We start from the raw sequence: 49,984 nt of genomic DNA on the forward strand, positions 1-49,984 counted from the left end.
GAACAGCAATCCGAACAGCAATCCGAACAGCAATCCGAACAGCAATCCGAACAGCAATCCGAACAGCAAGCTGATCAGGAGGCTGTCAGCGAGGCGCTGGTGCAGCAGACGGCCGCTTGGTTGGAACAGATTGCCTCGGCCAGCGGCGAGCTGCTGCGTCTGTTCCGCCTGGAGTGGAAACTGACGCTGGGCGACGCCAAACGTGTGTTGCTGCTGGGTGTGATTTTGATTCCGCTGCTGTTGTTCGCCTGGTTGCTGCTCAGTGCGCTGCTGGGCTGGTGGGCATGGCAGGCCACGCAGTCGGTCAGCCTTGCTCTGCTCGCCGCGCTGGCTCTGCAGTTGCTGTGCGCCGGGCTGCTGGCCAGGCAGATCGGTATCTATCAACGGTCCCAGGGATTCCGCCGCACGCGCGCCCACCTGAAGCGACTCATGCAGGGAGCAGATGATGAAGCGAAAGCAACTGATCGACGAGATTGAGCAACTGGACAAGCAGTTGGCGCTGCGCCTGGACATCGTCGAGCTGAGTGGCGCGCTGGTGCGCCATCAGTTGCGCCAGGTAAACCCGGCTTTACTGGTAGGTGGCGGTGCCCTGGCCGGCGCGGCGACGCAGCGCCTGGGGTTGGGACGGACCTGGGGCATGGGCCTGACCGGCGTGCGTCTGTTGCCGGTGGCACAGAGCCTGCTGCCGCTGCTGCGCAACCTGGGGCTGGCGCTGTGACCGAGCAGACACCGCCGAGCGAGATCGAAGAAATTACCGGGCCCAGAGCCAAGATGCCGCCGGTACAGATGGCGCTCTACTGGCTGCTGGCGCTGGCCTGTCTGTACACCCTGTACCTGGCCAAGACGCTGTTGTTGCCGGTGCTGGTGGCGGCGTTGTTCGCCTTGTTGCTGAGCCCGCTGGTCGGGCTGTTCAAGCGTTTCCACATCCCGCGGACCCTGTCGGCGCTGGTGCTGCTGACGGCGATTGGCGTGCCGTTCACGGTGATGGGCATGCAGCTGTCCGAGCCGGCGGAGAAGTGGTTTCAACGCATTCCGGAGCTGTCTGCGCAGTTGACCGACGAACTGGATGAGTTCAGTCGCAGACTGTCCGTCAGCGAGTCTCCTGTCACGGTGACCGAGCCGGAAAAGGACAGCGGGTTTCGTTTTTTTGGTTGGTTTCGTGATGACCCGGAGCCACGCTCCGCCCCCTCGCCGACGCCCGCGCCGGTGGGGGACAGCGCCGTCTCGGACCGGCTGATGCAAGGTGGTGTCGAGCTGATGGTGCAGATGCTCGGCGCGACCCCTGCGGTACTGGCGCAGTTCTTCACCTTTCTGGTGCTGGTACTGTTCATGCTGATCTTCGGGCCGACCCTGTACAGCACCTTTATTCGGGTATTTCCGCAGATTCGTGACAAACAGGCGGCGACGGACCTGCTGGAGCAGGTGCAATATGAACTGTCGCGCTACATCCTGACGGTCAGCGTGATCAATACGCTGCTGGGTGTGGTGACCGGCTGTGTGCTGTTTTTCATGGGCGTGGAAGACGCGCTGCTGTGGGGCGTGATGGTCGCGTTGCTCAATTTCGCACCGTACGTCGGACCGGTCATTGGTATGGGGGTGCTCTGCCTGGCCGGCGTGGTGCAGTACGGTCCGGTGCTGGCGGCGCTGCTGCCCGCGCTGATTTATTTCTGCATCAATCTGGTCGAGGCGCAGTTTGTTACGCCGACCGTGCTGGGCCACAACATGCGTTTGCACCCGCTGGTGCTGATGCTGTGGCTGATTCTCTGGGGCTGGATGTGGGGTGTGGTCGGTGTACTGATCGCCGTGCCGCTATTGGTCTGCCTGAAGCTCGCGGCGGCGCGGCTACGGCTGTTCCCGCACTGGGTCAAACTGATCGAAAGCCCGATCTAGGCGTCATTGACACGCATTCGACGGGGCGCTCAGGCTGGCTTGGGCGCGCGTTGCACCAGCAGCACGGCGCTGATAATCAACGCGCCGCCCAGCAGCATGCGCAGGGTGGGCTGCTCGGCAAACAGCCACCAGGCGATGAGAATGCCGTAGACCGGCTCGAGCGCGAAGAACAGCGAGGCCACCCGGGCCTTCAGCACGCTCAGGCTGGAGACGAACAGCACATGCGCCAGTCCGGTACACAGAACCCCCAGCAGGCCGATCCACAGCCAGTCCAGTGGTGGCATCCGCCACATCGCGCCGGCGCCGAAGGGCAATACGCACGCCAGCACGACCAGATTCTGCCAGCAAGCAATCTGTACCGGATGCAGGTGGCCGCTGGTCAGGCGGTTGCCGACCGAGACGGCAGCAAAGCAGAAGCCCGAGAGGATCGCCCACAGCAGGCCGGTGGTGTTGCTGGCGGCCAGATCAAACTGCGGCGGAATCAGCAGCAGGCCGGCGCACACCAAAGCCACTTTCAGCAGGTCTGAGGCGCTGGGCTTCTCCCGCCAGAACACCGCCTCCAGTACCACCACAAAGGCCGGGAAGCTGGCAAAGCCGAGGGTGGCGATGCCGACGCCCGACAGCTTGATGGCGTGGAAAAAGGTCAGCCAGTGGATCGCCAGAAATACCCCGCACAGCAGCAGGCTGGCCAGACGCTTGCCGCTCAGTCCGGCAGCCAGCGGGGTGCGTGCCCACAGGGCGAACAGCACCAGTGCAGCGACTGCAAACACGGCGCGTCCCAGCACAATGGCGTCGGGTGAGGTGCTGGCCAGCTTGCCAAAGATGCCGGTCAGTCCGAACAGCAGGGCGGCAATATGCATGAACAGCAGTGCGCGGTTGTGGGTCAGGTCAGTCATGGCGCTCTCGGGGCAGGGTGAGGCGCCATCTTAGCGCTGCCGCCGCGCGCTGGCTGTTGCGCGCGTGTTGAATATTGTCGCCTTATTGCTGGCGTCGCAGCGCGCTGGGCGAGACCTGCCAGTGCCGGCGAAATGCCTGGCTGAAGGCGCTCTGGCTGGTATAGCCGCACTCGGCGGCGATACGCGAAAGGGGCAGGGCGCTGTGCAGCAGCCGCTGGCGTGCATACTGCAGGCGGCGCTGGCGCACGTATTCCAGCGGCGCGCAACCCAGCTCCTGCAGGCACCAGTGGTTGAGACGAGAGGCCGACAGGCCGGCAACGCGGGCCAGGTCCTGCACGCCCAGTGGGTGCGCCAGGTGCGCATCGATGTAGCGATTCAACCGTGCCAGCGGCAGGCGGCTGGGCGCGGCTGGCTGACCCAGCAGGGTGCTGACCAGCAGAGCGGCGCTGGTGTCGGCCAGGTGGGGCTGGCTGCGGATCAGCCCGGCCAGGCTGCGCACCAGGGCACCCTGTTCGCTACTGAGGGTCAGTAGCTGGTTGCCCTCCAGCAGTCGACGCTGGCGACTGCGGTCATGCTCAAGGCCGGCGAGCGGCGAGTCGCTGTCGATATCCAGCACCAGACAGTGGCCCTGATCAGGGCTGAAAAAGGCATGACGCTCGCCCGGCGCGATGATTGCCACGCTGCCGTGTTGCACGCGCCCGCCGCTTGCGCCGTACTCGAGTTCCAGGCTGCCCTGCAGGCCAAACACCAGCTGCGTCTGCAGCTCGTGGCTGTGCGCCGCGCTGGCGTCAGGGTAATGGTGAATGTCGAGTCGAGTCATGGGCATGCGGCCATTGTATCTGCCAGACAGGGATTTTTCAGCGTGCTGCGAGTGTGTCTCTGGCTGATGCTATAGTGCCACTAGATAAGTGGAGATAAGACGTTGGACAACAAAACCTTCGGGCTGCGGGCCTGGATGGATCAGCTCAATCGATCCGAGCTGCCGGCCATGGCGGTGGTGGTGCATGACTTGCTGCGTCTGGCGCAGTCCGAAACCGCGTCGGTCGGGCAGTTGACCGAGGTGCTGATGCGCGATGCCGCATTGGCCACCAAGGTGCTGCGGGTCAGCAACAGTGTCTACTGCAACCCGGGGCGCGAGGTGATCAAGACCCTGTCGCGGGCGGTGGTGGTGGTGGGCTTTGATCAGGTGCGCATGATCGGGCTTTCGGTCAGTCTGCTCGACGGTTTGCTGACACAGTCGCCCCGTGAGCAGCTGCAGGCGTTGCTGGCGCGCTCGTTTCATGGTGCGGTGCAGGCCCGCAACCTGGCCCAGTATTTGGACCAGCGGCAGCAGGAGGAGGTGTTTATCGCTACGCTGCTGAGCCATATCGGTGAGCTGGCGTTCTGGAGCCACGCGGGCAAGCAGGGCGATCGCCTGGCCGCCGCGTTGGCAGAACCCGGTGCCGAGCCGGAAAAGGTCCTGCGCCGCGAGCTGGGTGTCACCTTCGAGCAATTGACGGTGGGCCTGCTGAAGACCTGGAACATGGGCGAGATCGGCCAACTGGTGCAGGCCAGCCGCACCAGCGACGGTCCGGCGGCCAGAGCGGTTGCCCTGGGTAGTGAGCTGGCGGGGCGAGTGGCCAGCGCTGGCTGGACTGATGCCTCGGTGCAGGCACTGATCGAGCCGGTCGCCGAGCTGATCGGCACCGATGCCGAGCATGCCTGGCAGCAGCTGGTCAGCAGTGGTCAGGAGGCCGTGCGCGTGGCCGGTCATTGTTCCAACGCCGACCTGCAGCAGTGGATTCCGCGCGCCGATGACCTGCCGTTGGATCTGTCCGCACTGCTGCAGATGGAGGTGCTTCCTGAGCCTGAGCAAACGCCGTCGGAGCGAGCCCCGGAGCCCGAGCCAGAGACCCTGCTGCAGCCTAATCTGGAGCTATTCAAGCTGTCGGTCGACCACCTGAAGCTGATGGTGCGGGCGGTCATGGACGTCGACACCATCCTCAATACCCTCATGCAGGGGCTGCACCGGGGTGCCGGTATCGAGCGCGTGGCCTTGATGGTGCTGGCCGAGCAGAAAACCCAGTTTCGGGTCAGGGCCGCCATCGGCAAGGGGACGCAGCGCTGGCGTGACACCTTTGTGCTGCCCTGCAGTGGTCAACCACATGTGTTCTCCCACGCCCTTGAGCAGCGTGACTGCTTGCTGCTGGGCGGCGCCGAGCAGGGTGCGCTGACTGCGTTGCTGACAAAGGAGGTGGTGGCGCTGGTTGGCAGCGGCCCTTTGGTGATCGCGCCCGTGGTGGCCGGCAGCCGCCGGGTGGGTGTGTTGTATGGCGATATGCGCCTGTCGGGCCGCGAACTGGCGCAGCCCCAGCTGGCAGCCTTTGCCCGTATGGCCGAACTGACCGGGCAGTGTCTGCAACGCCTGAGTCAGCGCTAAGCCAGCACTGATTCACTCCGCGCCTGCGAGTGGAATTGTCCGGTGCTTCCCTTGCTTCAGCCCGGCAGGCAGACGCCGGTGCCGCCCAGTCCGCAGTAGCCGTTGGGGTTCTTGGCGAGGTACTGCTGGTGGTAATCCTCGGCGTAGTAGAAGGTCGGCGCCGGCTGTATCTCGGTCGTGATCTCGGCCTTGCCTGCCTGTTGCAGGGCATCGGCAAAAGTGGCTCGACTGGCCTCGGCAAAGGCGCGTTGCGACAGGTCGCTGACGTAAATGCCGGAGCGGTACTGGGTGCCCTGGTCGTTGCCCTGGCGCATGCCCTGGGTGGGATCATGGGACTCCCAGAACACCTTGAGCAGTTGCTGCAAGGGCACCTCATGCGGGTCGAATACCACCAGCACCACCTCGTTGTGCCCGGTCTTGCCGCTGCACACTTCCTCGTAGGTGGGGTTGGGCGTCAGGCCGGCGCAGTAACCCACGGCGGTGGTATAGACGCCGGGCACCTGCCAGAAACGCCGTTCAGCGCCCCAGAAGCAGCCCATGCCGAAGATGATCTGCTGCATGCCCTCGGGAAAGGGGCCGTGCAGCGGCGTTTTCAGCACGCTGTGATGGGTTTGGTTGGTGGCAAGCGGCGTGTCGCGGCCGGGCAGGGCTTCTTCTGCCGTGGGCAGACGCAGCTTGTGTTCGGGGATGCGTTGGAAAAACATCGGAACCTCCTGTGTGGCTCAGCGTTGCAGCTCGCCGCGTTGCTCCAGCAGATCACGCACCAGATAGAGCGCCGCCAGCGCCCGGCCCTCGGTAAAGTTGGGCCGCGCAGTGAGTTCGCTGAGCTGATACAAGTCGACCTGGTCGACGCGGATGGGCTCCGGTTCATCGCCCGGGAGCCGTTTTTCAAACAGGTTGCGCGCCAGCACCACGGCGATCTTCTGGCTCATGTAGCCGGGTGACAGCGACAGATGGGTCAGAAACTCCAGCTGCTGCGCACCAAAGCCGGCTTCCTCCATCAGCTCACGGTTTGCCGCATCGAGCACGTCCTCGCCGGGCTCGACCAGCCCCTTGGGTAGCGACAGCTGATAGTCGTCGGTGCCGCCGCAATATTCCTCGATCAGCAGGGCGGTGCGCGCATCCTGCATGGCGACCACCATCACCGCACCGTAACCCTGCCCCTTGTTGACCAGGCGTTCGTAGGTGCGTTCAACACCATTGCTGAAACGCAGCTGCACTTGCTCGACGGTGAACAGGCGGCTTTTGGCAACGATTTTGGCTTCCAGCGTTTGCGGCTTTTGCGGCATGGAGACTCCGTGGTGATAGGCCGGGGGCTTGGGTATCATAGCCGCACCCAAAGCACATTCCCAAGCCCAAGTCCGAGCCGCCATGCTGAACTGGAACATGATCGATACCGTCTTGCTGGATATGGACGGCACCCTGCTGGACCTGCACTTTGACAACCACTTCTGGCTGGAGCATATGCCCGCCTGCTACGCCCGCCATCACGGCCAGTCGGTCGCTTGGGCCAAGTCCGAGCTGTATCCGATGATGCAGGCGATTCAGGGGCAACTGGAGTGGTATTGCCTGGATTACTGGACCCGTGAACTGGGCTTGCCGATTGTCGAACTCAAGCGAGAGATTGCCCACCTGATCAGCCTGCGACCGGATGCCGATCTTTTTTTGCAGACGCTGCAGCAAACCGGGCGCGAAGTGGTGCTGATCACCAACGCCCACCGCGACTCGCTGTCGCTCAAGCTGGAACGGGTGGAGCTGCGCACCTGGATTCAGCGCCTGATCAGCTCCCATGATTACGGCTACCCCAAGGAATCGCAGGCGTTCTGGCATGCCCTGCAGGCGGACATGCCCTTTGACCCGGAGCGTACCCTGTTTATCGACGACAGCCTGAGCGTGCTGCGCTCAGCCCGTGACTACGGCATCGCCCACCTGCTCGCCGTACGCGAACCCGATAGTCGCGGCGCACGCCGTGACACGGAGGAGTTTGAGGCGGTAGAGGGTTATGCGGCGCTGGCCGCAGGGGTCATCCGCGCAAGCGCGGATTGAGCCACAAGCCTCAAGCAAAACCCGTGCGGTGTTGAATCGCGCGGGTTTGTATGGTTCTTTGCGCCATGACGAGAGCATGGTGCGGTAGGGCGGGCATAGCCAAAGGCGTGTCCGCCAAGGCTTTTAGCTTGCGGCTTGCAGCTTATGGCTTGCAGCTGCCGCTAACCCTTCCCCCTCGTCCGCGTCTGATTGGGCCGTGCGGTTTTCTCTATATAGTCGATGATCAGGCCGGCGACGTCCTTGCCGGTGGTGGCTTCGATGCCTTCGAGGCCGGGTGACGAGTTGACCTCCATCACCACCGGGCCGTGGTTGGAGCGCAGAATGTCCACACCGGCGACGTTCAGGCCCATGACCTTGGCCGCACGTACGGCGGTCATGCGCTCTTCCGGGGAAATCTTGATCAGGCTGGCGCTGCCGCCGCGGTGCAGGTTGGAGCGGAACTCGCCGGGCTTGGCCTGACGCTTCATGGCGGCAATCACCTTGTCACCCACCACCAGGCAACGAATATCGGCGCCGCCGGCCTCACGAATGTACTCCTGCACCATGATGTTGGCCTTCAGGCCCATGAAGGCTTCCAGCACCGATTCGGCGGCCTTCTCGGTTTCGCACAGCACAACGCCAATACCCTGGGTGCCCTCCAGCAGCTTGATCACCAGCGGCGCGCCGCCGACCATGCTGATCAGGTCAGGGATATCGTCGGGGGAGTGCGCAAAGCCGGTGACCGGCAGGCCGACCCCTTTGCGCGCCAGCAGCTGCAATGAACGCAGTTTGTCGCGCGAGCGGCTGATGGCGACGGACTCGTTCAGCGGGAACACGCCCATCATCTCGAACTGGCGCAGCACCGCCGTACCGTAGAAGGTGATGGAGGCGCCAATACGCGGAATGACCGCGTCGAAGCCCTCCAGCTCCTCGCCCTTGTAGTGAATCGACGGCTTGTGGCTGGCGATGTTCATATAGGCGCGCAGGGTGTCGATCACGCGTACCTCATGGCCGCGCTCGGTCGCGGCCTCGATCAGGCGACGGGTGGAATACAGCTTGGCGTTGCGCGACAGAATCGCAAGTTTCATGATACTTCCCTTGGCGCGGCTACGGCGGAATGAGGGGTAAGGGGTCAGCCGAGGTTGTCGGGCTGTGGTTTGTCCTGCACGAAACGCAGGCCCGGATTGATCACCAGTTGGCCATCCTGCATGGCGGTGCAGCCCAGCAGCATGCGATAGCGCATCGCCTTGCGGCAGGTCAGGGTGAAGTCGACCAGCCAGCTGCGGTCACCCAGCACCATGGAGGTGCGGATGACGAAGCGCTCTTGCATCTGGCCGTTGGAGCTCTTGATGCGCTTGAGATCGATCAGCAGGGCTTCGCAGGTGCGGGTTTTCTGCTTGCTGCGGCTGCCGACGTGGGCGTCAAAGCGGACCCAGTCCTGTCCATCGCGCTCAAAGGTGCAGATATTGCTGGCGTGCAGGGCTGAGGTCTTGGCACCGCTATCGACCTTGGCAATCATCTGACTGATGCCAAGGTCGGGCAGCGCGACCCACTCGCGCAGGCCGATCACGCTCAGATGATCAAAGGTTTTCACGCTGGATTCTCCAGGCCGCAGGCCGTTGGGCGCGCATCATGCGGCAACTCTGAAAATTCGACAAGCCTGTTATAGTGACGCGGCAAGAGGAGTACAGACCCTATGCAGGATGTTGGCAAGTTGCGCCTGGACAAGTGGCTCTGGGCGGCCCGTTTTTTCAAGACCCGTTCACTGGCCAAAAGCGCCATTGAAGGGGGTAAGGTGCACTGTGGCGGCGAGCGCTGCAAGGCCAGCAAGGAAATCCGTGTTGGCGATCAGCTGCAGATCCGGCAAGGCCTGGACCAGCGTAGCGTCGAAGTATTGCAGTTATCTGATCAGCGCCGTGGTGCACCGGAGGCTCAGTTGCTCTACCGCGAAAGCGCCGAGAGCATCGCTGCCCGTGAGGCGGCGGCTGCCCAACGCAAGGCGCAGGGCGCCGGCGGACTGATCAGCGATGGCCGACCCAGCAAGAAGCAACGGCGGCAGATCTTTCGTTTTCGCGATGAGCGTAATACACCGTCAGCGGACTGATTGGTTATAATCGCGGCTTTTTAAAGGTGCATCATGGCCGCTCAGGACATTACCCAGCGCTTTATCTTCGACAACGCCGATGTGCGCGGTGAGCTGGCGTCGCTCGACAGCAGCTATCGCGAGATCCTGGCCAAGCATGCCTACCCGCAGCCGGTGCAGGCGCTGCTCGGCGAAATGCTCGCTGCTGCCGTGCTGCTGTCGACCACCATCAAGTTCGATGGCTTGTTGATCCTGCAAGCGCGCTCCAGTGGCCCGCTGTCTACGCTGATGGTTGAGTGCTCCAGCGAGCAGGCTGTACGCGGCATTGCACGTTATGCCGATGACCTGCAGGGCGAGACGCTGAGTGAGCTGATGCCCGATGGCGTATTGGCGATTACCATCGACCCGACCAATGGTCAGCGCTATCAGGGGATCGTTCCTTTGGAAGGCGGTTCATTGGCCGCTGCGCTGGACAGCTATTTTGCCAACTCCGAGCAATTGCCCACCCGTTTCCGTCTACGGGCCGATGGTCGCGTGGCCCGGGGCTTCCTGCTGCAGGCGCTGCCGGCGGACCGCCAGCGCGATGTCCAGGAGCGTGAGGAAACCTGGCAGCGGCTGAATATCCTGGCCGACACGCTGACTGCCGAAGAGCTGATCAGCCTGGACAACCAGACGCTGCTGCATCGGCTGTACCACGAGGAAGAGGTGCGACTGTTTGACGCGCGCCCGGCCCGTTTTGAATGCAGTTGTTCGGCCGAGCGATCAGGCAATGCGCTGGTCAGCCTGGGGCGCGAGGATGTGCTGCAACTGCTGCAGGAGCAGGGCGGCGAGATCACCGTCGACTGTCAGTTCTGCAACAGCCGTTACCGTTACGATGAGGCGGCAGTGCAGGCGCTGTTCGATGCCGCCGCCGAGCACGCGCGCAGTCTGCACTGAGGCAGGCTGCGTCATTGTCTTTTTTTTGGCATAATGGCGCGCCTGCGCGCTAGCCAGCGCTGTATTCCATGGATGAAACCTAATTGAACCCCACAGACTTAGACCGAATTGGTCGGTCTTAGCGCTATATTCGGTCAAAGTCGAAGAGGACCCTGTTTGATGACGCAAGCTACCAACACCGTGTATACCGACCTCAGCGTCGCACATTTGATCGAGCTGGCCATTCAGCGCAACGAAGGCCAGCTGGCCGACACCGGCGCTCTGGTAGTCAAGACCGGCGAGCGCACTGGCCGTTCGCCGATGGACCGCTTCATCGTTGATGAGCCCTCCACCAGCGCTGCGATCGCCTGGGGCGCCGTCAACCGTCCTTTCCCGGCCGACAAATTCGATGGCCTGTGGGCCCGCGTTGCCGATTATCTGGGTAGCAAGGAAAGCTTTGTCTCCCACGTTCACGTTGGTGCCGACCCGCAGCACTACCTGCCGGTGGTGATGGAAACCGAGACCGCCTGGCACAACGTGTTTGGCCGTACCCTGTTCATCAATCCAGAGCAGTACAATCCGTCCGCCAAGGACGCCTGGCAGATCATGAACGCGCCTTACTTTGTCTGCGAGCCTGAGCGTGACGGCACCAACAGCGAAGGCTGTGTGATCATCAACTTTGCGCAGCGCAAGGTACTGCTGGCTGGCATGCAGTACGCCGGTGAAATGAAGAAGGCCATGTTCTCGGTGCAGAACTTCCTGCTGCCGGCCAAAGACGTGCTGCCGATGCACTGCGCTGCCAACGTGGGCGACGACGGTGACACCACCCTGTTCTTCGGTCTGTCCGGTACCGGCAAGACTACCCTGTCCGCCGATGAGGCGCGTAACCTGATCGGTGACGACGAGCACGGCTGGGCCGAAGGCTCTGTGTTCAACATCGAAGGTGGCTGCTACGCCAAGTGCATCGACCTGTCGCAGAAGAACGAGCCGGTTATCTGGAATGCGATCAAGTTTGGCTCCATCGTCGAAAACGTAGTGATCGACCCGCAGAGCCGTCACGCCGACTACACCGACGTCAGCCTGACCCAGAACACCCGCGCAGCCTACCCGCTGGAACACGTCGAGAAGCGCGTCGAGGCCAACCTGGCCGGCGAGCCGAACGCCATTATCTTCCTCACCTGCGACCTGACTGGCGTCCTGCCGCCGGTCTCCATCCTGAACAACGAGCAAGCTGCCTACCACTTCCTGTCCGGTTACACCGCACTGGTCGGTTCTACCGAGATGGGTTCTGGCGGCGGCATCAAGTCGACCTTCTCTACCTGCTTCGGCGCGCCGTTCTTCCCGCGTCCGGCCGGCGAGTATGCCGAGCTGCTGATCAAGCGCATCAACGCCTTCGGCAGCAAGGTCTACCTGGTCAACACCGGCTGGACCGGTGGCTCCTACGGCACCGGCAGCCGCTTCAGCATCCCGACGACCCGCGCGATTATCGCGGCGATTCAGTCTGGCGCGCTGATCGGTGTCGAGACCGAGCACCTGCCGGTTATCAACCTGGATGTGCCCAAGGCCGTTCCGGGCGTTGAAACCAAGCTGCTGAACCCGCGCAACACCTGGGCCAACGGCGCAGACTACGATCAGGCGGCGCAGGATCTGGCCAAGCTGTTTGTCGAGAACTTCAAGAAGTTTGAGGTTTCCGACGCCATCGTTGCAGCAGGTCCGCAACTGGCCTGAGCCGTTAATCCGCTGCTCTGACGAAACCCGCCTGCTGGCGGGTTTCGTGTTTCTGGGCGACAGGCATAGAACATTGAAATAAAAGAGATAAAAAGGGTTGACACTCCAGCGCTGGCCGGTAAAATGGCGCGCCTCAGCAGGGGATATGTGTACCAACCACTGCCTTTGTTGAGGTGTTTCAAGGCCGGTCCGCGATAGCTCAGTTGGTAGAGCAAATGACTGTTAATCATTGGGTCCCAGGTTCGAGTCCTGGTCGCGGAGCCAACTTGAAATAGTACGGGGTATAGCGCAGCCTGGTAGCGCGCCTGCTTTGGGAGCAGGATGTCGAGAGTTCGAATCCCTCTACCCCGACCAGTTTTTTTGAGCATGGGTCGTTAGCTCAGTTGGTAGAGCAGTTGGCTTTTAACCAATTGGTCGTAGGTTCGAATCCTACACGACCCACCACTCAAAACCTTCCTAGCATAACCTTTCCTTTATATCTGAATTAATTCTCCTGGCCTGCCTTGTGCTGGTTTTCTGCGTTTCTGGCTGGCGTGTGGGCACGGCATCTAGTGTGTCCGCAGCCTGGCTTGCTGGCTCAACACGCGTCGCTAAATGTCGGGCATGGACTGGCGGGGCTTTGCCAGGGTTAGCCCCAGCAGCACTTAGAGCGCTCTCCGTATTGCTAGGCACCTCCGGAAGAGGGCAGCCCGGGGTAATCGTGTTGTCGGAACATCGGACGCTGAGCGCTATCAAACTCCGTCACTTCTTGCATTGTGCTGTTACTGGGTCAGTCTTTTGTAGCGCCGCGCGATATTTGAGTTAGTGAAGCGCGATATTTTGACGGATTGCTCTCTTGCGCTCTGCGCAAAGAAATTTCAACTTGGCGGGTTGAGCTTAGGGTCAGGATGCCCAGGTATATATACTTCATAGGTGCTACCTGACAGCTGGGCCCGATAGAGTGGGATTTCCTTGCCGGTATCCTGTTCCGCTTTGGTGACCGCCAGTTTGAGTTTCTCGAACATCTCATCGCTCATTCTCGCGCCGGCGGTCACAGAGTTCAGGAACAGCTGTCGAGAATAAGGGTGAATACCAGGACCGCGCCTTACATCCAGAGTGCGCTCCTCCTCTTCATACTCCCAGTCGCGACTCTTGGTCAGGAACACATCTTCAAAGTCGGGCTTCACCGCACCCCACTCCAGCTTGGGTCTCTCGTCCGCATACCTGACCGGAAGAGGCATAAACTCGGTTAGATCCAGATACGGTGCATCCATACTGATACTGAACTCCACCAAAAAGCCTGTATGGTTCTTTGCGTAGTGGGCCCACATTAGCTGGCTTGAAGGATTGCGGCTGAGGCAAAAGATACCCGCTTGGGCCCCAAGCTGTTCTGTCCATGCGCCTGAATCGACGGCCCGCAATATGTTGGCAACCCACTTTCCTTTCTGTTGGATGCGCTTTGCTGGGCTCAAACCTTTGGAATCACCAACTCTCTTTACCAAGTCCGGCCGCCGCCTAAAAATATCGGTCATGCTTTCCCTGTCATAAGCAGGAGAACAGTCAAACGGATCATTAAAATCCGAGGGCCGCGAAAAGCTAAGCGTGCCCTCGGTGATGATCTTGAGATTGTCGTCAGTCATTTCCCTGTATTTATAGCGATACAGGACATCCGCATTGTCGTCTTCCATCCATTTCTCCATTCCGGTGCCATACGAGCGCCAGATTAGCCCAGTAGGCTTCGCGCTAACATACCAACTGAAGACGACTACGCCTGAATGGTCGCCCGTCTTCATTGCGTGCTCACAGCGTGTATGTCCTCTCCTCACCAGACGCCCAGGCTGTCTGATCTGTAACCACGTGGGCATCAGACCAGACCACACCATCGTCCGAGTACTGCAGTACCCACGCCTTCGGCGTTCTCAATCCCCACGCGGCAGCGCCTAACACCTGAACCGAGTAGCTAGCCAACTCAACAGCGACAGGCATTTCATAGCTGAGCCAAATAGGCAGCGGGGTGCCGTTCTGCGACACAAACCGTGTCGACGTTTCGCCGTCGAATGCTGCGGCGGGCAGGTAAGGTGCGCCGGCCGTTGAACTTGCCGCCGCAGTGCCACCTACGGCCATGTTCGTATCCGACGCGTCCAGCAGCTTCAGCTCGGCGATAGCCAAGTAAAAGTCCGTCGCACCGTTGTTCTCAGTCACGTACAGGCGCCAGAACTGATGCGCACCGACGCCTGCGGGCGGGGCAAGAGCGACGCGGTGGGTGTGGCGCTGGGGGCTTTCAAGGCCTTCCCGTACTGACCACAGCTCGATATCGACATCCACGCCCTGGTACTCGGTTGACAGCGTCAGCTCTGTGCCGGCAACGCCGGATGCAGAGTCCAGCACCGTTGCCGTGTCCGCCAGCAGCATTCGCGCGCTGTAGGTTGTGCCAGGCTCCGGCCCAACAGTACCAAACGCGGTATCGATCAACTGATCTGCTTGCATCAGCCGGTCTCTGTGCGCCCAGCTCAGCACCAGCTCGCTGCCGGTCTCGACTGGGTATGCCTCGCCGTTGATCAGGAACTGGCCCGGCGGATACGGCCGCCCTTGGCGCGCCTGCAGGGTCTGTGTGAGTGTGCCGGCCAGCTCTGGGGCCAGGCGGCCGCTTGATGTGTTGGTCAGCAGCTGCGCCTGCATCGTCGTGCCCAGGGAATAGGCGGTTTCGTCGAGGCCGGTCCAGTCCTCATAGAACCAGATCCGGGTGCCGGCATCATGGTCAGCGGGTACCGTGTCAACGCAGCCGCGTGCGATGGTGACTGCACCTGTCTCCGTGTCGATGGCGTCGATGCGCACAATCTCGTCGCCCAGTAGCGCAGCGGTACCGACTGTGACGTCGTCAAGGCGGGTGGCGCTGTTGAGGGTGATCTCGCCGGCCAACTTGTCGATCGCCGCTGCGAGAACGCCGGAGGGGCACCAATCTGCGATGCCCTGGTTGATGAACTCGCCGCTGCCGCCCACGCGGGTGGTCAGGCTGTAGTTGAGAGACATCATCGACGGTGCGCTGGCTAGGCTGCCGAGGTAGGCGGCGGATACATCAATCAGTTGCAGGTTGGCCGGGTCAACACGCTGAACCAGGTCGCGCCATGTGGCCTCCATCAGTTGACTGATGACAACAGGTTGTGGCGTGCGATCGGGCGGCTGCCAACCTGCCGGCGGCACTCCAACAAAGGAGCTGGTGGGCAGGCCGAACAGATCCTGCACCACGGTGACGGTAATACGGCCATTGGTGAGCAGCCCGTCCTCAATCTTACCTACGCGCACAACCACCTGCTCGATGCCACGGCGCAGCGAGCGGATGCGGATTGGGTCGCCCAGGTTCAGATCGCGGCCGCGGCGGTCGAGCACGACCTTGAAGCGGCGCAGCCCCCCGGTTTCAATGCGCATGTCGCGCTCCAACAACCGGCCAGCAATCTCGGCTGTTGGCGCGCCGAGGTAATCGACCGTTTTGGGCGCGCGCTTGCCACGCGCGGATATGGCGGCGTTGACGCCGCGTACGGTCTTCTTTTCACCATCGATCGCATCGATGTAATTGACCAACATCGCCGACGGCATGTCGTCGACCGACGGGGCTTCATTCTCCAGCACTTCAAGCAGCCCGCTGTCCTCATCAAACAGTGGCAGCTCGGCAGGGTCGTAGTCATCCCGTAGAAGGCGGATGCTGCACAGTCCGGTTGTGCGGTGGTTAAACACCTCGGCGCCAACATGCGACTCAATAACGTCAGTGAACGCCTTGAAGGTATCGCCACGGTGCCACTCGATGCACAGCCCAAGCCCCTCGGCGTAGCAGGTATCGGCAGCCGCTCGCCAGGCCGCATCGTCCATGATTGACCGGCTCCAACCTCGGAACAGCCGACTAGTGCGGATCTGATACAGGATATGCACCGGGTTCATGGCCTTGATTTCGCCATCGGCCAGCCAGATGAACTGCTTTTCCGGGTACCAGGGCGCCTCCTGGCCCCATAGCCGGTTGCCGCCTCGACGCAGCACCTCCCATGGCTTTGGGTACGGGTTGCCTGTCGTAATCAGGCCACTATAAAACGCCGAGGTGAACCCTCTGAAGGCAGGCGCCACTCCGCCCAGCATTGCGGCCAGCTTGGGCAGGACGCCCTGGGTTTCTTCGCCGAACAACACGTCCATCCGGCCCTGCAGGCCGCCTTCACCTTCATCGCCGCCAAACAGCTCTGGCGCGTTGATAAATATCTGGCCGTTATCGGTGATTGAGCCGCGCCACGCCCGCTTGTCGCTCGCGCGGATCTCCACCAGCTCATCAAGCGGCAGTCCCAGCCCCATGTGAATGTCAAAGTAGTACCGGGTAACCTTCGGCTTGCTGCTACTGCTGCCCATGGAGTGCCTCCGCGTGTTCCACCAGGTGCAAAGCCAACGCGTCGCCGGTTGCGCGCAGCTGCTCGCTGTCGATGCCTGAACGGAGAAACGCCAGCCAGTCCAGTCCATGGCGTGCGAAGAACGCGCGGCTCTGGCTATGGCAGTAGCCTTGGCGGCCGTTCCAGGTAGGTACCGAGTGCAGGTGGTCGATAGTGATGATCACTTTTTGCCCCCGCCAATCTTCACTCGCCGCGTGCGGTAGTTACCGACTGTCAGGCACATCCAGCTTTTGCTCCAGCACTGACCGAACACGGCCGTTTTTGGCTCACCCTCTTCAAACAGGGGGAAGTCAAAGTCCTCAAATGCCGCCGGCTTCTGCTGCGGCGGTTTGGGCGCGAGCGCAACCGATAGGACGTAGGACGCAACCATAATTGCGATTTGGACCCACATAGCAGTACTCCTTACCAGACGGCGTTGCCATCGAATGGACTGCGGCGCTCCAGATCAGGAATGCCGCGAAACCGGTCACTGTTTGCATACTTATCGGTGCAGGTGCCGAACAGAAAGTCGCAGCCAGGCAGCACTCGCAGTGTTGCCGATGCCGGAATACCGGCGGTGCCGCCCAGCAACCGCAACTCGGTACCCACATGCCGATCGATGTGCCGGCGGTCGTACTCCCCTGAGCCAATCGGCCACTCAACCCACCCGGCCATAAACCAGCCGTCCGGGTACCCGGCAGCCGCAGCGCACTGAACAGCCGCCCCATCCATGGACTGAATGGTCATCGAAACCCGGTGGGCGGTCAGATCCACGCCGCAGCGCTCGTCACCCAGGGTTGCCGTGCAAAACTGGGAATACGCATCATCCAGGCCAGGCTGGCCCATCTCGGCATCACGGCTGACGCAAGTAATGCGGCAACGATCCAGCGCTGGCCAGTTCACAGACTGGATGCGCCCGGCCCACCTCAAACGGGGGTCGTTGTCGCCGTAGTGCATGTCAAATACAGTCAGTTCTATCTGATCGCTTGGGCAGCCTGTGCGCCACGGCTGCGCGACCTCAATGTCTGCCGGCGCAGTCACAACGAACTTGTCAGCAGTAGCATCGCCAGTGAACTTGGCACCGGCATCGGTCACGCCGCCGCTGAGCGAGCGATAGACCTCCGAGCCAACTGTGATATCGCGGTCTGCGCTGCAGTACAGCCAGCGCAGCACGCCTCGGCTGAATCGATACAGGGCCACAGGCTGGGCGGCATCAATAGACTGTTCGTAGCTATTGAAGGTCATCGTCGCGCACCCCTCTGAATGTCACCTGTGCAGCGGCGGCACCCTCGCTGTCGGTTATGTGATCTAGCGTCACTCGGTCAGCGCTGCCTCGTGACAACACCAGCCAGCAGACGCGAGCGATCGCCGAAGGGGCCACGGTAACGCCCAGCGCCGAGTCAATGGCGAGTCGCTCGACCTCTGCATCAATCTCGCTGGCACCGGTGATGCGGCGATATAGCACCTGGCCGTCTACCAGCTCGATGCGGATATCCCGCCGTCCCACGCGCTGCAGACCAAACCGGCTGTAACCTACGTTGGCAACGTCGATGGTCAGCGAGGTATCGGTCGTTGCTGCAACAACGGTCAGGTCATCGGCGTGGGTCGGTACCCATACCGCCCGCTGCCGGCCGCGCAGGTAGTAGAGCAGCGAGCGCAGCCAGGCGCGCTCGGCGCGCCCTAGATCCACCCAGCGCCAGTCGGTGATTGGCATCGCGCGTCCGGCGACGTCGGTTACCAGCGGCAGAGCGGTACGGCTGTCCAGTGTCAGCAGCAGGCGCTCAAACTGATGCGTCAGATCCTCGGTCTCGTCCGGCCGCAGCTCAAGCACCGGCCAGCCCCGGTAGGCCGGCAACTCCGCGACGTCGAGCGCTGGCCAGTCACATGCCTCCATCACTTGAAACGTCACGTCCGCCTGCATCAGTTGGTCAGTCAAGCGCACCAGGTCAGGCTGCTGCATCAACTGGGCTGTGCGAACAGGATAAAGCCGGGTGCCCACCGGCCAGGCCTGCAGGGTTGGTCGCTTCAGGGTGAGCCCGCCAGCGTCTACTGAATCAATCTCCACCACCTCAGAATGAAACGCCGTTTCAGCGCGCAGCATCGCCAGGCCACCCGCGCGAAAATCCAGATATTCAGTAGCGCAGGGAATACTCAGCGACTCTGCCGGCACATCTACGCCCAGCCGTTGGATATCCGGCCAGATGGGCAGCGCCCAGATCCTGCTGCCCCAGCCAAACAGCGCCAGGTCCAGCAGCTGGCGCTCGCGGCCTTCCACGTACATAGGCGCGCTCAGTTCACGGCGCGGGGCCGTGCGCAGCGCGCGGCGCTGCTCGGCCTGGCTTTCTGATGCCAGCACATCGGTCAGCCACTCCAGCTGCTCCTGCACCCCCTGACCCCAATCAGGTGCAAACGCCCAGGCAATGATGCGGTTGGCGGTGATACGCAGGCCGGGCTGCTCTCCGTTGGCAAATACCCAGCTCAGCAGCGTGTCGAGCACTGGCTGCCCATCTGGGGTGACTGATACTTGGTATTCGCGCTCCTGCAGGGCGGTGAACAGCAGCGGCGGTGCGGGCTGACCAGAGACGTCCAGCCCCTCGTCCAGCCCGCCGATTTCGCTCAGCGACTGCGGTACCAGGTGCGCGTTCCAGATGAAAACCGACATGGTCTGGGTGGATGCTACGTTGCCTAGGTCCAGCTGCTGCGGGCTGCTGTGAACGCGGTGGTAATAGTCGTCCGAGAAACGGCGCTGTAGCTGGCCACCAAGCACCCTCTGCTGCGGCGCGCTAACCGGCAGTTGACGGGTGAGCGGCTGGGCAGGCCGGCGCTGCATGGCCGACTCGGCCGGCGGCCAGCCGACGATAGCATCGGGGTCCAGGCTGTCCACATCCCCGCTGATATAGGGATTGTCTGAGAGCGCCAGACCTTGAGGAACCCATCCAGTCAGCAGCATGTCATGGCCCGTCGTATCTGATGGCCATACCGAATGCACCGGTGTGCGCCTCGTTGGTTACCGAGGTCACGCCGGGCACCCGGCGATAAAACGGGTAAACGCGCCATTGCTCGCCGCCCATCGCGATGATCTGGCCGGCCTCCAGATTGTCGACGCGCACGTAGCGGGCATGCGCCAGGTCTGCAACCTTCGATACCTTGCTCTCTGCTCTGACCAGCACTGGCTGGATCGGTAGCAGCGCTGCCTGCTGATTCCAGCCAACGCTACGCAATAGCAGCGGGCTCAGGGGCACGTTTGCGTGAATGGTGTTGATCAAACTGTACGAGCTGCTGTTCGCGCTGGGCCACGGCCACAGATTGCCGTCAAAACCGCTGCAGACGGCGTGATTCTGACTGTCTGCGCTCTGGCTTCCTCCACTGCCGCTGCCGTTGCTATTCCATAGCAGACCTGCAGAGGTCTGAGAGTCAGAGGTATGATCGGTGCCCCGAGTGCCGCCGCCGCCCAAGTCAGTAATCCGAATGCCCTCACCAGTTGGCCCACGCAAGCGCCGGCTGATTGCCGATAGCCACAGCCCTGACCCTGGCAGGTCGAGTGTTGACACCCCAAACGCGCACCATAGGTAGTAGTCCACGCTGTAGCGCACGACGAAATACACCTCGTCCGGGTCGGAGTGGATATGCACGTAATAATCGACGGGCCAAACCACCTGGTTGAGCAACCGGCTGGGGCAGCCGAGGCGCGGCATCTGGGGGGATGGGTCAGTCAATACCGCGGCGGCTTGGCCGGTGCCGCCCTGCAGCAAAATACCTTCACCCTCCGAAAACGTCTCCGGGCTGCGCACCCATAGCTTCACGAATGCCGTGCCTTTGCTCAGGATGCCGTCATTCCACGCCCAGCCCTCGTCGGTACAAGCGGACACCAAGGCACTCAAAAGGTCGCCCCATGAGGCTGCGCTGCCGTTCACGTAAGCCATTAGCTATCCATCCTCAATGCGACGTAGTCGTTGAACCCGGTGCGCCAGGCGTCCTGCAGCACCACCCATGTCTCGCCGCCAATCACGAGGGTGTTTTCGGTTGCGTTGTTGAACCCGGTGATGTGGGCAACGCCATCCAGCTCACCCAAATCACCCAAGGTGCCTGAACTCAGCGCGATGGTGTTCAGCGCATAGTTGCCATTGGAATCGCGCTCTTGCGTTGTTGCACCGGCAAGCCACGGGTTTGCATACGGCCAGCAGTCGGGCTGGTGCCACACGCCATCGTTGAACAGCGCCCGCATGTTGGCCCCGCCTCTGAACGGCATCGAATGACCGGTATCAGAAAACCGGGTCGCCGGGGTGCCGTTCAGCATGCCGCCTACCGCTAGTGGATAGGGGTACTGGCTCGGCCTGGCATAGGGTAAGTACTTGCCGGCATAGCCCAGCTCATAAACCGGCGTCCCCACCTTCATGCCCAGCGCAATGCGTTGCGGGTTTAGGGTCAGCCAGTAGTCAACACGCTGGTTGTGGCAGGGAATGCCAGAGAGCATCGCCCCCGGCTGGCTATCAAACGGGTTACCCGGCACGTAGCCGGTGAAGCCGGCCGCGCACAGGTTGTAGTAGTCAGCGGCTGCATTCTGGTAGGTACGAAACCCGACGAATATCTCCTCTTCGCCGCTGTAGCCAGCACCCTTGAGAATAAGCTCGCGGTTATCCGGCGCGGTGTCGTAGCGCAGCACCGTCCAGCCGTTGTCTGCAGCAAAGTCGCGGATCTGCTCCAGCATCGCGTAGTGCGCAAGCTGGCTGGTGTTATCGACGTATCCGATATCGTGTGGCATTTAAAGCTCCAGTAGCTGGCGAATGGTGGCCTTGTCTTCCTGCACGACGCTGAGGAACTTCTCGCGGCCCTGACGGCTCCATGCGCCATTGACGATGAACTGCTCCGGCACCCCGACGAATACGTCGACGTTGTTCTGCAGCTGCGTGCCCTCGGCTCGGCCTGTCTCGGCAAGCTGGCCCGCGTTCATGACGGGCGACGGCATGGCAGGCGCCGGCACTCCGGCCAAGCCGCCGGTAGCCTGGCCGACCGCAAAGTGGTCATGTAGCGCTGCCCAGCCTCGGGCGTTGATGTCTTCCAGCAGCGGCAGCATGCCGGGTTGGTTCACCACGGCAGCGCGGGTAACAAACTCTTCATTTGAGAGCCATGTAGCGATGCTGTCGCTGGTGCCGGTACCGGGGCCGAGCACCTGGCCACCGGCCGCGCGCATCTTGCCGACCTTAACCAGAGAGCCTGCCGCTCCCGCGCCGCCCAGCCCACCGCCGAATGACGAAAACAACGCGCCCATCGCTGCGTTGGCCAGCTGGTTGGCAGCCATCTGCGCCATGGCCTGGATGACTGTCTGAGCCAGGGACTGAATCGCGCTGCGCAGATTCATGGTGCCGGTGGCCAGCCCGGTCAGTGCGTTGGCCAGGCCGTCCTCAAGTCCGCCGCGCAGCGTCTCAACCAGCAGGCTGGTGGTGGACTGCAGGCGGATCATCTGGTTATCAATCTCGGCGAGCACGGCAGTGGCCGCCTCACCAATTGCACCGGGCATGCTCGCCATGTCGTCCAGCATCGGCCGGATGCGCTCCAGCTCGTCAGCGGTAGCGCGGTGCAATTCCAGCAGCTGCTCGCGGGCTGCGACCTCAGACAGCAGTCCCGCGTCCTGCTGCACGTTGATGGATTGCTCGCCGCGCTGTTGGCGGGCGAGTACCTCATCGATCTCGCGCTCGAACTCATCCAGTTGAGTCCGCGCCGCCTCGACGTTGATCAGCTCATTGACGATATCGACGCCAACGCCCTCGCTGTGCTCATTGAGGCTCTTGATCAACGCCCCGAAGCGCTGCTCCATCTCTAACGCCAGCGCGTCAGACTCTTTGCCTTGGGCGCGTAGCAGTTGCACCTGCAGGCCGGCCACAGTTACCGCATCTGCTGCCACGATCTGGCGCTTTTCCTCGGCAGCCAGTAGCGCCGCAGCGGCCTGCGCGCGCTCCAGCAGCGCACCGGCCAGGCCCTTCTCGGCGATCTCAGCTTCGCGGGTCTTGGTCGTGTTCAGGCCGATCAGCGATGCCTGGCGCTCAAGATTGGTGACAAAGCTGAGCTGTGCGCTGGCCAGCTTCTCGGTAGCCTTGCGCTGCGCATCGGACGCTGTGGCGTTGGCCTTGGCCTGGTCAAGCTGGCGGGCTTGAGTTAGCAGCAGCTCTTGATGCTCGGGGATCAGATCGCCCAGCTCGCCAGACTCGATGGCGTAGCGGGTTTTGGCTTCTTCGGTGATCAGGCCGATGGTCTCGGCCTGCTTTTTGAGGGTATCCAGCAGCTTCTGGGCGTCGGCGTTCAGCACCGGGTCTTGAGACTGTTCGGCTGGAGCGCTCGACGGTGTGTCGCTCGCGGCGCCAGAGGAGTCTAGCTGCCCACGCGCAGCCAAAATCAGATCCCGCTCTGCGACCAGCTGCTCGCGAATGGCGCGCAGCTCCTCTTCTGACGTGAATAGATAGCCGACCTTTGTGCTCAGCCCACCTTTCAACGAGGCATCAACGTCCTTGATTTCTTGGTTCAGCCTATCGAGCGGGTCCAGGTTGCCGGTGACGTTGGCTGCATTGATAGCAAGCCAGTTGCCCAGCCCCGCGAACTCAGTCGTCGCCCCTGCGGCTGCGCTGGTCAGGCGTGCGACCAGGGCGATCAGGGTATTAAAGGCTTCTTTGGTCTGAGGGTCGCTTAGCACCTCCGTCAGACTTTCAATTTCAGTCCGTGCTGCAACCAGGCCGGGGCTGCTGGGGTCGCCCTCCAGCAGGTCCCCGAATGCGTTCTGCAGCGCCTGAATCGAGCCGCCGAACGTGTCGCGCGCGGCACGGGCCGAACCGCCCATCTGGGTCTCCAGCTCGCTCAGGATTAACCGCTGTGCGTCGGCTTGCCGACCGGTCTCAACCAGCTCTTTGATCAGCTCCTTCTGGTCTTCGGTGAACTGAATGCCTGCGCGTGACAGCGCGGTGATGCCCTGAACAGGGTCATTAAGGGCCTTGCCCACTTGAATGGCGGCCGACTTGAGGTCTTGCTCCATGGCGACACTCATGTCGAGCACCGCCTCAAGCGCGCGGGGGAAAACGTCACCGCCAATCTTAGTAAAGGTCAGCAGCAGCGCCTGCGCCGGAATGACCGCTTCGTCGCCGTAGGTAGTCACCTGTTGCATCACGCTGGCCATGGACAACAGTTCGTCGCGGGTCAGCCCAACAGCCCCCTGCGTTGACCGCAAGCGCTGTTCGAGTTGCGCCGTCACACGCTCTTGCTCTCTGGTAGCGCTAATCACCGCGCTGTAAAGCGCGCCTCCAGCGAGCGCTGCGCCAATCTTGCCGATAACCGAGCTAATGCGCTCCATGTCTCGGCTGGCTTTCTCCGACTTATCTCCCAAGGTTTCAACGTCGCCGCCGAGCGCACGCACGTCATTGCGGGCCTGATTCATGTCAGACCGGATGCGCATCGCCAGTTCGAGTTTTCTGCTCATGGAGTGCCTGATTACCTGAGGGATTCAGGTTCAGGGTGCCCGGTTGCTCGCTGTGAGTAATTTGAACAAGGGCAAAAAGAAAACGCCCTGGTGCTGGGGGGCACTCAGGGCGCTGAAGGCTTCCTTTGGGTCGGACGCAGCGGCGTCCTGCCGCCTCCCTGGGCCATGCCTACCGCAACAACTTCTGTAGGTGGTCAGCGGCTTTCTTGCCGCCGCCGACAGCCAGGCTCATGTCCTGCATTCGGCCTGCGCGGTCTAGCCGGTCAACGGCCAGGGCGCGCTCGTAATACAGCATCAACTGCCGGCGTGTGTAGCGTCCGAGGTCGCACTCTCTGTGGCCGTGCCGGATGAGCGTGGCGTAGATGTCGCCCCACCGGCTTTGCCGGCCCGCGCCTGCACCTTGGCCACCGCTACGCGGCTGATCGCGGTGCGCCAGTAGAAAGGGCCGTTCACCTTCCACCAGGCATCAGCTAGCCGGGTGCCATCTGTTTGATTGAGCCCTGCCACAAAGGCGACGTCCGTGTCGCTGGCCGCGGCCAGCAGCTCCTGAAACTCGTCGATGTGGTTGCCCATCAGGTCGAGCACCTGGTCGGTGGTGGGCTGCGTCGCTAGCCCGATCAGCGCCTCCATGTCCTTGAGCATGGGCTCAATGATGGGCCGTACGCGTAGCCCCTCAATAAACCCATACTCGCGCATGACCAGGTCACGGCCACCCACATTTTTCACCGGCAGTTCAGGGTGCAGCACCTGCAGGTCATCTGCACCCTCTGTACCAGGCGACGGCCTCTTCTTCGCGCGGGAGGCCATCAGGCGGCCGCCTCAACAAAGCGCCCAAAGCCACCGAGCACATCATCAGCCAACTTGGCCACGTCCACCAAGGCAGCGCCGGTCAGAGGCAGGTTGCCGTACTCGTCGGTGATCATGTTCAGGTCGCCCGGCGGGTTGAAGATGGTGCGGTACAGCTCAAATACCGAGCGCTCGCCGTTCTCGGTATTGATGCCGTCAAACATCAGCCAGCGCTCCTTGGGCTGCTCGGAGAACAGGGCCATTGAAACAGCGTTGCCGTAGCTGTAATCCGCCTCGATCTGCGACGCCTGCGCGGTCAGCATCTCAACCAAACCGGCGGGGGCTGACTCGATGCGGTAGTCGGTATCCAGCACCAGCGGCGTCCCACCGTTGTCCAGCACCAAAGAGCTGATAAAACACTCATTCAGCCGAATGACGTCGCCGGCCGCCAGGGGCATTGGCAGTGGCTCGCCGGTCACATCGTCTCCGGTAATGGCTACCTGCTGGGCATAGAAAGCCATCGCGATGTTGTGCAGCGTCCACTCATCCAAGGTGATATTGATATTGACCGTCTTGGCACCGGGCAGCCGACCGATCTGCAGGCGGTTGCCCGAGAACGAGTCGGTCTTATCGGTGTTGGTGGTGTTGATCTGCAGCTGCAGCTGCGGCGCGTTGCCCAACCAGGTGAACGCCAGAGGCATGCCGACAGCTGAGCGCTCGGCCAGCCAGATCTTGCCTTGAAAGCTAAACAGGCTCATGGGTTACTCCTTGTTGGCTTTAGCCGGCGCGGGCTTAACAGCAGGCGCGGCAGGTTCATCGGTAGCTACCTTGCCCAGGGACATGAGCCAGCTTTTCTGGCGGGCGTTGACGTCGATCTTGTCGCCAACGGCGCACTGGCGCCCCTTATGGGTATGTGGCTTGAGCAGCACAACTTCTTCCAGTTGCTGCTGCGGTTGCTTCTTGTCGGTCACGGGGCACCCCCTATGAAATGTTGCGTTGTATACACCTCGGTCCAGAGCAGCGTGCTGTGGTCGTAATCCAACACGGCACCCCGCGACCATTGCACCGGCCGTGCCCCTGGCACCTCCGGCGTCCAGCCCATCAGCCGCGCGCGAATTGCGCCCAGCAGGGGACGCGTCTCGGCGGTTGTTTTCTCGCCTCGCTGGTCCCCGTAGTTGCGCGCCGCAACCATCACGCCAAAGCTGACTATCGCGCGCTGCCGCCCACCTGGCTTGGTTGGGGCATCGTCAGCGCGCTCATCCAGCAACACGACGTAGGCGCACGGCGTCCTGAAATCCTTGATGCTGGTGACAGCGGCGTATTCCGATGCACCCTGTACGCTTTGCAGCTGCTCGACTGACCGCAGCCTGTCGATCACCATTTGAATGTCGAACGGCTGACTCATACTCAAAAGCCCTTCAGCGTGTCGTGGCTGAAGGTGCGCGGCGGCGCCGAGACAATCGGCGCGCCGCTGGTGGTCGGCGTCAGCGGGTCATCGGCTCCCAGGCTGAACTGGCCGCTGGCGACCTGCTGCAAAAACTTCAGCGCATCGCGGTAGTCGCGCACAATCGGGTCATTCTGCTCGCCGCTGATACGGTCCTTGTGCAGGTGGTAGCGGGCAATCGACCGCGCCCAGCCCGTCACAATCGGAAACTCGGTAGCCAGCGGCAGGCTGTACCCACGCCGTGCCAGGTAGCCGTTGATGGTTGCTTCAGCATTGGCCAGGGCATCCTCGATCACGGCCTTGGTTGCCTCGGCAATGGCCACCTCATCAGCTGGCCAGGCGGCCAGATCCTGCCCGCGCAGCAGCGCATCGAGCAGCTCGGCATCCACCTGCCGGTACTGCCGGGGCGTGGCCACCTGGGCCAGCTCGACAGCACCCGGCCGGTCGGCCAACTGAGTGAGGGTGATATAGGCCACGTCAGACTCCTGCCGGTTGAGCGACAGCACGAACCAGCGCCATCAAGCCCGTTTGGATGTCGGTTTTGCCAATGGAAGCCCAGCGCAGTGGCTCGGCTGAACAGAAGCGCTCATACTCGGCATGGTCACTGGTGTTCTCAAGGGCATTTGCAGCCTTGATGCGGACCTGTTGCATCAGTGCCTGCTCAAGCTCAGCCTGCAGCTGCAACAGTTCCGCGCCCTTGGCCTTGATGCGATTCATCAGGTCAATTTCGTCCTGGTTCAACTCGCGATAGCCCGAGACCTTGCGGTGCTGGTTGTCCATCAGTCGTCCCCGCCAAATTGAACAGCGCCGATGGCCAGCAGCGGTTTAGCCTGGTCATGAGTCAGCTCGATGGAGTCGCCCATGCCATACGGCACACCGTCATGCTCCAGGCGCTCACGGTTCACTACCAAGACAACGGTCTCGGCTTGCTCGTCGTTGGCTTGGTTCTGCTCCGGTGCCGGCGGTACCGGATCGGTGACCGGCTTGTCGTCTGCAGCAGGTGCTTCTGGTGCTGGTGCCGCTTGAGCGTCGGCCGGATCGGCAACGGGCGCATCCTGCTGGATAGCGCCTGCGGCTTCCTTCTCGACTGGCTCAGTCGGTTTTGCGGTGGCTTTCTTCGCTGCCATGTTGATCTCCCAGGGGCGGCAGTTGCCGCCCGGTCAAAGGGTGGGTTGGTCAGCCGTTTAGCTGATGGCGTTCTCGAAGAAGTAGCCAAGGTCAGGCGCGGTGATCAGCTCTTTAACCGACTCACCAACGCGTACCATCTGCCCGCCGCGCAGCCCGATGTTCTTGTCGAACGAGGACGTCGCGATGCGGCCACCAAACTCGGCAGTGAAACCAAAGGTGGTGCCGTTGTTGGCGTCAGCCAGCTCGTCGCGGTAGATGAATGAGGCATGGTTACCCCACACGCGCGACAGGTTGGCGGCTTGACCAGGACGGGCGATGTTCAGGCGCGCCTCACCGACCAAAATGGCTTCCAGCTCCAGGATCTCGGCCAGCCACTGCAGCGGCACCATGCCCTCATCACCCAGGGTGCCATTGAAGGCTTTAACCACCTTGGGGTGACGACGCAGCTTGGTGGATACCGCACGGCCTAGCACGCCAATGGTCGGGCGCATCACCACGCTATCCAGCGCATCGGCAATCGCGGTCAGCGGGTTGCTGTCCTCATGGCTCCACTGGCTGGTGCCCGAGAGCGTGGTTTTGTTGCCCGCCGCATAGTTGGCGGCATTGAAAACCGCATTGGAGGCACGCACCTCACGATCCAGCAGGATCAGGTTGGTGGTCTGCTCCGTAGCTCTGCCCAGCGGGTCGTAGTTCGGCGGCGCGTTGTCGATATCGCGCTGCGGTACCGGGGATTCCAGACCGTGGTCTTGGGTTGCGCCGGTTTCTTCGGTGGCTGAGAAGTCCACCTGGTTGATACGCGACTTACGGCCAACTTTGGTATCCGGCACCGTGAAGCCTTCAGCCAGGTCGTGCTTGAGGTACTTGAACTCCTGCGCGCCCACCGGCACGCGCGGCAGCACCTGATCGGCAATCAGCCGGGTGTTGCGGTACGCAATGGCAATGGCAGTGAGCGCCGGGTTAATAGGGAACGGGGCATTACTCATGTCAGGTACTCCTGATGTGGCCGGGGCCGGTTAAGGGGCAGTCGCCGGAATGAAGCCAGGCGCGATCAAGGCGGACGCAATGTCGCCTGCCACGCCCGAGACCTCGGCGTACCCAACAATGAAAGTGTCCGCTTCTGCCGGCAGCGCCACGGCAATGGCACGGCCATTGGCATCAGCGGTCAGCGGAGCGCCTCGGGTCACGTTGCCACCGAAGGTCACGCTGGCCGGGCCGCTGCGCACAACGTCCACGGTCTCGCCAGCGGCGGCCGGAATGTCGGTGGTAACGCCCAGCATCATGGTGCTGCCGTCATCGGCCTGTACGGCCGCACCATCGGCAGCGCCGTGAGCGGCAATCAGGTACGCACCAATGGCGGCGGTGGCGGTGAACGGGGTAATGAGTCCGGGAATGTTCATAGCCGGTTAGGCTCCCTTGGTTACGTGGTTGACTGCCTGGCTGATGCTGATGTTGTTGCCAGCCTGGCGTTGCTCGGATTGATACGCTGTTGCGCGGGCGGCAATAGCGTTGGCGTCCTGGTCGTCGACGATGTCGCCGCCGCCGGACTTCTCGGCGAAGTCCACCTGCTTGGGCAGATCGCTCAGCAACCCGCGCAGCAGTTTGTCTGCCGGCTCGCTGATGGTCTGCTCGCCCTCGGCAAACTCCAGCGGGGTGTCGGTGGGTAGGTTCAGCAGCAGCGAGACGACTCGCGCTTTCTGACGCGGCAGCAGCTGGCCGGAGGCAACCAGCCCCTCGGCAAACTCGGCCGCTTCCTTTTCCTTCTCTTCAGCCTGGGCTGCGGCAATACGCGCCTCACCCTCGGCCACCTTGCGCTCACGCTCGGCGAGCTGTGTTTCGCGATCATCGTCGGCCATGGCTGGCTCCTCGGTGGCAGCTGCGCCGGCATCAGCCGCCGACGCGCCGTCGTTGCCCGGCTCTGGTGCTGCAGCGGCTGATGCTGCAGTACCGTCAACACCTTCAGGGGTTGGGGTATCACTGTTGGTTTGTTCTGACTCGGAGAACGCAACGTCACGCTCGGCGCTGTTGCGGGCGCTCTCCTCAATGGACTTGATCTGCCACTGGGGGATGATCAGCTCGGCCTGCTCGGCGCCATCGCGCTCGACGAACACATCGCGGAGGCGGCGCAGGATGTCGGCGATTGCCGTGAACGCATACGGGGCCTCGGCAAACTCAACCGCCAGCGCATCATCGTCCTCGGCGAACTCCAGCGCGGCATCGGGAATGCCCTTGATGGCCGGCGGCATGGCGCCCAGAAAGCCGATATGGCGCAGGTAGTGTTTGCCTGGTGTGGGGTTGCCCGGTGAGTCCGGCAGGTAGATCGAGGCCGACCGCTTCTTGTACATCTTGCGGTTTGCCAACTCGGCAAACTCCGGCACCACCTCATGGGGCTCGGCAAACAGCATGCCGTCGCGCATCTCAACGCTCTTGGCCCAACCATAAGCGGGGCCGTTCAGCTTCGGGTGGCCAATGACAAGAGGCGCCTCATGCAGTGCCGGATCGTAGCTATCGACGATCTCCTGCAGGACGGCCTCGGTGAACTCCACCGCGCGGCCGTCCAGAGCGACGTGCTGGCCGGCGGGGAGAATGGGCAAGGTGGCGCGATGTGATGTGTTCATGGGGCCAGAGTGAGCCCCGGTGGCGGGAATGTAATTTGTACCAGGGCAAAACTTGAAATCAGCCGATTGCCGGCGGATACGTCAGCGCGCCCCTGAACGAGTGCCCGTAAACGCGTTTATAAACGCTATTCCTGCGCCGGACGGGGTGTCACTCGGTAAATGGTAGCGCCTAATGGCCTCAAAACGCGCACAGAGGCCCGTTTGCGGCCATCAGCTCAAACGGCGTTTCAGGTGATCGCGGCACAGCGCGATGATCTCGTCGGCGTCTGCGTCGGATATACCGAGGAACGGGCGTGCTGCAATCGTTCCCCAAGGGATTGGCCCGCCGCGCTTGGTCTTGCCGAACTGTCCTTGCTTAGCGCCGAACTGGTGAATGGCACCGTAGATGCGATCGGTGCCCACAAACAGATCGCCGTCCTGGATCTGGTACGAAATCTGGCGCGCCAGGTGCCCTGAACGCTGCAGGATCTTGCCGGGGTTGGGTTCCTTGTTCGCCAGGTAACGCGGTGACAGCGCCTGCCAGGCTTGTCCATCTGGGCCTTTCTCATCGCGGAATCGGTCGCGGGTGCTGTTGATCAGGTACTCGCCGATATCCCGCTGCAGGCGCTGTGGCTCCTGCAGGAGCTGCAGGGCGTCGCGTAGCGCCGCGATGGCCTGTTGGTTGTCCAGTTCAAGCTCTACCTTTGCACCGGCCATGGTTTATACTGCCTCCAGACTGTGAGCGTTCAGACGGCCGGGAAACCGCCAGCTCCGGCTCGGGCCTCTGCGGAGTCCTGTACGGTGGAAGTGGCGTCCACCCTGAGCGTTCACAGTTGCCCCTCCAGCAATACCAACTTCCCGTTATCCACGTCCTTGCGCACATTCTGCCAGTCGATCAGCGAGCCGCTGCGCACGGCGTTGGTCCGCTCATTGCCTTTCAGCCGATAGTTCACCACCACAACCAGCTTGCCGGCCTCCCGGCGCTCAGCTGGGAACACGTACAACAGGGTGTTGGCCGCGACGTCCAATAGCACCGCCTGCGGCGAGGCCAGCACGGCTGGCAGCTGCGCTAGTTCGTCCACATTCAGCGCCTTGGGTGCGCCAGCAGCGGTGGCGGCCGCTGCCTTGCTGCCGCGCAGCGTATGCAGCACGCTGGCATCGTTCATGGTGATTGCTGCCGTAGCCGCAACGACGCCCGCCGTTTGCATGCCGCTGACCACATTGGGGCTAAGCGTGCCCACCACCAGCTGGCGGCCACGCGGCTTGCCGTCATCCATCACCTGGGTGAGCATGCGCCGCCAGTCACTGGCCAGCGCCTGCTGCACTGCCGGGTACAGCACTAGCTCGCGGCTGGTTGCGGCGCCCAGGTCCGCCGGCAGTGCCGGCACCTTCTCCAGTACGTGTTGCACCTGCTGCTCAAAGGCGCTGCGGCCGGGCGCGTAGTTCCAGCCGGCGTCGATGCCTTCGGGCACGCTCACGCGCTCGCCCTTGTGGACGATCTGCCGTTCGTTCAGCGGCGGCGCCTGGTCCGGGCCGCTCTTGCCGAGGCGGTCGAGATCCCGTTGGTTCAACGCGCGCACACCGCATTGGCAGCCCCAGCCATTGGGCGGGTAATGAGTTTGCCACCATGGGTCGTCTGCAGACAGCACCAGGCCGTCCCACGCCTCATGCTCCGGCCGAGGGGTGATCACTGCATCCGAATGAACGTACATCCAGAACGGCCTGTCTTCCTTCACTGCCTGCAGCTGCTGGTAGCGGCCGGCGGCATAGCTGGTGCGCAGGTTGGTTTCGTAGATCACCCGTGAGCGCCAGCCACGACCGCCCTCTGGGTCCCAGCCGTAGTTATCCAGTACGGCGTAGAAGTCCGCGCGGAAGCGCTCCAGGGTATCGCCCTCGCGCAGGTTGCGGTTCAGCACGGCATGGATGTCGCTGACCATATCCAGGCGGTGGCCACCGGCAACCACAAACGCCTGGTCATGTGCTGCCTGACGCACCTGGGCATAGTCCACGCTCGGCAGCTTGCGCTGCAAAAACTGGATCTGCTCGTCGAACGGCAGGCTGCCGTAGGTGGCCGGGGTCGCCATCAGCGCACCTCGTCCTCAATGTCGTTGCGCCCGGCCAGGCCGGCCAGCGCCAGCGCCTCGGTCATGCGGGTGCTGTACTCGTCCAGTGACAGGTTGGGTGCCAGGCGCAGCAGCTCGTCACGCATGCGGTCAGGTGATGCGCCGGCCTCTGCCAGCTCGGCCAGCTGCTGCGCCCAACCATCCACAGCCGGTTGCACCTGTTGCTCGGTGCGCTCCAGCATCGCAGACGCCGGGTCGCTCGGCTCGCCAGCCTCGGCAAACTGGGCCGGGGCGGCAGGCGGCGCAGGCTCGGGCTGCTCTTCAAGTTCCACGCCGTAGGTGGTTTCCACGTATTGGCGCGTCGGCTTGAAGCCGGCCATGCGGCTGACTTTTTCGTCCCGATCAGCGCGGCCGTTCAAGTCCTCTGGCTCTTCCACCACGCGGTACACGCGCGGCGGTACCGCACCAGGGAAGTTGAACTCAGTCAGCCAGCGCACCGGCCCATCGTTGAATGACTCGCACACCAGGTCGGCATCGGCTTTGATCAGATCCAGGCGCACATCGCCCTGCAGGTCATCGTTACCCAGGCGGCCGGGCGTGCCCTGGCTGCTGGCGGTCTGGCCCACGGTGACCTTGGCGATTGCCGCGTCCATGGCTTCATACAGTGTTTTGTAGTCTGCGGTGCCGTTGCGCGCGGCTTCCAGCAGCTCCAGTGCCATGCCCTTGGGGATCAGCACGGTCGAGTCAGTGCGGATGGCCTCACCAGCCTCCAGCAGCTTGCGCTTGTCCTCGTCAGTGGCGGTTTGCGGGTCGAACTCGCCCTTGGCGGTCGGCATGCCGTACTTGTCCAGGAAGATCATCCAGAACTTCACACCGTTACGCTTGAACAGCACCGGCCAGTACAGCCAGTGGGCCAGGCCCATGCCGTAGGGCTCGTCGTCATTGTCTGCGCCGGTTGCGTAGTGCCAGAAGTACGGGGCTGGGCACGGCACGCCGTTCATCATGTTGTTGGGCGTCAGTAGGCGCAGCTCGCCCTCGGGGCTGTAGCGGAAGCGGCGGCGATTGCGCACCTTGATCGCTTCCCAGGTGATGTAGTTGTCGTCGCGGCCATAGATAATTTCGGCCACCGCGTAGCCGTAGAACACGCCGTAGAGCATGCGCTCGGTCACCCGGTCCCAGCCGATGCGGTTCAACTGCTCGCGCAGGTGATCAGCTGCGGCCTGATCGATCGGGCGATCGCCGCCCGCGTCAACCTGCCACTCGCGGCTGACCACAGCCCGCTGACGCTGCTGCCACACGGACTTGACCTGCCAGTCGCTCAGCAGCTCCTCATAGATTTTGACGTCTGCGCCGACCTTGCGCAGCAGCGGGTCGGCGGGCTGCGACAGCGCGCCCACCCACGGCCGGGTGATGTCCATGCCGTCGCCGCTGGTGGCGATCTGTTGGCCGAGTGTTGGCTTGTCCATCAGTAGTCCTCAAACAGGTTATTGCCGCCCACGGTGCCCCAGCCACGGCTGGTGACCTGGCCACCTGAGCCGGGGGCGTAGCGCTCCAGTTGGCGGGTCTCGGCGCGGGCGCCGGATGAGCGGTAGTCGATGACCATGGGTTCAACGCCTGCCGCGTTGATAGCCAGAAAGCCCGCCCAGGTGCGGTCGGCGTGGCCAGCGCTATCGGAGTCGGCCACAAAGCGCGGTGCGCCTGTGGCGCTGGTGACGCGCTGCAGCTTGTGCAGGTCGGCGCGCAGAGCATTGCTGCCTTGGGGGATGCGTAGCTTGCGGTCCTGGAAGTGTTCCTTGCCCTGGGTGGCCAGCGTCAGCTTGTTAGCTGCGGTGAACAGCACCCCCTCCACGCGCAATTCGCCATAGCGGCGCTTGGCGTCCTCTACCGGCTTTTCGCCCATGCCGGTCTGGTCTTTGCAGCAGCGGATCACGTTGTAGCGCCGGAACACGTCATCGAGCAGCATGTCCTGCTCGGCAAAGCTGGCGCGCCGGCGCTCGATGATCTCACGGGTCCAGAGCACATCGCCCACACGCTCAAGCACCCAGATCACAAACAGGTCATTGCGGGCGGCGATATCCACACCCACATAGCAGGGGCCGCCCTGGTAATGCTCAGGCAGGCCGGCAAACTCGTGCTCACAGCTGGTGATGAGATCAAAGTCGAGCCAGGCGCTGGACTCGTCCAGCCACTGCAGCTCAAACTCCTGCGCCCACAGGTCGGCGTCACCGGCACCGGTGCGCAACTCCTCGATGTCGCGCGGCAAGCCGTCGGCCACGGCCTGGTAGATGTCGGTGGTGTGGCGGCTCCAGCCGTCATCCTTGCCGGTCATCAGGTCGTAGAACTTGTTGCCCTTACCATTGGGGGTGCTGATAACGCGGAGCTTGAGGCCGGGCTTGGAAATCACCGGAAACAGGGCTTTCCAGATCGCGCGGCTGTCCTGGTGAAAGGCGAACTCATCAAGCAGCACATTGGCCGAGAAGCCCCGCGCGGTGTCCGGGTTGGCTGGCAGTGCGGTGATCTTGCTGCCGCCGGGCAGCTCAACTTCAAGCGCCTTGATCCCCGGCTCCCAGTCGTAGTCGTATGCCTGAAAGCCCGCGCTGAGGGCCTGCAGGTGGAGCTTCACACCTTCGTTCATTGCCTCGCGCGCCTGCCGTTCGCCCCGACTGAGAATCACCCAGCGGCGGCGCTGGCCAAGCGCCTCGGCGCGTGCGCAGTCCAGTGCCAGCTCCAGCGTGCTGGTAAACGTCTTGCCGCACTGGCGGGCAAACATGGCGATCTTGAAACGGCTGTCGTCGTTGACCCAGCGGCGCTGGTAGTCGTAAAGCGGAAGTGCGGGCCGGATGATGCTCATAGCCCGTACGCCGCTTTGATGACCTTGTCGAGTACTTCCTGGTCAACCTCACCAGTACGGCCCAGCTCGTCCAGTTTCTCGCGCTGCTCGGCGATCAGGCGCGCGCGGGCACGCTCCTCGGCCTCGTCCTGGTAACGCTTGAGCGCCACAGAGCTGCGGGTCAACGTGGCGATGTTCTTAGCGGCCTTGGACAACAGATCCACCCGGTCACCGGGCGTCATATCCTCGTCGTCCACCTCCTGCAGGGCCATGATCGATTCAAACAGCTCAGACTGAATCATCGCGGTGAGCGCGCCACTGCGCGCGTCCTCGCGGTCGCCCGCCTGGGCGTGAATGATCTTGGCCGCCTCGGTACTGGCGCGGATGGCAGACAGCCTGCGTTCCAGCTTCTGGCCATAACGGCCGACAGCCGAGCGGCTGGGCAGCTCGCCTGCCTCAGCTTCGTCTGGCCAGCGTGTCTGCAAATCGCTGATCAGCTCATCCAGCGTCATGCGTCCATCGGCCAGCTGGCCGTGGATGTATGCCTTGATGTCGTCTGGCAGCCGGTCGACTGCGGACTTGCGGCCCATTGCGGTCACCAGTACTTCACGGGCCGAGCGATGCCCGGCGCGCAATCAATGGTGTACTCGGCAATGTCGGTACCGTAGCGGGTTAGATCGGCAAACCACTTGCCGCTGGGCTGCTTGTCCAGTGTCACCAGGCAGCGATCAGCCAGGTAGTCCAGCTCGCGCCGGATCTCCAGCGGCGTGGCGTCTGGGTATTCACTCTGTGCCACAGCCAGCACCGGGCCTTCGTAGGCACCCACTGGGCGGGCGTTGTTCAGCGTCAGCAGAATCAGCCAGCGCAGGCTCTCGCGGCGGCTCTTTGCCAGATCAATCTGCATGGTTTGTTCCTCCAATCAAGCCGCGCAGCTGCGCGTTCTCCAGCTTCACGGCCAGCCCGTCGAGCTTGGCCTCGATCACGCTCTGGCCTCGGATGTAATCCTCACGGCGCACATACTCCAAGGGCAGCTCGGCCCGCAGGGCCATTACGTCTCGCTCCAGCTTTTTCCACTGCTGGGCTTCTTCCTTGTTGGCCTGCTCCAGGTTGGACATGGCGCCTGCCATCATCGAAAAGCGCTCGTCAATGTGCCGTTGCGTCTGGCCCAGCAACAGCTTGCCCGCTGCGGCACAGGCGCTGAAGAACGTGATCAGCAGCAGCACGGCCTGCCATAGGGTGATTTCAAGGGTCATCGCTGCCTCTCGTTTCCAGGTAGTTCACCAGTTCAACCAGCCGGCCCGCGCACAGGCCGTACTGGTCATAAAGCTGTTTCAGCGCCAGCAATGCCGCATCTGCGCTGTTGTCATTCATCGCCACCGGCGGCGGGCACGGCACCGCCAAGGCCGCCGGCAGCGGCTTGTGCTGCACGATCACGGGCCGCGGCTGTGTGGCGCATGCTGTCATCATCAAAGCGGCACTGAGCACGCTCAGCAGCAGTAAGGGCGAGCGCATCGGTCAGCTCCTTTGTGGTGTTGGCGTCTGCCTGCTGGCGGGCGCTGATTGAGCGATTGAGCGCAGTGCTAGCGGCGTGTGCCTGCTCGGTCAGTCCTTCGGTTGAGCTGATCAAGACCTGCAGCTCCTCGATGGTCTGCTGTTGGCATTCGGCCCGGCCTGCAGCAAGCCCCTCGTCGTAGCCGATCTGCTTGCTCTGGATCTGGGAGAGCGGCAGCAAGATCGTTAGCACCAGGCTTATCGCGGCGAAGAAATAGGCCATCCCGTTCATTGCACACACCTCATCTCGGCCGCAGGCTTATTCGACAGCAACACGCGACTGAAACCAGAGGCGAAGCTAGCGCCCAGCACGAACGCAAGCAGGGTGAGGAATACGCCGATCAGCAGCCCTTTGAGGTACGGCCGCATTTGCTGCCAAAGCCATGCTCTGAGCCAGATCCAGCGGAACTCGTCGCCTTGTCTGAAAAGAGCAATCAGCTCTGAAAATGGGAGGTCTATCGGTCTGCTCACAGCTGATACCTCTCGCCACACACACCCGCCCCCCAGCCGGCGGCGACATACATCGGCTCCCAGCGTTCAAGGATGTTGCGGGGGTAGTTGCGGTTCTCGCGGAAGTTGGCAGCCGAGCGGCCTGCGTTGTACCGCTCGACAGAGTTGAACCAGGTCAGCGGGTCGGCGCCGGAAGCCGATGCTAAGCGCTTGTCGCGGTTGATCCAGCCCAGCCCGCCGTTATAGGCGGCCAGTGCAAACGCCCACTGTTCGCAGGGCGTCGTGGCTCGGATACGTTCAAGGTGCCATTGGTTGTACGCCACCATGGCGCGGAGGCTCCAGCCGGGGTTGAACGGCTGGGCCGGGCCAACCTGGCGCGGATACAGCTCGGCCATCCAGGTGGCGGTTGCGGGCATAAACTGCGCCAGCCCCTGGGCGCCAGCATGGCTGGTTACATGAGGTCGCCAGCCACTCTCCTGGTGGATCTGCGCCGCCAGCGTGGCCACCGGCGCGCCAAGGCCAAAGCCATGCTGAGCAACACGCACCAGGTCGCGGCGGTACTGCTCAGCAGCGCGGGGCACGTCGGCAGCAGCGGGTTGACAGTTAGCCAGGGCAAAGATGATCACCCACACCAGCACTGCAAGCAGGCTGAACAGGCGGCAGTTGCGGCGGCGGTCGATACGGTCACGGGCCTGCATATTCACAGCCCTAGCGTCAGGCCGAGCACACAGGCCAGGACAATCAGCGCCCGGCGCAGGCAGGCGGCAGCAAAGGCGATGGTGTAACGATCAGCCTCCTGAGGGTCTGGGCTGCAACCGCCGGGCCCCATTGGCCTCGGCATGTACTCATGCGGTCGGGCATAGGGGAACAGAGCGCGATCTAGCCAGTAGGCCAGCACCACGCCAAGGGTCACCAGGGCGACCTTGTAGGCGATAACCGGCATCTGCTCGGGCGCAGCAAGCGCCAGGGCAATAAGCAGGAACACAGAAACCAGAATCCAGAGGGTCAGTCGGGGAAAGCGCGATCCGACGTTACACGCGGGGGAACCATACATGGGTAACACTCCTCAACCTGCTGAATGGCGTTAATGCCAGGGACAGGTCGAGGGTGTCAGGTCGAGCGGTTAGAGTCTTTTGAACAGGGGCAAAACAACAAAGGCTAGACCGCACCAGAGATAAAGGTCTGCAGCCACTGCACAGCATTTGGTAACCGCGTTATTCCTTCGCTGGCAAGTCGGGTCACCAGCGCTTCTAGCCCTTTTGCGGGGAGGTTATTAACTGTGGCTTTGAGCTGCTCTTTGACGCTGCTTTCAGCATCAGCTTCTTCAATTTGGGCCAGGAGGAGGTCACGGACTGTATCTGCATGGAGGCGGACAGTAACAACACCCAAAATAGCAGAGAGGCCTCCATCTTCCTCGATGAAGTCGATACCCTTGGCGGTTATTCCTACCATACTAGGTGCCAGAGCATCTCTATTAACAGAAAATGATCCAGTTACTAGATCATGCTCTCTGAGGTAGGTCAGATTGCGAAGCAGGTGAATTGGAACAGCGTCCATCTCAACCGCAAGCGTCTTAACATCGCACCTACTTGGGTAGATTCCTTTCAAATAAGTCAGCGCTTTTTTTTGTAGCTGCCTATCGTTCTCCATCACTCCTCCCTAAAGCCCATTGCATCATTGCCTGCAAAGATCGCTAGTTGGCGAAGCCTTGCAATCAATAAACCGCACATCACCGTTACGGTCCCGCATGTAGGCAAAGTCCCACTTGGACATGCCATTCAACTCGTACAGCACCCGGTTAGCCTCAAACAAATTCTTTGCCGTGGTCACCCCGTCGCGCGGAATGGTGGCGCCGGCCGGGTAGAAATACACCGCAGTCATCTGGCCCTGGGTATACGCGGCGCCATCTGCCCTTGACCGCAGCTGTGTGGGTGTCGCTGACGGCTGATAGCTGAAGGTAAACACCCGGTCGTTGGAGGCGCTCTTAAAATATCCGGCCTCGGTGGTCGGCGAGTCGGGCGGGTCACTGCTGGCTCTACCTCCGAAGATAGAGCCAATTACTACTAGCGCCACCAGGGCTAACAGAATGCGCATAGAAAATTCCCTCTTGATGGGTCCAATGACCGCTCTGAGTCAGCCTAGAACATCAACCCGAACAGAAAACCCACAGCCCCAATGACCAAGCACTGAATCGGGTACTGCCGCAGCAGCGCTCCAAATGACATAGGCTCAGCGTGCTGGCCAGCAGCTTTGGCCTCGCTCAACAACTCACGCCGCTGTTGCTGGTATTGCTCCATGTGCGCAACAGCCTCGCGCAGCTTTTCGCTCGGCATGCCGTACAGGTGGGTATCACCGAGAATGGATAGGCAGAATCGACTCAGTTCATCAGACGCCTGCTTGCCGCGCGACAGCTCATTCAGTCGCGCCCTCAGGTTTTCGCGACGCTGTTGCTCGTAAAAGTTCTCACGGAACCGCTCCAGAGCATCAACGGCGTCCTGGTATTGGCTGTTGCGCATCACATCAACGGTCCTAACACCCACAGCCACATGGACCACAGTAACCCAAAGGTGCCGAGGCGACTGGTTACATTCGTCCGCAACCGCTGCCACTAAGCCGCGAAGTGCGTCCCGTCTAGCCTTGACCAGAAAATCGTCTGGTGTCGGGGCATTTGAAGCAAAATAGTTTTTTATGTCCCCCGCGGCGACCTGGTCGACTACGTCGTTAAATTCCTGCCTCATCCCTTCTTCCCTGCGTTCGTTATATCTCCAGAAGTGACGGTTCCCACGCCTGCATTGAATTGCTGGCCCACGCCTTTCTTGACCTTCTGAACATTCGTTTGCTGCCCACCAGCGCTTTTCAGCGCCCCGATAGCAGCAGCCTTGACCGCCAGAGGAGCCGCCCGGAACAACCCCAAGAATTCCTGTTCATCTGCTGCCAACGCAGAGGACGCTCGCTGCCCGGCAACTATGTACTGAACATCAGCGCCAACCTTCGCAATGGCCGCCAAGTAGTCGGCACCAGGAAAGCGTTCGCCCTTTTCGTATTTGAGCTGCGCTTGCTTCCTCACCCCGCCAATTGCACCGAACGCTGTTTGATTGAACCCAAGGCGGTCTCTCTCTTCGCGTATTCGATCACCAATGGAATCCATAAGGGTACAAATCCTCTTGACAGGTACGCTTTTGCGTACCAATATCTAATTCACACAAACGCATCACACATGCGAAACCAGTTAACACACATCAAGGAGCACCGCTAATGCCCCTACGTACCCCTGAAGAAGCTCGCGAAGAGCTTCGCAACAAGGGCATCTCAATCAGCAGTTGGGCTGCGGCCAATGGCTTTAGCGTCAACATGGTGTTTGAGGTGCTGGCCGGCCGCAAACAGGGTGTGCGCGGCCAGGCTCACAAAATCGCCGTGAAGCTGGGCCTCAAAGAGGGCGAGGTGGTGGAAGAGCACCAAATCGCCAACGCCCTTGCCCGTCGATCAGCCTGAGGCCACCGCCATGACTATCAACCCGCAACCCGCATTCGGCCCAGCCGAAATCGTCGATGCCTACAGCTGCATGCTGGACGTTGTCATCGCCAGCTCGCCCGTCTCTCAGGCCGACACACTCAACGCCCTGCGCGACGCCATTACCCGCTACCAACTCAACGGCCCAATCCAGCGCGTGACCACCGGCGAGCGCCAACTGCTGAACCAGCTGCAGATTCTCGCCGTCGGTGAGCTGCTGACTGCTGGCCAAGGAGGCATCCAATGATCCAGCAAGCCGCTACTACCACGTCCCTGCAGCAACTCAAGCAGCGCCATCGCGTTGCCCTGCGCAGCTGCATTGCCGCCGAAGACCGCCGCCGCACCGTACCCGGTGGCCGCGAGCACTGGGATGAGCGCTTTCTATGGCGCTGCATCGCAGAGCGCTGCCGCCTGGAGTCTCGCCGCGTAGAGCGCAAGATCAAGCGCCTGGAGGCAGAGGCATGAGCGCCGAATCGTTCTCCAACCTTGACGCCGCCACTCGCGAAGCCATCGCCGCGTTCGTGCTCATCGGGTTGCATCAGCATCAGGCCCGCTGGCACGCAAAGAAAGGGCGTCTCGCAGCCACTCCGGCAGCTGCTCGATGCCCCGGCTGTAGTCACTCAAGCGCGCTACAACGCCTTGCAGGTGGAGCGGTGCCCCATGCTGCCTCATGCCCGCAAAGCACACGTCCAGATAGTCCGCAAACTCCCGAGAGTCCAGCTGGCCCTGAATCAGCAGGTACTGAAGCATGAGCTGGGCCATCAACTCCCACTCAGATGCCGGGTACGCGCTGGCCTCTTGCTGCGCCATGTCTGCCGTGCGTCTGGTGCGCCGCGCCAGCTCAGCCAGCGCGTCGGTGCCTTCGTTCTCTACGCCTAGCCATTGTGCTGGAGCCTCCAGCTCGTCGGCCAAGCGCGCGGCCCTGAGCACCCCGGTGTCCTGCAGCTGCTCTACCAGCTTCTCAAATGCAAACTCAAGCGCTGTTGCTCTGTCGGTCATGGCCCGCCTTCCTCGTGCTGTGAATGTACATCAAAAGGCTATCCCCGTTGAAACGCTTTTGCCCATAGCCAAAAACACTATTTGTTTGGAACAGCCGCGCGGCAGACACCTCGGAGCCTTCCAATGAGCCGCAGAAATTGGAAAAACGCCCGGCCCACATCACTCCTGCACGCGCTGGAGCTGTGCAAGGAGTACGCGCTAGCCAAGCGCAACCTGAGCGAGCAACGCATTGCCGAGCGCATGGGGCTACCGAATCACTGGGTGCTCTACAAGTGGCTGGCCAACGGGCGCATGCCAGCGGTGATGATTCCGGTGTATGAGGCGGCCTGCGGTTGCCACTACGTGACCCAGTGGCTGGCGGCCAGCGCCGGCAAGCTGGCAATCGACATGCCCACGGGCAAAGGCTGCGACGCCACTGAAGTGCATGAGCTGCAGGTGCTGCTGCACGCCACCACCGGCGCGCTGCTGGCCTTTCATGCTGGCCAGCAGGATTCCGACCACACGCTGGCCACCATCCAGTGCGCGATGGAGAGCCTGGGCTGGCACCACGGCAACGTGGCCCAACACAAGACCCCGCAACTAGACCTCGGAGAGCACGACGATGAGTAAGGAATTTGCCCGCACCAGCGAGAGCGGCGCCCGCTGCCTGCGCGTGATGAAGGCGCTGCGCGGCCACACCCTCAACGGACTGAGCAACAGCGATATCGCCAAGGCGCTGAACATCCCCCCAAGCGCGGTCACCCGCTGCATGAACACCCTGATCGCCGAGGGCTTCGCCACCAAGCTAGACACCGGTCGCTTTGCGCTGAGCACGGCCACGCTGCAGATCGCACAGGCACACGCGGATGAAATGGCCCGCGCTACCAACCGCATCCACGAACTCAACCAGCGCGTTGCCGCTGGCAGCCACTACTAAGGAACGACCATGGCCCGTACAAAAAACATGACCACCGAGCCCGTTGATGTTGCACCGCTGGATGAGCAAGCGCTGAACCAAATGCAGAACACCGGGAGCGCCCTGATCGCCGAGCACAGCGAAGAACGCGACCTGGTCAACCAGCTGCTGGGGCAGGCACAGATGGCCGGTGCTTTTGAGGATTTTTCCCGGACGGTCCGGACTTCGAAGCTTGGGTACGTCAAAGAAAATAAGCTCTACAAGGCGATTGCAGGAAAGAGAAGTCCGGACGGTCCGGAAATTCTGAAAGGGACTTGGGAGGAGTTCTGCCGCTTGCTTGGACGTTCAGTCGACCAAGTAGATGAAGATATTAAGAACCTTCGCCAATTCGGCGAAGAAGCCCTCGAATCCATGTCCCGCATGGGCATCGGCTACCGCGAGCTGCGCCAGTTCCGCAAGCTGCCCGAGGACTCACGCTCTGCCCTGATCGAGGCTGCCAAAACCGGCAACCACGAGGCGGTGGAGTTTCTGGCCGAGGAGCTGATTGCCAAGCACCAGGCTGAAAAGGAGCAGCTGACCAAAGAGCGCGACGAGGCCCATGCCGACTACGACGCCCAGAGCCAGGTGCTGGCCAACCGTGCCCAGGAGCTGGACCAGGTGAAACAGGAGCTGGAGAAGGCCAAGCGCCGCATCCAGACCATGCCCCCAGCTGAAGCGGTGAAGGAGCTGCGCCTGGAAGTGACCGGCATGGCCTTTGAGGCTGAAAGCCTGCTCACCAACAAGCTGCGCTGTGCCTTTGAAACGCTCGTGAACGCTGGGGCGGAAACCGGTCAGGACCAGCGCGCCTACCTGGCCAACCTGCTGCGCCAGATCGAGCTGAACATTCTGGCCATCCGCGAGGATTACGACCTGCCCGACAACGACGACCCGGATGCCACCGACTGGATGGCACCGGACGCGCTTGAGCGCGCGCAAGCGGCGATCGAGGGCAACTGACCATGAGCGCCGTTATGACCGAACGCCTGGTTGCTGTGGCACAAGCCATACGCGCCGCTGGCCATGGCGGCAAACAGGCCATCTATGAGCAGGCGTGTGGCGAGCTGGGTATCTCCCTGGCCACGCTGCACCGCAAGCTGCGGGAACTGACAGTGAAGAAACCACGCAAGGTGCGCGCCGACGCGGGCAAATCTGACCTGACCTACGACGAGGCGTTGCTGATCGTCGGGGCCGTGAAGGAGACCACCCGAGGCAATGACAAAGTGATCTGGGCGTTGATGGATGCGGTGACCGCGCTACGCGCCAACGGCTTGGTACGCGCAGAGCGGGTAGACCCGCGCACCGGCGAGATCACCCCGCTGAGCGAGAGCGCCATCCGCCGGGCGATTCGCGCGTATGGGCTGCACATCGATCAACTCACCGCACCCGCGCCCCATGTGGAGATGCGCAGTGAACACCCGAATCATGTCTGGCAGATCGATGCGTCGCTGTGTGTTCTCTATTACCTCAAGCCCTCGGCCAAAGCGCAGGGCCTGCACATCATGGACCAGGGCGAGTTCTACAAGAACAAGCCCAAGAATCTGGCGCGGGTGATGGCTGACCGGGTGTGGTCCTACGAGATTACCGATCACACCAGCGGCTGGATCTACGTCGAGTACGTGATGGGTGCGGAGAGCGGCGAGAATCTCTGCAGCGTGCTGATCAACGCCCTGCAGGAACGCGGCGGGCCGGACATGCTGCACGGGGTGCCGCGCATCCTGTACATGGACCCCGGCAGCGCCAACACCAGCGCCATGACCATGAACCTGTGCAAGAGCCTCGGCATTGAGGCGATCGCCCACGCACCGGGCAGTGCCCGCGCCACCGGCCAGGTGGAGAACGCACGGAACATCATCGAGCGCAAGTTCGAGGCAGGGCTGCGTTATCGCCCAGTTGCGGATCTGGCAGAGCTAAACGCCCTGGCAGCGCAGTGGCGGGCGGTGTTCAACGCCACGGGCAAGCACCGCCGACATGGGATGACGCGCACTGCGGCATGGATGCGCATTACCGAGCAACAGCTGGTTAAGGCTCCAACGGTTGAGGTGTGCCGCGAGCTGGCCATTGCCGAGCCGGTGGAGCGTAAGGTCAAGCCGAGCCTGCGTATTTCGTTCCAGGGCGCCGAGTATTCGGTCAAGGACGTGCCCGGTGTGATGGTGCACGAGAAGGTGCTGGTTACCCGCAACCCATGGCGCAGCGATGCGGCCCAGGTGGTGGCCACCAACGCTGCAGGGCACCAGGTGATCTATGTGATCCCTCGCATCGAGAAGGATGAAAACGGCTTCTCCCAGGGGGAGCACAGCGTCACGTTTGGCGAGTTTGCAAGCCTGGCAGATACCTCGGCGCAGAAAGCCAACAAGGCCATCGAGCAGCTGATGACCGGCACTAGCTCTGCCGATGAAGCCGCCGCAGAACGCAAGGCCAAGGCTCTGCCACTGGCCGGGAAGCTGAATCCCTACAAACCGCTGGACGACGCCGAGCTGCCGACCTACATGCCGCGTCGCGGTACCGAACACAAGTTGACTGGCCCTGTGGTGGAGCTACCGCCGCTGAGCCACGTTGCCGCTGCCAAGCGGCTCAAAGCCATGCTGGGCGAAAAATGGAACGCCGAGGCAATGGCAACCCTGAAGGAAACATACAAGGACGGCGTTCCAGAGCCCGAGCTGGAGGCTTTCGCCGAGCTAATCCGCAACCCAAAACCACAGCGTCCGGGCCTCCGGCTGGTGGGAGGTGATGCATGTTGAAACTGAAATCAACGCTGGAATTGATGGAGCAAAAGCAGGCTGATCTGGCGCGCTCGCTGCAACTGAGCCCGGCCACTATCGCCCAGCTGATCAACCACGGCCAGTGGCCGAAAAGCCTGGACCGCGATGATCTGGAGCAGCGCATCCGTGACTGGCTGCTGAGCAACGGCGCCGCCAATGACGCCATTGACGACGTGTTTGAAGAAGTAAAGGTGGATCAGCCGTGCGCCAACACGGCCGATCCGCAACCCCCAGAAGCGTTCGACCAAAACAACCAGGAGTCAGAGCCGATGTTAAAACGCAAACAAACCCTAATGCCAGCCGCTCGCAAAGCCTTTGCTCTGCTGCGCGACCCATTCGACGACCTTACCTGCGCTGATGATATGTACGTGTCCCAGGACATTCGCTACGTCCGTGAGTGCATGTACCAGGTGGCGCGGCATGATGGTTTTCTGGCTGTGGTGGGCGAATCAGGCGCGGGTAAATCCACGCTGCGCCGTGAACTGGTCGCCCGCCTTGAGGCTGAAGACGCGCCGGTTGTTGTGATCGAGCCGTATGTGCTGGCCATGGAAGACAACGACCAGAAGGGTAAAACCCTGAAGAGTGCCCACATCGCCGAATCGATCATGGCGGTGGTCAACCCGACCGAGATGCCGAAGTCATCGCCGGAGGCCCGGTTCCGTCAGATGCACCGCGCGCTGCTGGGGAGCGCGGAATCCGGCATGCGTCACCTGCTCATTATTGAGGAGGCGCACAGCCTGCCGATCCCGACCCTGAAACACCTGAAGCGCCTGCGCGAACTGGAGCGCGGATTCAGCAAGCTGCTGAACATCGTCCTGATCGGCCAGCCCGAGCTGCTCACCAAGAAGCTGCACGAGCGCAACCCCGAGCTGCGGGAGGTGGTACAGCGTATCCAGGTGGTCGAGCTTGAGCCGGTACCGCTGGCCGAACTGGAGACGTTCTTGAAATTCCGCTTTGGCCGGGTGGGCGTAGACCTGGACAAGGTGATCGACGCCGAAGGTATCCGCGCCATCGGCGAGCGGCTGCAGCACAGCGTCGGCAACAAAACCCTGAGCCTGTTGTACCCGCTGGCCATCGGCAACCTGATGATTGCGGCGATGAACCTTGCTGCGGATCTCGGCGAGCCGGTTGTCACTGGCCACATCGTGATGGAGGTGTGACATGGGCGCCCTGATTCCGTTTATTGAGAAGCGCCCCAGCAAGGTCTTCACAGAGCAGGTGAAAGCCTCGCTCGCCTTGGCCAACCAGGTGGGCCGAGAGCTGCGGGCGCACGGCTGCAGCGTCAAGTTCACCTGCATCAACGGCGTTCAGCCGCTGCTGGTGGTCGAGTGCGAGCAGCCGCTGCACATGATCCGCGTTGGCCGCAGTGGCATCGCCCTGGTACCCACCCCCGGAAATTTCAGCCGCTGCCGCTCATTCCTCCTGGGCTGCGAGATCGAGTGGCTGGTTGGCGTACCGCCGGTGGCCGGGCGGATTGGGAGGGTGCATTGATGAGCAGCGAAATGTACGTCTCAGCGCCAATCACGTTCGCCAACCCCGAACTGCTTTCCGAGGGCGAGCTGCGGCTCGCCCTGGAACGCGCCAATCGGCAAACAACCGACCTTTGGTGCCAGCTTGAGGGCTACCGGAGCTATCTCATTCCGATGCTGCACAAGGCGGTTCGGGCTCACATAGCTAACCAGCCCGAGCAGGTGAATGCGGTGCTCGACGAGCTGGCGGCCAACTATCACCACAACGTAAAGCGGGCCAAAGAGACCCGAGGAGTGCATTGATGAGCAACAGCGATCAGGTCCGGCAGCTGCAAACCCAAATCGACGAACTCACCGAGGGCCGCGACAGAGACGCGAAACTGATCCGCGTCCTGAGTAACGGCCAGGCGTACTTCCTTCACACCCTGACGGCCCCAGGGCTGGCAGATGTGATTCGGGAGCGGATCGAGCAGATCGGTATGCACGGGTACTCGGCCGAACACGATGCCGATCACGCGTGTGACGAACTAGCCGCTTTCGCCGCGGTGTATGCGATGCCGGAGGCGTGCCGTGACTGGGATGCCCGATCCAGCGGATACGGAAGCAATCTACTGGAGGCCATGACGCCTGAAGACTGGACGCCGAAGTTCGGGAGCCGGCGCAGTGATCTGGTAAAAGCCGCCGCATTTCTATTGGCCGAGATTGATCGGCTGGACGCTATGGAGAAAGAGCATGACAGCACATATTGAAATCCCGGCTGGCTTCGTCAAAAACGCCGCTGGCCACCTGGTACCCGAGCACCAGGTGCGCGACCAGGACAAGCTGCGCGACAACGTGGCCCGCGATCTGGCCGCCCAGGCGGTGGCCATCAGTGAGTCGATGGCTGCATTCAAGGCCAAGGCGCTCGCCGATATCGAAGACCTGATCAGCATTTCGCTGGAGCGCTATGGGGTGAAGCTCGGCGGCAAGAAAGGCAACGTGTCGATCACCACTTACGACGGCGAGTTCAAGATCGAGCGGGCGCTGGCCAACCGCCTCAGCTTCACCGAGGAGATTCTAGCGGCCAAGGAACTGATCTACGCCTGCATCCGCAAATGGAGCGCTGGTGCTGATCGCCACCTGATGGCCCTGGTCGACCGCGCATTCACCGGCCGCAACGGCGAGATACGCACCAACGACGTACTCGACCTGATGCGCCTGGAAATCGACGACGAAGACTGGAAGACCGCGATGGAAGCCCTGCGGGATTCCATCCAGGTGAACGGCAAGGCGGTCTATATCCGCGTTTACCGCCGCGTCGGCGACGACCGATACGAACAGATCAACCTGAACTTGGCGGGGGCTTGATATGGCTCAGTGGCTAATCGAATTTAAAGACGCGGGGCAGGACTTCCTTTATTGGGTGGTCGATGATAGCGGCGTAATCATGCAGAGCATGCCGTGCCAGTCGAACATCTGGACCCAATACGCCCTGACAAACCTTCACTCACTGAAGCCCGATGCTGTTGCAGCGATCGCAAAGGACGGCGTCGCGTCCACAGTGAAGTATCCGGTTTCTGGCGTCCGCAAGATCGCTGCGGTAGAGGTTGCTGTGCACATCTTCACCGGTGGATATGCCACCAATACCGTGATGGGTAAGCGGGCCACCTGTGCCTTTAACGGGCTGAAAGCAGTGGAGCGGCTGGCCGAGAAGCTGTGGCCCGGAATCAAGTGCGACTTTGAGCGCCTGCCCTGCACAGAGGTTGGCCGACTACACGGCAAGTGGAAGCTGAAGCCCAGCATTCCAGAGCACTGTGGCGACGCAACCAGAGAGCAGGTCATCCAGTGGTGCATCGCAAAGGGCTGCGACTTCGTTGACCCGGTGTTCCCCGCGCCGCGCGGTTGGATGTGGGCCAATGGTCCGAGCAACTTGGTACTAACCCCGATATTCACGGTGACAGACCAGGGCGACGATATTACTGCTGGAGAGGTAGCGGCTCGCAAGCCGGAGGAGCTGGTGCAATGATCAGCCGTGCCAACACCGCCAAGATCCACATCGCGCGGCAGCAATTGGGCATGACCGATGAAGACTACCGCGCCCTGCTTGGCAGGGTGGCGGGTGTCACCAGCTCAAAGCAACTGACCGAACGCACCTGCAGCTGGGTTCTCCGGGAGTTTGAGCGCCTCGGCTTCCAGCCCAAGCCCAGCAACAAGGCCAAGGGCAAGCCGCACAACTTCAAGAAACTGGACGCGGAGATCACCAAGATCGAGGCGCTGCTGGCCGATATGAAGCTGCCCTGGTCATACGCTGATGCGATCGCCAAGCGCATGTTCGGCATCGAGCGCTGCGCCTGGCTGAAGCAGCCCAAGCACTACAAGGCGCTGGTTGCGGCCCTGCACGTCGAGCAGCAAAAGCAACACCTCAAGGCCGAGTTGGATGGCCTGCTGGACGAGCTGGGCTACCAGGGCGCAGAGCGCGCAGCGGTATTGGAAGACATGCCGCACGGCTGGGAGCGCAAGGTTCCAATGCTGGAGGCAGTCATCCGAGCGCTACGAGCGGAGAAGCTGGAAAAGGATGAGGCCCAATGCAGCTGACCTGCCCATGCTGCGGTGAGCAGTTCCCGCTTGAGGCTGGCATGGCCGACGACGAGGGCAAGCGCCTGGCCGCGCTGTTCGCAGGTATGGAACCAAAGCTCGGCAAAGCAGTACTCCAATACCTGCGGCTGTTCAGCCCGGCCAAGCGATCGCTGCGCACCACAAAGGCCATTCGCCTGGTCGAGGATCTGTTGGCCCTTGTGACTCCCGGCAACGTAACCCGCGATGCCCGCACAACGGATACCCGCCGCGCAACACCAACCCTGTGGGCCATGGGCATCGAGCAGATGCTCAGCGCTCGCGAGAAGCTGACCCTGCCGCTGGATAACCACCATTACTTGCGCGCAGTTGTGTACGGCCTCGCGGGTGATGCCCAGGCAACAGCAGCAGCGGCCGAGGCCGACCGCTCACGGAGGAGCAGCAACGGCCCAGGACGCCCGGCGGACTACTTCGAGAAGCTGGCCCGGATCAATGGTGACGAGGCATTGAAGCTGATCACCCCAGAGCAGGCCGAGAAAATGAGGAGTGAGTTGCAATGAGCAGAAGCCCGCACATGGAGCAGCAGCGCCACGAGCTGCTGTCCGACATCGCAAAACACACCGAGGTAGTGCTCAAGGATCACGGCATTGAACAGGACGTCGCAGAGCAGGCCGGTACCGCGTTGGCCGACTGGCTAGCCACCCACTGGGGCGGCCAGATGGTCACCATTCCGAAGGACTACTTCTTCAAACTGGCCGCTCGCGATATGAAGATCTACCACCAGTTCAACGGCAACAACCATTCAGAACTGGCGCGCCTTCACAAGATGAGTGTTCGCGGAATCTACAAGCTACTGGACCGCGTACATAAAAGAGAGATCGACCGTCGCCAATGCCGCCTGGACCTCGACCCAGATGAAGGTGGCGGGGCCTGATACCCGCCGCCGATTTTCCCGCCTCAATATTGAAACGCTTTTTCAATACCCATCCCACAAAATCCAGTCTACCTTCGCTATATCCCGCTTTTATCTCGCCACTCTGGTATTAAATATCTCACTCCCCCTCAGTCTTTCGCCTTCCCGGCGAGCTAAGGGGGGCTGCTTGCCCAGCCCCCC

General features: G+C 62.0%; 65 protein-coding genes and 3 tRNA genes. 27 read left to right on the plus strand and 41 right to left on the minus strand.

Annotation, left to right across the window (positions count from 1 at the left end; translation table 11 throughout):
• The 3 genes from ASB58_RS00725 to ASB58_RS00735 form a co-directional block, all read left to right on the plus strand.
• A partial coding sequence (locus ASB58_RS00725) for a hypothetical protein (RefSeq protein WP_202974573.1) occupies nucleotides 1-477 on the plus strand: 477 nt, incomplete at its 5' end.
• Nucleotides 446-718, plus strand: a complete 273-nt coding sequence (locus ASB58_RS00730) for a hypothetical protein (protein ID WP_118129000.1) — start codon at nucleotides 446-448, stop codon at nucleotides 716-718. The genes ASB58_RS00725 and ASB58_RS00730, both read left to right, overlap by 32 nt.
• Nucleotides 715-1,890, plus strand: coding sequence for an AI-2E family transporter (locus ASB58_RS00735; protein ID WP_202974574.1), 1,176 nt, complete (start codon nucleotides 715-717; stop codon nucleotides 1,888-1,890). Before ASB58_RS00730 ends, ASB58_RS00735 begins: the two co-directional genes overlap by 4 nt.
• Before the next feature lie 29 nt (nucleotides 1,891-1,919).
• On the opposite strand, the gene ASB58_RS00740 is transcribed toward ASB58_RS00735, so the two are convergent.
• Both ASB58_RS00740 and ASB58_RS00745 read right to left on the minus strand, forming a co-directional pair.
• Nucleotides 1,920-2,777, minus strand: a complete 858-nt coding sequence (locus ASB58_RS00740; protein ID WP_118129960.1) for a DMT family transporter — start codon at nucleotides 2,775-2,777, stop codon at nucleotides 1,920-1,922.
• Between the two features lie 91 nt (nucleotides 2,778-2,868).
• Nucleotides 2,869-3,606: a helix-turn-helix domain-containing protein gene (locus ASB58_RS00745; RefSeq protein ID WP_181977843.1), complete on the minus strand. Its 738-nt coding sequence runs from the start codon at nucleotides 3,604-3,606 to the stop codon at nucleotides 2,869-2,871.
• 102 nt (nucleotides 3,607-3,708) lie between these two features.
• Between ASB58_RS00745 and ASB58_RS00750 the strand changes: the two genes are divergently transcribed.
• Entirely contained in the window at nucleotides 3,709-5,205 is a 1,497-nt protein-coding gene (locus ASB58_RS00750; RefSeq protein WP_118129002.1) for an HDOD domain-containing protein, read from the plus strand.
• Between the two features lie 56 nt (nucleotides 5,206-5,261).
• Here ASB58_RS00750 and msrA read toward each other — a convergent pair whose 3' ends face one another.
• Nucleotides 5,262-5,909 (minus strand): peptide-methionine (S)-S-oxide reductase MsrA, encoded by a 648-nt coding sequence (gene msrA / locus ASB58_RS00755; protein ID WP_096003864.1) that lies wholly within the window; start codon nucleotides 5,907-5,909, stop codon nucleotides 5,262-5,264.
• 18 nt (nucleotides 5,910-5,927) lie between these two features.
• On the minus strand, nucleotides 5,928-6,494 hold the full coding sequence (nudE, locus tag ASB58_RS00760; protein WP_096003865.1) for an ADP compounds hydrolase NudE: 567 nt from the start codon (nucleotides 6,492-6,494) through the stop codon (nucleotides 5,928-5,930).
• 82 nt (nucleotides 6,495-6,576) lie between these two features.
• Between nudE and yrfG the strand changes: the two genes are divergently transcribed.
• Entirely contained in the window at nucleotides 6,577-7,251 is a 675-nt protein-coding gene (gene yrfG / locus ASB58_RS00765; RefSeq protein ID WP_118129003.1) for a GMP/IMP nucleotidase, read from the plus strand.
• A 161-nt stretch (nucleotides 7,252-7,412) separates the two neighbouring features.
• Here yrfG and rimK read toward each other — a convergent pair whose 3' ends face one another.
• Nucleotides 7,413-8,318 carry a 30S ribosomal protein S6--L-glutamate ligase gene (gene rimK / locus ASB58_RS00770; RefSeq protein ID WP_096003867.1) on the minus strand — a complete coding sequence of 302 codons (906 nt, stop codon included), beginning with the start codon at nucleotides 8,316-8,318 and terminating at the stop codon, nucleotides 7,413-7,415.
• Nucleotides 8,319-8,362: 44 nt separating this feature from the next.
• Complete coding sequence (rimB, locus tag ASB58_RS00775; protein ID WP_096003868.1) at nucleotides 8,363-8,824, minus strand: retropepsin-like aspartic endopeptidase RimB; 462 nt, start codon at nucleotides 8,822-8,824, stop codon at nucleotides 8,363-8,365.
• Between the two features lie 102 nt (nucleotides 8,825-8,926).
• Here rimB and ASB58_RS00780 point away from each other — a divergent pair, with 102 nt between their 5' ends.
• The 6 genes from ASB58_RS00780 (at nucleotide 8,927) to ASB58_RS00805 (ending at nucleotide 12,400) form a co-directional block, all read left to right on the plus strand.
• Nucleotides 8,927-9,334, plus strand: coding sequence for an Hsp15 family ribosome-associated heat shock protein (locus tag ASB58_RS00780; RefSeq protein WP_118129004.1), 408 nt, complete (start codon nucleotides 8,927-8,929; stop codon nucleotides 9,332-9,334).
• A 33-nt stretch (nucleotides 9,335-9,367) separates the two neighbouring features.
• Entirely contained in the window at nucleotides 9,368-10,249 is an 882-nt protein-coding gene (hslO, locus tag ASB58_RS00785; protein WP_096003870.1) for an Hsp33 family molecular chaperone HslO, read from the plus strand.
• Nucleotides 10,250-10,408: 159 nt separating this feature from the next.
• On the plus strand, nucleotides 10,409-11,956 hold the full coding sequence (locus ASB58_RS00790) for a phosphoenolpyruvate carboxykinase (protein WP_118129005.1): 1,548 nt from the start codon (nucleotides 10,409-10,411) through the stop codon (nucleotides 11,954-11,956).
• Nucleotides 11,957-12,144: 188 nt separating this feature from the next.
• A tRNA-Asn gene (locus ASB58_RS00795) sits at nucleotides 12,145-12,220 on the plus strand.
• A gap of 13 nt (nucleotides 12,221-12,233) precedes the next feature.
• Nucleotides 12,234-12,310 (plus strand) — tRNA-Pro (locus tag ASB58_RS00800).
• A gap of 14 nt (nucleotides 12,311-12,324) precedes the next feature.
• Nucleotides 12,325-12,400 (plus strand) — tRNA-Lys (locus ASB58_RS00805).
• Nucleotides 12,401-12,813: 413 nt separating this feature from the next.
• On the opposite strand, the gene ASB58_RS00810 is transcribed toward ASB58_RS00805, so the two are convergent.
• The 34 genes from ASB58_RS00810 to ASB58_RS00975 form a co-directional block, all read right to left on the minus strand.
• Entirely contained in the window at nucleotides 12,814-13,623 is an 810-nt protein-coding gene (locus ASB58_RS00810) for a DUF2971 domain-containing protein (RefSeq protein ID WP_181977844.1), read from the minus strand.
• 112 nt (nucleotides 13,624-13,735) lie between these two features.
• Nucleotides 13,736-16,321: a discoidin domain-containing protein gene (locus ASB58_RS00815; RefSeq protein ID WP_118129007.1), complete on the minus strand. Its 2,586-nt coding sequence runs from the start codon at nucleotides 16,319-16,321 to the stop codon at nucleotides 13,736-13,738.
• The gene (locus ASB58_RS00820; protein ID WP_118129008.1) at nucleotides 16,308-16,523 is read right to left on the minus strand and encodes a hypothetical protein; all 216 of its coding nucleotides are present in this window, start codon (nucleotides 16,521-16,523) and stop codon (nucleotides 16,308-16,310) included. The genes ASB58_RS00815 and ASB58_RS00820 overlap by 14 nt, the downstream gene beginning before the upstream one ends.
• Nucleotides 16,520-16,750 (minus strand): hypothetical protein, encoded by a 231-nt coding sequence (locus ASB58_RS00825; protein ID WP_096003275.1) that lies wholly within the window; start codon nucleotides 16,748-16,750, stop codon nucleotides 16,520-16,522. Before ASB58_RS00825 ends, ASB58_RS00820 begins: the two co-directional genes overlap by 4 nt.
• 11 nt (nucleotides 16,751-16,761) lie before the next feature.
• Nucleotides 16,762-17,583 carry a phage/gene transfer agent baseplate hub protein gene (locus ASB58_RS00830; protein WP_118129009.1) on the minus strand — a complete coding sequence of 274 codons (822 nt, stop codon included), beginning with the start codon at nucleotides 17,581-17,583 and terminating at the stop codon, nucleotides 16,762-16,764.
• On the minus strand, nucleotides 17,570-19,288 hold the full coding sequence (locus tag ASB58_RS00835) for a hypothetical protein (protein WP_096003277.1): 1,719 nt from the start codon (nucleotides 19,286-19,288) through the stop codon (nucleotides 17,570-17,572). The genes ASB58_RS00830 and ASB58_RS00835 overlap by 14 nt, the downstream gene beginning before the upstream one ends.
• Before the next feature lies 1 nt (nucleotide 19,289).
• Nucleotides 19,290-20,261, minus strand: a complete 972-nt coding sequence (locus ASB58_RS00840; RefSeq protein ID WP_118129010.1) for a hypothetical protein — start codon at nucleotides 20,259-20,261, stop codon at nucleotides 19,290-19,292.
• Entirely contained in the window at nucleotides 20,261-21,100 is an 840-nt protein-coding gene (locus tag ASB58_RS00845; protein WP_118129011.1) for a hypothetical protein, read from the minus strand. The genes ASB58_RS00840 and ASB58_RS00845 overlap by 1 nt, the downstream gene beginning before the upstream one ends.
• A complete protein-coding gene (locus tag ASB58_RS00850) occupies nucleotides 21,101-23,800 on the minus strand; it encodes a phage tail length tape measure family protein (protein ID WP_118129012.1) in 2,700 nt (899 codons plus the stop codon).
• 294 nt (nucleotides 23,801-24,094) lie between these two features.
• Entirely contained in the window at nucleotides 24,095-24,607 is a 513-nt protein-coding gene (locus ASB58_RS00855; protein WP_118129013.1) for a DUF6631 family protein, read from the minus strand.
• Nucleotides 24,607-25,344, minus strand: a complete 738-nt coding sequence (locus ASB58_RS00860; protein WP_118129014.1) for a phage tail tube protein — start codon at nucleotides 25,342-25,344, stop codon at nucleotides 24,607-24,609. The genes ASB58_RS00855 and ASB58_RS00860 overlap by 1 nt, the downstream gene beginning before the upstream one ends.
• Before the next feature lie 3 nt (nucleotides 25,345-25,347).
• A complete protein-coding gene (locus ASB58_RS00865) occupies nucleotides 25,348-25,557 on the minus strand; it encodes a DUF7210 family protein (RefSeq protein WP_118129015.1) in 210 nt (69 codons plus the stop codon).
• Nucleotides 25,554-25,991 carry a phage tail terminator protein gene (locus ASB58_RS00870; protein ID WP_118129016.1) on the minus strand — a complete coding sequence of 146 codons (438 nt, stop codon included), beginning with the start codon at nucleotides 25,989-25,991 and terminating at the stop codon, nucleotides 25,554-25,556. Before ASB58_RS00870 ends, ASB58_RS00865 begins: the two co-directional genes overlap by 4 nt.
• Before the next feature lie 2 nt (nucleotides 25,992-25,993).
• On the minus strand, nucleotides 25,994-26,506 hold the full coding sequence (locus tag ASB58_RS00875; protein ID WP_118129017.1) for a gp436 family protein: 513 nt from the start codon (nucleotides 26,504-26,506) through the stop codon (nucleotides 25,994-25,996).
• Between the two features lies 1 nt (nucleotide 26,507).
• Nucleotides 26,508-26,810, minus strand: a complete 303-nt coding sequence (locus ASB58_RS00880) for an Acb2/Tad1 domain-containing protein (RefSeq protein ID WP_118129018.1) — start codon at nucleotides 26,808-26,810, stop codon at nucleotides 26,508-26,510.
• On the minus strand, nucleotides 26,810-27,157 hold the full coding sequence (locus tag ASB58_RS00885; protein WP_118129019.1) for a hypothetical protein: 348 nt from the start codon (nucleotides 27,155-27,157) through the stop codon (nucleotides 26,810-26,812). Before ASB58_RS00885 ends, ASB58_RS00880 begins: the two co-directional genes overlap by 1 nt.
• A gap of 57 nt (nucleotides 27,158-27,214) precedes the next feature.
• Nucleotides 27,215-28,141, minus strand: coding sequence for a phage capsid protein (locus ASB58_RS00890; RefSeq protein ID WP_118129020.1), 927 nt, complete (start codon nucleotides 28,139-28,141; stop codon nucleotides 27,215-27,217).
• Between the two features lie 30 nt (nucleotides 28,142-28,171).
• The gene (locus ASB58_RS00895) at nucleotides 28,172-28,555 is read right to left on the minus strand and encodes a DUF2190 family protein (RefSeq protein ID WP_118129021.1); all 384 of its coding nucleotides are present in this window, start codon (nucleotides 28,553-28,555) and stop codon (nucleotides 28,172-28,174) included.
• Between the two features lie 6 nt (nucleotides 28,556-28,561).
• Nucleotides 28,562-29,773 (minus strand): peptidase, encoded by a 1,212-nt coding sequence (locus tag ASB58_RS00900; protein ID WP_235827150.1) that lies wholly within the window; start codon nucleotides 29,771-29,773, stop codon nucleotides 28,562-28,564.
• A 210-nt stretch (nucleotides 29,774-29,983) separates the two neighbouring features.
• Nucleotides 29,984-30,469 (minus strand): phage virion morphogenesis protein, encoded by a 486-nt coding sequence (locus ASB58_RS00905; RefSeq protein WP_118129022.1) that lies wholly within the window; start codon nucleotides 30,467-30,469, stop codon nucleotides 29,984-29,986.
• A gap of 110 nt (nucleotides 30,470-30,579) precedes the next feature.
• Nucleotides 30,580-31,836, minus strand: a complete 1,257-nt coding sequence (locus ASB58_RS00910; protein ID WP_118129023.1) for a phage minor head protein — start codon at nucleotides 31,834-31,836, stop codon at nucleotides 30,580-30,582.
• Nucleotides 31,836-33,281, minus strand: coding sequence for a DUF935 domain-containing protein (locus ASB58_RS00915; RefSeq protein WP_118129024.1), 1,446 nt, complete (start codon nucleotides 33,279-33,281; stop codon nucleotides 31,836-31,838). The genes ASB58_RS00910 and ASB58_RS00915 overlap by 1 nt, the downstream gene beginning before the upstream one ends.
• The gene (locus tag ASB58_RS00920; protein ID WP_118129025.1) at nucleotides 33,281-34,666 is read right to left on the minus strand and encodes a terminase large subunit domain-containing protein; all 1,386 of its coding nucleotides are present in this window, start codon (nucleotides 34,664-34,666) and stop codon (nucleotides 33,281-33,283) included. Before ASB58_RS00920 ends, ASB58_RS00915 begins: the two co-directional genes overlap by 1 nt.
• Nucleotides 34,663-35,235, minus strand: coding sequence for a phage protein Gp27 family protein (locus tag ASB58_RS00925; protein WP_118129026.1), 573 nt, complete (start codon nucleotides 35,233-35,235; stop codon nucleotides 34,663-34,665). Before ASB58_RS00925 ends, ASB58_RS00920 begins: the two co-directional genes overlap by 4 nt.
• A gap of 5 nt (nucleotides 35,236-35,240) precedes the next feature.
• Nucleotides 35,241-35,549, minus strand: a complete 309-nt coding sequence (locus ASB58_RS00930) for a hypothetical protein (protein ID WP_118129027.1) — start codon at nucleotides 35,547-35,549, stop codon at nucleotides 35,241-35,243.
• Entirely contained in the window at nucleotides 35,539-35,898 is a 360-nt protein-coding gene (locus ASB58_RS00935) for a hypothetical protein (protein WP_118129028.1), read from the minus strand. Before ASB58_RS00935 ends, ASB58_RS00930 begins: the two co-directional genes overlap by 11 nt.
• Nucleotides 35,899-36,008: 110 nt before the next feature.
• Nucleotides 36,009-36,428 carry a FliH/SctL family protein gene (locus tag ASB58_RS00940; RefSeq protein ID WP_118129029.1) on the minus strand — a complete coding sequence of 140 codons (420 nt, stop codon included), beginning with the start codon at nucleotides 36,426-36,428 and terminating at the stop codon, nucleotides 36,009-36,011.
• On the minus strand, nucleotides 36,425-36,667 hold the full coding sequence (locus tag ASB58_RS00945) for a hypothetical protein (RefSeq protein WP_118129030.1): 243 nt from the start codon (nucleotides 36,665-36,667) through the stop codon (nucleotides 36,425-36,427). The genes ASB58_RS00940 and ASB58_RS00945 overlap by 4 nt, the downstream gene beginning before the upstream one ends.
• Nucleotides 36,664-37,293 (minus strand): transglycosylase SLT domain-containing protein, encoded by a 630-nt coding sequence (locus tag ASB58_RS00950; protein ID WP_407920663.1) that lies wholly within the window; start codon nucleotides 37,291-37,293, stop codon nucleotides 36,664-36,666. Before ASB58_RS00950 ends, ASB58_RS00945 begins: the two co-directional genes overlap by 4 nt.
• A gap of 53 nt (nucleotides 37,294-37,346) precedes the next feature.
• Nucleotides 37,347-37,700 (minus strand): putative holin, encoded by a 354-nt coding sequence (locus ASB58_RS00955; protein WP_118129032.1) that lies wholly within the window; start codon nucleotides 37,698-37,700, stop codon nucleotides 37,347-37,349.
• A gap of 104 nt (nucleotides 37,701-37,804) precedes the next feature.
• On the minus strand, nucleotides 37,805-38,296 hold the full coding sequence (locus ASB58_RS00960; protein WP_118129033.1) for a hypothetical protein: 492 nt from the start codon (nucleotides 38,294-38,296) through the stop codon (nucleotides 37,805-37,807).
• A gap of 24 nt (nucleotides 38,297-38,320) precedes the next feature.
• Complete coding sequence (locus tag ASB58_RS00965) at nucleotides 38,321-38,740, minus strand: hypothetical protein (RefSeq protein WP_118129034.1); 420 nt, start codon at nucleotides 38,738-38,740, stop codon at nucleotides 38,321-38,323.
• A 44-nt stretch (nucleotides 38,741-38,784) separates the two neighbouring features.
• A complete protein-coding gene (locus tag ASB58_RS00970; RefSeq protein WP_118129035.1) occupies nucleotides 38,785-39,384 on the minus strand; it encodes a hypothetical protein in 600 nt (199 codons plus the stop codon).
• On the minus strand, nucleotides 39,381-39,794 hold the full coding sequence (locus ASB58_RS00975) for a helix-turn-helix domain-containing protein (protein ID WP_118129036.1): 414 nt from the start codon (nucleotides 39,792-39,794) through the stop codon (nucleotides 39,381-39,383). Before ASB58_RS00975 ends, ASB58_RS00970 begins: the two co-directional genes overlap by 4 nt.
• A gap of 107 nt (nucleotides 39,795-39,901) precedes the next feature.
• Here ASB58_RS00975 and ASB58_RS00980 point away from each other — a divergent pair, with 107 nt between their 5' ends.
• Genes ASB58_RS00980 through ASB58_RS00990 form a run of 3 tightly spaced genes read left to right on the plus strand, consistent with a single transcriptional unit; the run spans nucleotide 39,902 to nucleotide 40,621 of the window.
• Nucleotides 39,902-40,138 (plus strand): BcepMu_gp16 family phage-derived protein, encoded by a 237-nt coding sequence (locus ASB58_RS00980; RefSeq protein WP_118129037.1) that lies wholly within the window; start codon nucleotides 39,902-39,904, stop codon nucleotides 40,136-40,138.
• A gap of 10 nt (nucleotides 40,139-40,148) precedes the next feature.
• Nucleotides 40,149-40,403 (plus strand): hypothetical protein, encoded by a 255-nt coding sequence (locus ASB58_RS00985; protein ID WP_118129038.1) that lies wholly within the window; start codon nucleotides 40,149-40,151, stop codon nucleotides 40,401-40,403.
• A complete protein-coding gene (locus ASB58_RS00990; RefSeq protein ID WP_118129039.1) occupies nucleotides 40,400-40,621 on the plus strand; it encodes a hypothetical protein in 222 nt (73 codons plus the stop codon). Before ASB58_RS00985 ends, ASB58_RS00990 begins: the two co-directional genes overlap by 4 nt.
• Before the next feature lie 60 nt (nucleotides 40,622-40,681).
• Here ASB58_RS00990 and ASB58_RS00995 read toward each other — a convergent pair whose 3' ends face one another.
• Nucleotides 40,682-41,155 carry a hypothetical protein gene (locus tag ASB58_RS00995; protein WP_118129040.1) on the minus strand — a complete coding sequence of 158 codons (474 nt, stop codon included), beginning with the start codon at nucleotides 41,153-41,155 and terminating at the stop codon, nucleotides 40,682-40,684.
• A 123-nt stretch (nucleotides 41,156-41,278) separates the two neighbouring features.
• On the opposite strand from ASB58_RS00995, the gene ASB58_RS01000 reads away from it, so the two are divergent.
• The 13 genes from ASB58_RS01000 to ASB58_RS01060 are packed head-to-tail and all read left to right on the plus strand — an operon-like array spanning nucleotide 41,279 to nucleotide 49,804.
• The gene (locus ASB58_RS01000; RefSeq protein ID WP_118129041.1) at nucleotides 41,279-41,764 is read left to right on the plus strand and encodes a hypothetical protein; all 486 of its coding nucleotides are present in this window, start codon (nucleotides 41,279-41,281) and stop codon (nucleotides 41,762-41,764) included.
• Nucleotides 41,757-42,071 carry a helix-turn-helix domain-containing protein gene (locus ASB58_RS01005; protein ID WP_118129042.1) on the plus strand — a complete coding sequence of 105 codons (315 nt, stop codon included), beginning with the start codon at nucleotides 41,757-41,759 and terminating at the stop codon, nucleotides 42,069-42,071. The genes ASB58_RS01000 and ASB58_RS01005 overlap by 8 nt, the downstream gene beginning before the upstream one ends.
• Nucleotides 42,072-42,080: 9 nt before the next feature.
• Complete coding sequence (locus ASB58_RS01010) at nucleotides 42,081-43,046, plus strand: hypothetical protein (RefSeq protein ID WP_118129043.1); 966 nt, start codon at nucleotides 42,081-42,083, stop codon at nucleotides 43,044-43,046.
• 14 nt (nucleotides 43,047-43,060) lie between these two features.
• Complete coding sequence (locus ASB58_RS01015; RefSeq protein ID WP_235827151.1) at nucleotides 43,061-44,827, plus strand: DDE-type integrase/transposase/recombinase; 1,767 nt, start codon at nucleotides 43,061-43,063, stop codon at nucleotides 44,825-44,827.
• Nucleotides 44,821-46,008, plus strand: coding sequence for an ExeA family protein (locus tag ASB58_RS01020; RefSeq protein ID WP_118129045.1), 1,188 nt, complete (start codon nucleotides 44,821-44,823; stop codon nucleotides 46,006-46,008). Before ASB58_RS01015 ends, ASB58_RS01020 begins: the two co-directional genes overlap by 7 nt.
• Nucleotide 46,009: 1 nt before the next feature.
• A complete protein-coding gene (locus tag ASB58_RS01025; protein WP_118129046.1) occupies nucleotides 46,010-46,339 on the plus strand; it encodes a hypothetical protein in 330 nt (109 codons plus the stop codon).
• Entirely contained in the window at nucleotides 46,339-46,620 is a 282-nt protein-coding gene (locus tag ASB58_RS01030) for a hypothetical protein (RefSeq protein ID WP_118129047.1), read from the plus strand. Before ASB58_RS01025 ends, ASB58_RS01030 begins: the two co-directional genes overlap by 1 nt.
• A complete protein-coding gene (locus tag ASB58_RS01035; RefSeq protein WP_118129048.1) occupies nucleotides 46,620-47,066 on the plus strand; it encodes a hypothetical protein in 447 nt (148 codons plus the stop codon). The genes ASB58_RS01030 and ASB58_RS01035 overlap by 1 nt, the downstream gene beginning before the upstream one ends.
• Nucleotides 47,050-47,664 (plus strand): DUF3164 family protein, encoded by a 615-nt coding sequence (locus ASB58_RS01040; RefSeq protein WP_118129049.1) that lies wholly within the window; start codon nucleotides 47,050-47,052, stop codon nucleotides 47,662-47,664. The genes ASB58_RS01035 and ASB58_RS01040 overlap by 17 nt, the downstream gene beginning before the upstream one ends.
• 1 nt (nucleotide 47,665) lies before the next feature.
• Complete coding sequence (locus ASB58_RS01045; RefSeq protein WP_118129050.1) at nucleotides 47,666-48,322, plus strand: hypothetical protein; 657 nt, start codon at nucleotides 47,666-47,668, stop codon at nucleotides 48,320-48,322.
• A complete protein-coding gene (locus tag ASB58_RS01050; RefSeq protein ID WP_118129051.1) occupies nucleotides 48,319-48,891 on the plus strand; it encodes a gp16 family protein in 573 nt (190 codons plus the stop codon). Before ASB58_RS01045 ends, ASB58_RS01050 begins: the two co-directional genes overlap by 4 nt.
• Nucleotides 48,882-49,430: an HI_1489 N-terminal domain-containing protein gene (locus ASB58_RS01055; protein WP_118129052.1), complete on the plus strand. Its 549-nt coding sequence runs from the start codon at nucleotides 48,882-48,884 to the stop codon at nucleotides 49,428-49,430. Before ASB58_RS01050 ends, ASB58_RS01055 begins: the two co-directional genes overlap by 10 nt.
• The gene (locus tag ASB58_RS01060; protein ID WP_228244968.1) at nucleotides 49,427-49,804 is read left to right on the plus strand and encodes a Mor transcription activator family protein; all 378 of its coding nucleotides are present in this window, start codon (nucleotides 49,427-49,429) and stop codon (nucleotides 49,802-49,804) included. Before ASB58_RS01055 ends, ASB58_RS01060 begins: the two co-directional genes overlap by 4 nt.
• Nucleotides 49,805-49,984: the final 180 nt, after the last annotated feature.

It is taken from the genome of Pseudomonas abyssi, from assembly GCF_003444685.1.
Classification (GTDB): domain Bacteria; phylum Pseudomonadota; class Gammaproteobacteria; order Pseudomonadales; family Pseudomonadaceae; genus Halopseudomonas; species Halopseudomonas abyssi.

Bases quoted from the DNA above. Each gene is read 5' to 3' on its own strand.
- ASB58_RS00910 (WP_118129023.1), bottom strand. From the start codon at position 31,836: ATGGCGACCCCGGCCACCTACGGCAGCCTGCCGTTCGACGAGCAGATC.
- ASB58_RS01020 (WP_118129045.1), top strand. From the start codon at position 44,821: ATGTTGAAACTGAAATCAACGCTGGAATTGATGGAGCAAAAGCAGGCT.
- ASB58_RS00880 (WP_118129018.1), bottom strand. From the start codon at position 26,810: ATGGACAACCAGCACCGCAAGGTCTCGGGCTATCGCGAGTTGAACCAG.
- ASB58_RS00815 (WP_118129007.1), bottom strand. From the start codon at position 16,321: ATGGGCAGCAGTAGCAGCAAGCCGAAGGTTACCCGGTACTACTTTGAC.
- ASB58_RS00745 (WP_181977843.1), bottom strand. From the start codon at position 3,606: ATGACTCGACTCGACATTCACCATTACCCTGACGCCAGCGCGGCGCAC.
- ASB58_RS00985 (WP_118129038.1), top strand. From the start codon at position 40,149: ATGACTATCAACCCGCAACCCGCATTCGGCCCAGCCGAAATCGTCGAT.
- ASB58_RS01030 (WP_118129047.1), top strand. From the start codon at position 46,339: ATGAGCAGCGAAATGTACGTCTCAGCGCCAATCACGTTCGCCAACCCC.
- ASB58_RS00885 (WP_118129019.1), bottom strand. From the start codon at position 27,157: ATGGCAGCGAAGAAAGCCACCGCAAAACCGACTGAGCCAGTCGAGAAG.
- ASB58_RS00915 (WP_118129024.1), bottom strand. From the start codon at position 33,281: ATGGACAAGCCAACACTCGGCCAACAGATCGCCACCAGCGGCGACGGC.
- ASB58_RS00990 (WP_118129039.1), top strand. From the start codon at position 40,400: ATGATCCAGCAAGCCGCTACTACCACGTCCCTGCAGCAACTCAAGCAG.
- ASB58_RS00895 (WP_118129021.1), bottom strand. From the start codon at position 28,555: ATGAACATTCCCGGACTCATTACCCCGTTCACCGCCACCGCCGCCATT.
- ASB58_RS01035 (WP_118129048.1), top strand. From the start codon at position 46,620: ATGAGCAACAGCGATCAGGTCCGGCAGCTGCAAACCCAAATCGACGAA.
- ASB58_RS00995 (WP_118129040.1), bottom strand. From the start codon at position 41,155: ATGACCGACAGAGCAACAGCGCTTGAGTTTGCATTTGAGAAGCTGGTA.
- ASB58_RS01000 (WP_118129041.1), top strand. From the start codon at position 41,279: ATGAGCCGCAGAAATTGGAAAAACGCCCGGCCCACATCACTCCTGCAC.
- ASB58_RS00890 (WP_118129020.1), bottom strand. From the start codon at position 28,141: ATGAGTAATGCCCCGTTCCCTATTAACCCGGCGCTCACTGCCATTGCC.
- ASB58_RS00840 (WP_118129010.1), bottom strand. From the start codon at position 20,261: ATGGCTTACGTGAACGGCAGCGCAGCCTCATGGGGCGACCTTTTGAGT.
- ASB58_RS00730 (WP_118129000.1), top strand. From the start codon at position 446: ATGAAGCGAAAGCAACTGATCGACGAGATTGAGCAACTGGACAAGCAG.
- ASB58_RS01045 (WP_118129050.1), top strand. From the start codon at position 47,666: ATGGCTCAGTGGCTAATCGAATTTAAAGACGCGGGGCAGGACTTCCTT.
- ASB58_RS00930 (WP_118129027.1), bottom strand. From the start codon at position 35,549: ATGCAGATTGATCTGGCAAAGAGCCGCCGCGAGAGCCTGCGCTGGCTG.
- ASB58_RS00825 (WP_096003275.1), bottom strand. From the start codon at position 16,750: ATGTGGGTCCAAATCGCAATTATGGTTGCGTCCTACGTCCTATCGGTT.
- ASB58_RS00845 (WP_118129011.1), bottom strand. From the start codon at position 21,100: ATGCCACACGATATCGGATACGTCGATAACACCAGCCAGCTTGCGCAC.
- ASB58_RS00860 (WP_118129014.1), bottom strand. From the start codon at position 25,344: ATGAGCCTGTTTAGCTTTCAAGGCAAGATCTGGCTGGCCGAGCGCTCA.
- yrfG (WP_118129003.1), top strand. From the start codon at position 6,577: ATGCTGAACTGGAACATGATCGATACCGTCTTGCTGGATATGGACGGC.
- ASB58_RS00960 (WP_118129033.1), bottom strand. From the start codon at position 38,296: ATGGAGAACGATAGGCAGCTACAAAAAAAAGCGCTGACTTATTTGAAA.
- ASB58_RS00980 (WP_118129037.1), top strand. From the start codon at position 39,902: ATGCCCCTACGTACCCCTGAAGAAGCTCGCGAAGAGCTTCGCAACAAG.
- ASB58_RS00925 (WP_118129026.1), bottom strand. From the start codon at position 35,235: ATGGGCCGCAAGTCCGCAGTCGACCGGCTGCCAGACGACATCAAGGCA.
- nudE (WP_096003865.1), bottom strand. From the start codon at position 6,494: ATGCCGCAAAAGCCGCAAACGCTGGAAGCCAAAATCGTTGCCAAAAGC.
- ASB58_RS00920 (WP_118129025.1), bottom strand. From the start codon at position 34,666: ATGAGCATCATCCGGCCCGCACTTCCGCTTTACGACTACCAGCGCCGC.
- ASB58_RS00955 (WP_118129032.1), bottom strand. From the start codon at position 37,700: ATGTATGGTTCCCCCGCGTGTAACGTCGGATCGCGCTTTCCCCGACTG.
- ASB58_RS00835 (WP_096003277.1), bottom strand. From the start codon at position 19,288: ATGCTGCTGACTGGATGGGTTCCTCAAGGTCTGGCGCTCTCAGACAAT.
- ASB58_RS01010 (WP_118129043.1), top strand. From the start codon at position 42,081: ATGGCCCGTACAAAAAACATGACCACCGAGCCCGTTGATGTTGCACCG.
- ASB58_RS01025 (WP_118129046.1), top strand. From the start codon at position 46,010: ATGGGCGCCCTGATTCCGTTTATTGAGAAGCGCCCCAGCAAGGTCTTC.
- hslO (WP_096003870.1), top strand. From the start codon at position 9,368: ATGGCCGCTCAGGACATTACCCAGCGCTTTATCTTCGACAACGCCGAT.
- ASB58_RS00965 (WP_118129034.1), bottom strand. From the start codon at position 38,740: ATGCGCATTCTGTTAGCCCTGGTGGCGCTAGTAGTAATTGGCTCTATC.
- ASB58_RS01015 (WP_235827151.1), top strand. From the start codon at position 43,061: ATGACCGAACGCCTGGTTGCTGTGGCACAAGCCATACGCGCCGCTGGC.
- ASB58_RS00970 (WP_118129035.1), bottom strand. From the start codon at position 39,384: ATGAGGCAGGAATTTAACGACGTAGTCGACCAGGTCGCCGCGGGGGAC.
- ASB58_RS01005 (WP_118129042.1), top strand. From the start codon at position 41,757: ATGAGTAAGGAATTTGCCCGCACCAGCGAGAGCGGCGCCCGCTGCCTG.
- ASB58_RS01060 (WP_228244968.1), top strand. From the start codon at position 49,427: ATGAGCAGAAGCCCGCACATGGAGCAGCAGCGCCACGAGCTGCTGTCC.
- ASB58_RS00810 (WP_181977844.1), bottom strand. From the start codon at position 13,623: ATGGAAGACGACAATGCGGATGTCCTGTATCGCTATAAATACAGGGAA.
- ASB58_RS01055 (WP_118129052.1), top strand. From the start codon at position 48,882: ATGCAGCTGACCTGCCCATGCTGCGGTGAGCAGTTCCCGCTTGAGGCT.
- msrA (WP_096003864.1), bottom strand. From the start codon at position 5,909: ATGTTTTTCCAACGCATCCCCGAACACAAGCTGCGTCTGCCCACGGCA.
- ASB58_RS00850 (WP_118129012.1), bottom strand. From the start codon at position 23,800: ATGAGCAGAAAACTCGAACTGGCGATGCGCATCCGGTCTGACATGAAT.
- rimK (WP_096003867.1), bottom strand. From the start codon at position 8,318: ATGAAACTTGCGATTCTGTCGCGCAACGCCAAGCTGTATTCCACCCGT.
- ASB58_RS00780 (WP_118129004.1), top strand. From the start codon at position 8,927: ATGCAGGATGTTGGCAAGTTGCGCCTGGACAAGTGGCTCTGGGCGGCC.
- ASB58_RS00830 (WP_118129009.1), bottom strand. From the start codon at position 17,583: ATGACCTTCAATAGCTACGAACAGTCTATTGATGCCGCCCAGCCTGTG.
- ASB58_RS00870 (WP_118129016.1), bottom strand. From the start codon at position 25,991: ATGAGTCAGCCGTTCGACATTCAAATGGTGATCGACAGGCTGCGGTCA.
- ASB58_RS00975 (WP_118129036.1), bottom strand. From the start codon at position 39,794: ATGGATTCCATTGGTGATCGAATACGCGAAGAGAGAGACCGCCTTGGG.
- ASB58_RS01050 (WP_118129051.1), top strand. From the start codon at position 48,319: ATGATCAGCCGTGCCAACACCGCCAAGATCCACATCGCGCGGCAGCAA.
- ASB58_RS00855 (WP_118129013.1), bottom strand. From the start codon at position 24,607: ATGGCCTCCCGCGCGAAGAAGAGGCCGTCGCCTGGTACAGAGGGTGCA.
- ASB58_RS00790 (WP_118129005.1), top strand. From the start codon at position 10,409: ATGACGCAAGCTACCAACACCGTGTATACCGACCTCAGCGTCGCACAT.
- ASB58_RS00900 (WP_235827150.1), bottom strand. From the start codon at position 29,773: ATGAACACATCACATCGCGCCACCTTGCCCATTCTCCCCGCCGGCCAG.
- ASB58_RS00935 (WP_118129028.1), bottom strand. From the start codon at position 35,898: ATGACCCTTGAAATCACCCTATGGCAGGCCGTGCTGCTGCTGATCACG.
- ASB58_RS00905 (WP_118129022.1), bottom strand. From the start codon at position 30,469: ATGGCCGGTGCAAAGGTAGAGCTTGAACTGGACAACCAACAGGCCATC.
- ASB58_RS01040 (WP_118129049.1), top strand. From the start codon at position 47,050: ATGACAGCACATATTGAAATCCCGGCTGGCTTCGTCAAAAACGCCGCT.
- ASB58_RS00940 (WP_118129029.1), bottom strand. From the start codon at position 36,428: ATGAACGGGATGGCCTATTTCTTCGCCGCGATAAGCCTGGTGCTAACG.